Here is a 57,671-nt window from a genome sequence, read left to right on the forward strand (position 1 = left end):
GGGATTAGTCTAGAGTCTACTATTTCCAAATTAGGACTAGTAGCTTAAATTTTTCCTATTTACTGCACAAGTCTAGTACATTAAGTACAATTCACTTTTTATAGTTTGGCAAGAATATTTTCCTCCCTATATTTACACTCTCGTATATATGGGTTTTTGTAAAATGAAAAGCAAAGTTGTATACACATAAAACACCATATAACAGGTTCACATATAATAACTCCAAAGTATTCTAAACTAGGAATAAATAATATTACAAATATTATTTTTCCAAAGAACTCAATAACACTTGAGATAAGAGGTATAACTTTTTTACCTAATCCTTGAAGTGCATTTCTCAAATTTAATAATATTCCCAACACTCCATAAAAAGGTGCATTATAAATTAAATACTTTGATCCATTTTCAATTACTACTGCTTCATTAGAACCTGATAATAATCTTACAATATATTGGGATGTAAACATTAAAATTATTGAAATTACAATCCCCCATAAAACTGCTAAAATATTAGCATATTTTATGGCCTTTCTTATTCTAGTTCCCTCACCTGCTCCTTTATTTTGTGAAACAAATGTCGAAACAGATAAAGCTATAGTTCCAGCTGGCATCATACAAAATGCACTTAATTTACGAGCGGCAGTATGTCCTGCAATAACTAAATGACCTAAATTATTAATAGCTGTCTGTAATATTACAGTTCCTGTTGAAACTATACATAGCATCATCCCCATAGATAATCCCTGACCAATTAATTCAGAATATAAATCCTTATCAATCGCAAAATGCTTTTTACTAGGAATTAAAATATGCGCTTTTTTAAATATATATACAATGCATAATATTGCTGAACCCCCCTGTGCAATCACAGTAGCTGCTGCTGCCCCTCTTATTCCCATGTTAAATTCAGTAATAAATAATATATCTAAAAATACATTAAGTATAGACGATATAATCAAAAAAATTAATGGCATAAAACTATTTCCAATAGCCCGTAAAAGTCCTGCGCACAAATTATATATAAACATAACTCCTACAAATAACGTAACCATAGAAATATACGAATAGGATTCTTCTATTATATTTTGGGGAGTATTTAATAATTGTAATAATGGGAATAAAAATAATTTAGATATTATCATTATGCTGATTGTTATAAAAATACCTATTACTATAGAACCTGCTACAGATTTTTTTAAAAGATCATTATCATTCTTTCCATAACATCTAGCTGTAACTATACTTAAACCATTCCCTACTCCTATTGCAAATCCTATCAATAATTCATATATTGCTGCACATGCTCCAATAGCTGCTAAAGAAACATCACCTAAGAAATTTCCTACAATCATAGTGTCAACAGTATTGTATAACTGCTGAAATATGTTCGAAATAAAAATAGGTATTGCAAAAATTATTAAAGATTTTAATATATTTCCCTTAATTAAATCTACTTTACACTCAACCACTTACCACCAATCCTTTATCATCTTATTTTTAAAAAATACAAATTATGTAACTTTTATCCACAAAGTAATTATACCATAATATTAGTTTGAATATTATTTATTTTTTTGAATACATTAGTAATATATAAAAGGGTAATACTAATACTAATATTAAATATTTAAATATGGAAGTGATATTATGTACGATCAATTGAACTCTGAAAATGATGATTTTAACAGAATGCAGCAAAAAATCAAGGATACAATAGACAGTATGGTTACAGATACTCATGTTTATAATCCAGCAAATAATTCATCCCCTGATAATACAAATGTAGATAATAATAATAATAATAATAATGCTGAAATATTCTAAAAAGACCGTATCACAAAGATACGGTTTTTTAATCACTTTATTATTAAATTAACCTTAACTTCTTAGCCCTTTATTAATCATAGCTTTAAATTTATCCCACTCAACCATCTTAGCTCCCATAGATTCTAGATGTGGAGTATATACCTGACAGTCTATAAATTTAAAACCAAGCTCCTGTAATTTTTGTGCAAGGGTAATCAAAGCTGCTTTTGAAGCATTGCTCACTTTTGAAAACATGCTCTCGCCGAAATAACATCGCCCAAGCACTACCCCATAAAGTCCACCTACAAGTTCGCCATTTAAATATGTTTCAACACTTAGAGCATATCCTTCTTTATATAAATTTATATAAGCCTTTTTCATTTCGTCAGTAATCCAAGTTCCCTCTTCATTTTCTCTCATGGACTTACAGTTTTCAATAACTCCTTCAAAATCATTGTTAAAAGTAACCTGAAACTCACCTTTTCGCATTATTTTTTTCATAGATTTTGATATTTTAATATCTTGAGGCATTAGTACAAATCTAGGTTTTGGACACCACCATAGTATAGGCTCTCCCTTGCTATACCATGGAAAAATACCATTAGAGTATGCAAGAACAAGTCTTTCTATAGATAAATCTCCCCCAACTGCTAAAAGACCATCTTCATCACTTAATTCAGGATTAGGAAATACAAGTTCATCAGGTAATTGATATACTGCCATAAATACACCTTCTTCCTTTGTTATAAACTATTAATATTGATAAGTCATATTCTGTGGTTCATAAAAAGATAATCCATGCTTCTTAGCCAGCTCCATAACTAAATCATTTATATATTGTGCATTTTTAAATTCACATCCAATTATCACATATCCTTTAAATTTATTGCACTTAACACATGATGTTCTTACCATAAGTTCACTGTAAAATCCATCAATTATATCCACAATATCTCCAACAAGAGAATCTTCACCTTCGCATAATCTTTCATATAAAACCTGTGCGCCTGCTGCACTACTCACTTTATCTGTATTAAAAACTGCACAAAACCATTCCATTTTCTTTTCCTCTTAACCTTAAATTATTTTTTATTATATACAACTCCTATTTTATCATACTTTTCATATTTAAAATTTTTATTTATTATACTATCTTAACTAATTTGAGAATTTACTATATATAGGATTTTTCTACACCCTTAACAATAAAAATTAATTAAATATTTTACATAACCATGTAACACTTTTTAGTTATGGTGAATATATTACACTATAAAGAAAAACAAAAGATGATAACTAAGTAATTAACCAAAGAAAATCCTCCAAAAAACAAATGATTAAATTAAAACAGTTTAAAGATTAAAAATCATAATAAACTCTAAGAAAAAACACATTAAATACAAAAGATAATAAATTGATTTACAAAAGATAAATATTAGATTAACAAAAAAGATTATAAAGGAGATTTTAATATGTCACATTGTTGTAAAAAATCATGCTGTAGACCTTGTAATAATGCTTACGGCTATAATAATAATTTCTATGGATATGCTCCAAATAACTATTACGGATATATTCCAAACAACTATTATATAGGAAATCCATATAATAATTTCTATGGATACAATGCTTACAACTTATACGGATATAATTATCCATATAACTATGGTTTTAATGGTTTCTATAATAACAACCTTCTACTTCCTTTCTTACTTTTCTAATAACGTGTAATTTTTATATTTAGTCAATCTAAATTACAATATTAAGAATAAAATCATAAGAATTATAAGATTTTTAATTATAAATGTTTTAAATAAAAAACTCCTAAATTAATGTTATCATAATTTAGGAGTTTTTATTGTTTTTACTAGTCAGTCAATTTTATTCTTTTCCTGCTAATTTCTTATATGTATTTAATCTTTCATTTGCATCAAATGCACTCTTTTCAAATAATTTTTCTGCTTCTTCTGGGAATGCTTTTGCTAATGAAGCATATCTTACTTCTCCCATTAAGAAATCCTTAAAATCACTCTTAGGATCTTTGCTGTCTAATGTAAATGGATTTCCACTTTCCTTAAGTTCTGGATTGTATCTATATAAGTGCCAATAGCCACATTCTACAGCCTTTCTTTCTTCAGCTTGTGAATTTGACATTCCCATTTTAATTCCATGATTTATACATGGTGCATATGCTATTATAAGTGATGGACCATCATAATTTTCAGCTTCTAAAATAGCTTTAATGGCTTGATTCTTATCTGCTCCCATTGCTATCTGAGCTACATAAACATATCCGTATGTCATTGCCATTAATCCAAGATCTTTCTTCTTTGTTCTCTTACCACTTGCAGCAAATTTAGCTACAGCACCTGTAGGAGTTGACTTAGAACTTTGACCACCTGTATTTGAATATATTTCTGTATCAAACACCAAAATATTTACATTTTCATTCGATGCTAAAACTTGATCTAATCCTCCATATCCAATATCATATGCCCAGCCGTCTCCACCAAATATCCATTGCGATCTCTTAACCAAGAAGTTCTTATCATTTAAAATTATTTTAGCAATTTCACTGTTATCTTCTTCAAGTGCTGCAATAACTCTTTCAGCTCTTTCTCTAGAACATTCTGAATCATTCATCTTAGCAAGCCATTCTTCAAGTACAGCTTTAGTATCATCATCTATATCTTCATTTAATGCCATTTCAACATTTTTAGCTATTCTATCTCTTATTGTCTTAACACCTAAATGCATACCAAGACCAAATTCTGCATTATCTTCAAACAAAGAATTGGCCCATGCAGGTCCATGACCTTCAGGATTTTTACAATATGCAGATGATGGAGTACTTGCCGCCCATATTGAAGAACATCCAGTAGCATTAGCTATCATCATCCTATCTCCAAATAACTGTGTTACAAGTTTTGCATATGGTGTTTCTCCGCATCCTGCACATGCTCCATTATATTCTAATAATGGAATTTCAAATTGGCTTCCTTTAACTGTTGTTTTCTTCATAGGATTTTTACGTTCAACTTTTTCTATAGTATAATTCCAAACTTCAATTTGTTTATGTTGACTGTCTTGTGGCTTCATTACTAAAGCCTTTCCTGGAGCAGGACATGTTTCAACGCAGTTTCCACATCCAGTACAATCAAGTGGTGATACTCCTATACTGAAATGTAGCTGCTCATCATATTTTATTCCTTTTGGATCTAGGGATTTAAATCCTTCTGGCGCATGAGATTTTTCTTCCTCAGTTAATAAGAATGGTCGTATAGTTGCATGTGGACATACATATGAACACTGATTACATTGAATACACTTTTCAGGAATCCATTCTGGAACATTGACTGCAATACCTCTCTTTTCATATCTTGTAGTTCCATGCATGAAGGTACCATCTTCCATTCCTGCTTCAACAAATGCTGATACAGGAAGAGAATCGCCTTCAAGTCTATTCATAGGTCTTACTATATTTTTAACAAACTCTGGATATGTATTTACAAAGCTTTCATCGTCGTCTACTGCATTTTTCCATTCTGTTTTAATATCTATTTTTACTATGCCATCTATACCTCTATCTATAGCATCATGATTCATCTTTACAATGTTTTCACCTTTTTTACCATAAGAAGTAACAACAGCTTCTTTTAAATATTTAATAGCATCCTCTATTGGTATAATATTAGCTAGCTTAAAGAATGCAGCCTGCATAATCATATTTATTCTTCCACCAAGCCCTACTTCTTGAGCAATTTTTACTGCATTCAAAGTATAAAAGTTTATATCATTTTCTGCTATATATCTCTTAAGGGATGCTGGCAATCTATTGTCTAATTCTTCTGGAGTCCATATTGTATTTAATAAGAATACTCCATTTTTCTTTAATCCTTTTATGACATCATATTTGTATACATAAGACTGATTATGACATGCAATAAAGTCTGCTCTAGCAATTGGATATCTTGATCTAATAATATTTTTTCCAAACCTCAAATATGATAGTGTGATTCCCCCAGATTTTCTTGAATCATATTCGAAATATCCTTGAGCGTACATATCAGTATGGTCACCAATTATCTTTATAGCTGACTTGTTAGCTCCTACTGTACCATCAGAACCAAGTCCCCAGAATTTACAAGAAGTAATTCCAGTTGGAGTTATATCAATATCATCAAGTGGTCTTAATGATGTATTTGTTACATCATCCACAATTCCAATTGTAAAACCATCCTTTGGATTCTCTTGTGCTAAATTATCATATACAGCAGCAATATCATTAGGTAATGGGTCCTTAGAACCTAGACCAAATCTTCCTCCAACTATACATGGTGCATCTTCTTTGTTATAAAAAGCTTTTACAACATCTAAATATAAAGGTTCTCCTATACTTCCTGGTTCCTTTGTTCTATCTAATACAGCAATCTTTTTCACTGTCTTTGGTATTGCTTTAAGAAGTCTTTCTGTAGAAAATGGTCTAAATAATCTTACTCTTATTAGACCAACTTTTTGTTTATTTTCATTTAAATAATCTACAGTTTCAGATATAACATCATTAACTGCTCCCATTGCAATTATAATTCTGTCAGCATCTGGTGCACCATAATAATCAAAGCAATGATACTCTCTTCCTGTAAGCTTTGTTATTTCAGCCATATATTCTTCAACTATTTCTGGCACCTTTTCATAATGCCTATTTACAGCTTCTCTTGTCTGAAAATATATATCAGGATTTTGAGCAGTACCTCTTGTTACTGGATGATCAGGATTAAGTGCTCTATTTCTAAATTCTTCAATAGCTTTATAATCAACTAAATTTGCAAGTTCTTCATCTTCAAATACTTCAACCTTTTGAATTTCATGAGATGTTCTAAAGCCATCAAAGAAATTCATAAATGGAATTTTTGATTTAATTGTTGAAAGATGTGCTACTGCACTTAAATCCATAACCTCTTGAACATTATCTTCGCAAAGCATTGCGAAACCAGTGGCTCTTGCTGCCATTACATCTTGATGATCTCCAAATATATTTAATGATGATGTTGCTAAGGCTCTTGCTGCAACATGAATTACACATGGAAGCAATTCACCTGCTATTTTATACATATTAGGTATCATAAGTAGTAGACCTTGAGATGCTGTGTAAGTTGTAGTGAGCGCTCCACTTTGAAGTGAACCATGAAGTGCTCCAGCAGCTCCTGCTTCAGACTGCATTTCTACAACCTTTACAGTCTGGCCAAATATATTTTTCTTGCCTTTAGCCACCCACTCATCAACATGTTCAGCCATAGGTGATGATGGAGTTATTGGATAAATGGTTGATACTTCAGTAAATGCATATGATACATATGCTGCTGCAGTATTACCATCCATTGTCTTAGTTTTTCTCATTTATCTTCCCTCTTTTTCTAGTCTGCATTATGCTCTTTTATTTGGCTACAGCTTAAATATATAATGCTACACTTAAACTAATATTAGTCTAAACAGATAAAAAAATATTTTATTAAGAATCACATTAAATTATAGTAATCAAAATAATTACTAGCGCACAATCTTTAAATAATTAAGTAGCATTGTATATTTATTAGCTATAGCACTTATAATTTTAGTATGTTCAAATTCAATATTAGTTATGTATGTATTTAGCTTTTTAATAATTCTTTTATGATTGCTCTTATTTATATTAAAATATATTTATTATTAGTAACAAAAAAGTGCTGACTGAAATTTCAATCAACACTTTTTTTATAAATTAACTTATATTATTTTTTAATTGGCTTTTTTAAAATAGCAAGCATAATCATTCCTACAACAGAACCTATTGCTATTGATAAAAGATACATTAATGGATTTCCTACAACAGGAACTACAAATATTCCACCGTGAGGAGCCATTAAAGTACAGTTAAATAACATAGATAGTGCACCAGCTATTGCTGAACCAATTACACAAGAAGGAATAACTCTTAATGGGTCTGCTGCTGCAAATGGTATTGCACCTTCAGTTATAAATGATAATCCCATTATATAGTTTGTTAAACCAGATTTTCTTTCGCTTTCAGTAAATCTATTTCCAAAGAAAGTTGTAGCTAAAGCTATTGCAAGAGGTGGAACCATTCCACCAGCCATAACTGCTGCCATAATTTCAAAGTTTCCACTAGCAAGAGATGCTGTACCGAATACATATGCTGCCTTGTTGAAAGGACCACCCATATCAATTGCCATCATACCTGCAACAATAATACCTAAAAGAATTTTACTTGTGTCACCCATTGAGTTAAGGAATCCAGTAATACCTAAATTAATTGCACCAAAGAATGGATTAATCATTATCATAATCAATCCCATTATTCCTATTCCGAATAAAGGATATAATAAAGTTGGTTTTATACCATCTAATGTATCAGGTAATAAATCAAATAATTTCTTTAATCCACGTACTAAATAACCACCTACAAAACCTGCAAATAAAGCACCTAAGAAACCACCACTTACAACTGGAATATTTGGATCAAAAGCACTTGCAAAAGTAGTACCGTAATTTGCTAAAGCACCACCTACAAATCCAACTGCAAGACCTGGTCTATCAGCAATACTCATAGCAATAAATCCAGCTAAAACAGGAAGCATAAATCCAAATGCTGTATTACCAATATTATTTAATAAAGCAGCAATTGGTGTATTTCTACCAAAATTACTTGGATCAATACTGTATTTATCAACAAGGAATGATAACGCAATTAATATACCTCCACCAATAACAAATGGTAACATATAAGAAACACCATTCATTAAATGTTTATATAGTTGACGTCCAAAGCTTTCACCATCACCACTTTCTTGAGGTTCATCACTTCCACCTGCATGATGATATATAGGTGCATCTCCATTTATAGCTCTAGTTATTAATTCTTCTGCTTTATGAATTCCATCTGCAACTTTTGTCTTAATAACTTTCTTTCCATCAAATCTAGCCATTTCAACATTTTTATCAGCTGCAACTATAATACATTCTGCTTTTTCAATTTCTTCTTTAGTTAAAACATTCTTAGCTCCTCCTGAACCATTAGTTTCAACCTTTATAGATACTCCCATCTCTTTAGCTTTCTTTTCAAGACTTTCTGCAGCCATATAAGTATGAGCAATACCTGTTGGACATGCAGTAACTGCTAAAACTCTATAAGATCCACTTTCAGATTTTTCTTCTTCCTTTGGCTCATCCGGGAATTTTTCACTTTCTTTTTCATCAATTAACCTTAAAAATTCATCTTTATCTGTACATGCAATTAATTTCTTTCTAAAATCTTCATCCATTAATATGGTAGAAAGTCTAGCTAATACTTCTAAGTGTAAGTTATCGCTATTATCTGGAACTGCTATCATAAAGAAAAGATGAACTGGTGCACCATCTAGCGCATCGTAATCTACACCATCTTTACAAACTGCGGCAGCTAAAGATGCTCGTTTTACTGCTTTAGTTTTGCCGTGAGGAATTGCAATTCCATCTCCAATACCTGTTGTACTTAATTCTTCTCTAGCAAGTATTGCTTTCTTATATTCTTCTTTATCATTTAAGTTTCCTGTTTTGTCCATTAAATCAACTAATTCATCAATACATTGTGCTTTAGATGTTGGTTTAATATCCAAATTCATACCTTGCTTATGTAATAAGTCAACAATTTTCATATATATCACTCCCAACTATACAATATAAATAATTATACTGAATATTAAGATTGCCTTATACTCTTATATACTTAAGTACTGACAATACTCTTTTTATTCTAAAATTATTATAATTGTTTTAATAAATTTTCAACTTCTTCTTTTGTGGCTAACTCTTCTGAAAATGCACTTGCACTTCCTGTTGCTATTCCCATTTTAAATGCTTCATCTAAATCCTTATTTTTCAAGTATCCACATAAGAATCCAGCTACCATAGAATCTCCTGCACCTACTGAATTTTTAAGAGTTCCTTTTGGAACAGATCTCTTAATTGGTTCTCCATTTTCAGGTAGTAAAATAGCTCCATCTCCAGCCATTGATATAAGAACATTTTTTGCTCCCATTTCTTGAAGCTTTCTAGCATATGTTATTATATCTTCATCACTCTTTAACTCAACATTAAATATTTCTGCTAATTCATGATGATTTGGTTTTATTAAAAATGGTTTATATTTTAGTACATTTAATAATAAATCCTTAGTAGCATCTACTATAAATTCCACACCTCTATCTAAAAGGCTTTCCATTATTCTTTCATAAATATCATCAGGTACACTCTTTGGAATACTTCCTGAAAGAATTAAGAAATCACCTTTACCAAGCTTACTTACTTTTTCATAAAGAGCCTTTAAGTCATTTTCTGTAATATCTGGACCAGAACCATTAATTTCTGTTTCACCATTACTCTTAAGTTTCACATTAATTCTAGACATTCCATCTTTTAATTTAACAAAATCACAATTAACATTATGCTCTTTAACTTGTCTTAATATTTCATCTCCAGTAAAACCTGCTATGTATCCTAGTGCTGTATTATCAACACCTAAATTTTTAAGCACTATTGAAACATTTATACCTTTTCCTCCAGCATAAATCATTTCCTCATTACTTCTATTTAATTCATCTGCTTTAAAATTATCTACTTTAACTACATAATCTAAAGAAGGATTTAAAGTTATAGTATTAATCATTTTCTTCCACTCCTATTACTTTAGTATCATAATTATAATCATTTTGATCAGATTTATTTGTTATTAATGCTGAATCACTTATGCTTCCAAATGTTATAAAACTTATTTGTTCTAATTTTGATTCATCTGCAAGTACATAGGATTCACTACATCTTTTTATAGCCTCACATTTAACCATTGCCTCATCAACATCTGGAGTTGTATATCCACTTTTATTACTAACTCCATTTGTTCCAAAGAACCCTTTTGAAAAATTATACTTTTTCAAATCCTCTACAGCATTGTTTCCAACAATAGCTTCCGTGACTGCTTTTACTTCTCCACCCAAAATAAATGTTTTTATTCCTTTTTCTAAAAGTTTTTTTGCATGCACTATTCCATTTGTAACAACTAATATATTTTTTACTTCAATATAATTAATCATAAATTCTGTCGTAGTACCAGCATCTAAATATACAATTTCGTTTTCATGTATTAGAGATGCAGCCTTTTTAGCAATACTTTTTTTCTCTTCAATATTGAGATTCTTTCTCACATTTACTTTATAATCATGCTTTGAAGCATTATCTCCTATTGAAATTGCTCCTCCATGAATTTTTTTTAGCAAACCATCATTATGAAGTGCATTTAAATCTCTTCTTACAGTAGATTCTGATGCATCTAAAAGTTTCACTAATTCTGTAACAGAAACAATCCCTTTAGTTTTTAATTCTTGAAGAATGATATTAAATCTCTCCTCTGTAAACATTATCACCACTCCTCTGATATAATAATAAATCATTATCCTTTAAGAATCAATCATTTTCGTTCAAAAAAAATCATTTTTTATTTTTTTAAATAATATTATAATTATCGTTAATACAAAATACTTTTATATACATAAAAACAATTAAACAACAGGTAAAAATATATAATATATTTTATTTTTTAACTAATACAAATATTTTAGGCATTTTTCTAATAGAACACCTTCTTTAGCAGGATAATCATACAAACTACTTACTCTCATACACTTTTCTACAAATTCACATGCTTTCAAGGCACTTTCTTCTATTTCCATTCCATTTAATATAAACCCTAATAGAACAGATGTGAAAATATCTCCAGTGCCAGGATAGCTTTTTTCTTGTTTTTGGCTATTTATGATTTTTATTGAATTATTTTTTTGATTATAAATTCCTGTTCCTAATATATTATCTCTTAAAGGAATACTTGTTATTACAATATCTTTAGCTCCAAGCTCTCCTAACTTGTAAAACAAATTCTCTACATTCTTTTCATCACAATTTTCTAATATAGGCATATCACATAAAATACAAGCTTCTGTGTAATTAGGAGTTATTATATCCGCAAATTTAATAAGCTCTTTGATCCTTTCAACATAAGCTTTTGTAAAATTACTATACAAGCATCCGTTATCTCCAAAAATGGGATCAACTAATGTGAGTGAATTACTATTTTTATAGTTTTTTAATAGTTTTAAGCACTCATCTATATTTTTTATACTTCCTAGATATCCTACAAAAATCCCTTCAAAATTCATTCCTAATTCTCTGTAATGATCAGTAGTTTCACTTATATAATCCTCCAATTTCACCATAACAGGCTTCCCAAATCCTCCAGTATGGGTAGAAAGTATTACAGTTGGTATAGGGCATGGTTCTATTTCCATTACTGATAAAATCGGAATAATATTTGTAAGTGCAGCTTTTCCAACTCCACACAAATCATGGATTACTGCTAATCTTTTTATTGGCTTTTTCATAAAATCTCCTCTTTCTCAGATATTTACTCTCATTTGATTATCAAATATAAACTTATAAAATTAATTATATATTAACCTGTAAATACTAAGCAACTGTACACTTTTTTGTTTGGAAATTCATATTTTTATATATTTATTTACATTTTTTTAATTTTAATTTCTTAATACACTGTATAAAAATCTTTTTAATGTAAATTCTAATTTTATCAACTATAACTAAACTGGAGGAAAATATATGATTATGAGCAAAAGATTAAAAGCTATAATCTATATGATAATAGCTTCAATCTTATTTACTACTCTTAATTTATTTGGAAAGCTATCCAACGAGATATAATTATACATGAAAGCTTTTATATCCAATGTTACTGCCTTTATTATTATTTCCACAGTGATTATAAAAAATAAAATTTCTTTCATTGGTAAAAAGGAAAACTTTAAATATCTTTTAACAAGAGGCATATGTGGTACACTTTCAGCTTTTAGTCTTTTTTATACTTTGGACAATTTGATTTTATCTGATTCTACTCTCTTATCTAAACTTGGTCCTTTTTTTGCAACAATATTTGGATTTATCATCTTAAAAGATACAGTAGAAAAAAAGCAGATTATATTTCTATTAATCACTTTTGTAGGTGTACTATTTGTAATCAAACCTAATTTATCTATAAAAATTTTTCCTGCTTTAATAGGACTTTTAGGTGCTACTTTTGCAGGTATTGCGTTTACAATGATAAGAAAAATTGGAGATGCTGAAAGTAATTTTACAATCATTTTTTATAACATTTTTATTTCTATAATAAGCAGCATTCCTTTTATTATTAATGAGAAAGATATCCTTTTGCATACTTCAAATATTGTATATATGATTCTTGGAGGTTTATGCATATCTTTTGGACAGATATTTCTGACTTTAGCCTACAAAAATGCTCCTGCATCAAATATAGCAATGTATGACTATACTGGCCTTCTAGCCTCAGCAATATATGGCATATTAATTTTCAATGAATATCCTGATTTCCTCTCTATAATAGGATATTTAATTATTATTTTAGTATCATTAATAAATTTCTTATCTTTAAAGAATAAAATAAATTAATACTATACTGTAACTCAAGAAGGACTCACTAAGATACATCTTAATAAGTCCTTCTTACTACTAAATAACTATTCATATATTTCAAAACATTTTATACCTTTAGCTTCTTTATATGCTGTCATAAACCTTTTTGCTTCCTTTTCCACTGCTTCATAATCTCCAGTTTTAGCTCCTTTTGTCAAACTTCCACCTGTGCCAACAACTACAGCCCCTGCTTCAATCCATTCATGTAAATTTTCAACTGTAACTCCCCCAGTCGGCATAAACTCACCTTGTGGAAGAGGCCCTTTAAATGATTTTATAACTGAAGGACCATAAAGATCAGCAGGAAATACTTTTACAATGTCAACTCCATACTCCATAGCAGTTATTGCATCTTTAACAGTCATAACTCCTGGCATGACACAAACCTTATATCTATTACAAAGTTTTAATGTATCAATATCCAAACTTGGACTAACTATAAATTGAGCTCCTGCCAAAATACAGGCTCTGGCAGTTTCTGAATCTAAAACAGTACCTGCTCCCACAATAATATCTGTATCTCTATATTGTTCTGCAACTTCTTTCAATAATTCTATAGGATTTGGAACTGTCATTGTTAATTCAAGAACTTTAATTCCGCCTTTTACTACTGAATCAACAATTTTTAATCCCTGTTCTTTTGATTCACTTCTAATTACAGCCACTACTCCACCATCAATAATTCCTTTTAATATTTCGTGTCTTTTCATACTGCACCCCACTATAATTTTATATTAATCTAGAACTTAATTTATTTTTTAAAGTAATTATTTCAATACTTTTTTCCTTAGTCTTAAATTTATATAATATAAAATGAGATATATTACTTAGCTTTTTACAATCCAAAATCAAAATAATTTTTAGCATTGTTATAGCTGATATCAGATACAATCTTCCCTAACATATCTATATCATTTGGTAATTCACCATTATATACCCATTGACCAATAATATCACACAATATTCTTCTAAAATATTCATGTCTAGTATATGATAAAAAGCTTCTTGAATCCGTAAGCATTCCTACAAATGTACTTAACATTCCTAGATTAGCTAATGATTTTATCTGCTGTTCTATTCCTAACTTATTATCATTAAACCACCAAGCAGATCCTTGCTGAATCTTTCCTCTTATCCCATCTCCCTGAAAGCATCCAATCAATGTTCCTATTACTGCATTATCATTAGGGTTTAAGCTATAAATAATAGTTTTAGGTAAAGAATTTTCTTCATTCATTGCATTTAATAATCTTGATAATGAAATAGCTATCTCTCCATCATTAATAGCATCGAAACCAGTATCTGATCCTACTTTTTTATACATTCTAGTATTATTATCTCTTATACAATTTATGTGCAACTGATTCACCCATCCCAAATTATGATACAATTTACTAAAAAAACTCAACAGATAAACTCTCATTTTATTTTCTTCTTCAAAGGAAATTTGTCCATACTCCAGTAGTTTAGAAAATATTTCTCTTAGCTCTTTAATATCAGCTTCACCTCTTGGAATAAAATCCAAACCATTGTCTGCAACTCTACATCCAACACTATGAAAAAACTCAACTCTTGATTTTAATGCACTTAAATATTCATCAAAGGTTTTAATTCTACTTCCTACAACTTCCTCTAATCTTCTAAACCATTCTTTAAATGTATCTTTATTTATTCCCAAAGCTTTATCTGGTCTAAATGCTGGCAATACTTTAACATCAAAACTTCTATCTTTCTTTAAGGCTATATGATATTCTAATGAATCAATAGGATCATCCGTAGTACAGATAACCTTTACATTAGACTTTTTAATTAATTGTCTTACTGTAAATTGTTCTGTTGATAGCATCTTGTTTACTTTTCCCCATATTTTAGGAGCTGTTTTTTCATTTAATATTTCATTAATTCCAAAATACTTTTTTAATTCTAAATGAGTCCAATGATATAATGGATTCCCTATATCTACTGATATGGTCTTAGCCCACGCCATAAACTTTTCATAATCTGAAGCCTCTCCCTTAATATACTTCTCATCTATTCCATTACTTCTCATTGCCCTCCATTTATAATGGTCTCCATAAAGCCATACTTCCGTAATATTTTTAAATTTTTTATCCTCAAGTATTTCCTTTGGATCAATATGACAATGATAATCTATTATAGGCATGTTTTCTGAATATTCATGATATAATCTTTCTGAAATTGAATTTGTCAGCAAAAAATTTTCATCCATAAATTTTTTCATTTCAATACTCCTCTCAAATTCTGTTAACGTGAACAAAAATACCTAATTTATTGTTCACGTTAACACTTTAGGCTTAGCTATTAGCTAACTATATTATAGTATTACTTTTTTGCTTTTTCAATATTTTTCCAGTTAACATAGACAATTTATAATAGCCAAAAAATTTTCTTATAATTTCTTGACTGATTTTCTAATAACAAGTGTAGATTCTATATATACACGGTCATTATTTGCAGGCTTATTCTGTATTATATTTAATAAATTAATCCCTCCCATTTCACTCATTAAAAATGCATCTTTTCTTACACTAGTAAGTGTAGGCGTAACATAATTACAAAAGTTACTATTATCAAATCCAATAACAGATATATCTTCTGGAACATTTAACCCACTTTCACTGACTGCTTTAATTGCCCCCACTGCAATATCATCATTAGCACAAAAAACAGCTGTTGGTTTTTCAGATAACCTTAATAGCTTCATCATATTATCATACCCACTATCAAGTGTATATTTACCAGTCATTATATAATCTTCATTAACCTTAATATTATTATCTTCTAGTGCTTTTATATATCCTTTTTTTCTATAAGCACTTGATTCAAATCCATCATTACCTTGTATATATGCAATATTTTTATGATTATTTCTTACAAAATAATTTACTGCATCATAAGCCCCTTTAGTATCATCATTTACTATGTTTACAATATTATCTATATCAACAACTCTATTTATAACAACTATAGGTATATTTTTTTCAATTATTTTCTTTATAAACTCATCGTCCTCTTTTCTCTGACTTACAACAATAATTCCATCAAAATTTTTATTGTCAACAGGATGAGAATCATCATACTGATCAATACCTCTTATTACTAAGTTATATTCCTTATCTATAACCTTATTTATACCCTTAACAATTTCGTGAAAAAACGTATCAGATGTTCCCTCACTTATAGATGAAAAAAATAGCCCTATAACGTAAGATTTTAAAAGCACTAAACTTTTTGCATTATAATTAGGAACATAATTAAGTTCCTTTGCTAATGCTTTAATCTTGTTTTTAGTATCTTCGTTAATATAAGGGCTATTATTTAATGCTCTAGAAACTGTCGTATGTGACACATTTGCAAGCTTTGCAATATCTTTTATAGTAACACTCATTTTTTCACACTCCTTCTGGCTTATTATAATATTTTATCATATTATTACCATTTTGTGCAAAAAATATATTTTGTTACTTTATATAATTACTCTTAATTGTTAGTGCAATACTCATCAATTGTATCTGCAACAATTTTTGCTTTTGCTACAGCTTCAACAACAGTTTTAGCTCCAGTTACTACATCTCCCGATGCAAATGTTCCTTTTTTAGTTGTATTACCTTTATCATCAGTAATTAAAAGTCCCCATTTATTAGTATCAAGTTCAGTTGTATTAGAAACTATATTAGATTTAGGATTTTGGCTTACTGCTATTATTACAGAATCACATTCATAGAACTCTTCTTTACCTTCTAATATCTTAGTTTGAATTCTTCCATTTTCATCTGTAATATTCTCAGTTAATGCAAATTTTATTCCTTCATCAGTGATTTTTAAAGGTGCTTTAAATAAATCAAATTTAACTCCATCTTCCTTTGCTTCACTTATTTCTTGTTTTGTAGCTTTCATTTGTTCAAAGCCTTTTCTATAGAATACAATAACTTCATCTGCACCATATCTTTTTGCACTTCTTGCTGCATCCATAGCTACATTACCGGCACCTATTACTGCAACTCTCTTTCCTAATCTATAGTCTAAAGGCGATTTTAAATAATCTATAGCATAGTGAACATTTCCTAATGTTTCTCCAGGTATATCAAGTGTTTTTGGATTCCATACTCCAGTACCTATAAATGCAGCTTTATATCCGTCTTCAAGTAGCATATCTAATGTAACTACAGGTCCAATAAGAGTATTAGGTTTTATTCTTACACCAAGTTCTACTAATCTATCTTCAATTTTATCTATTATCTTTTTAGGTAATCTATACTCAGGTATTCCGTATCTAAGTACACCACCAATTTTACTATGAGCCTCAAATATAGTAACTTTATAACCTCTTTGAGCAAGAATAAATGCCATTGTCATTCCAGCAGGACCTCCACCTATAACGGCAACTCTATCTTTATCCTTTGGAACAAATTCAAATTTTGCTTCCTCTAGATACTTTAATGAAATTTCATGTTCAATCTTATGAAAATAAACTGGCTCACTTTTTATTCCCTTTACACAGTTCCCCCTACATTGATCTTCATGTATACATACTAAAGAACAAATAACTGATAAAGGATTATTTTCAAATAATATCTTTCCTGCTTCCTCAATTCTTCCTTCCTTGTATAAAGCAATCACTTCTGGTATTGCTGTATCAATAGGACAATTTTCTCTACATCTAGGTTTTTTGCATCCTAAACATTTTTGTGCTTCTTCTAATAATGTTATATTATCTAACATTTGTATCCCCCTTTTTATTTCAATATATTAGTATATTAACCTATTTATAACATTTTTTCAAATATAATATTTGCAGTATAAGTTAGGAAATTATCATCTAATATTTTTAACTATTTCCATTATCATATCAACTCTATTAAATGGTACTATAAAATATAAGCCATCACAGATATCTTTAAGTTTTCTTCCAATGTCTACAGCTATCTCCATACCTACTTTTTGGGCTTCTTCCTTAGGCATGCCTTCTTTAAATTTATTAACTATACATTCAGGTACATTTACTCCAGGCAACTCATTGTTTAAAAATACTGCATTTCTATAACTTACTATTGGAAGTATTCCACCCAATATTTTAGTATTTGTTTTTTCTTTTATTTCTTTAATAAACTGCATAGCTTCTTCATCGTATATAGGTTGAGTTAAAAAGAAGCTTGCACCACATTCTATTTTTTTCTTCATTCTTTCATATTCAACATGTTTATTTCTAACATTTGGGTTCAAAGCTCCTCCAATTAACATGCCATTATTAAAAAAAACATCAGTATTCATAGTATTTATAAGATTAATTAATTTAAATGAATTTAAATTAAATACACTCTTTGTTTTAACTTTACTTATATCAGATACTGGGTCACCAGTTATAGCCAACACATTTCTTATATTTTCAATATGTGCTCCTATAAGACTTGATCTTATTGCATTAGTATTTTTATCTCTACAGCATACATGAGGCATTGCTTCTATACCGATTTCCCTTTTTATTTTAGCTGATATAAGCACTGAGTCTGCCCTAACCCTAGACATTGGTGAATCAGGTACTGTAACCAAATCAATTTTATTTTTTTTACATATATCTGCACTATTAATCAACTTAGTAACATCTGTATCAACAGGAGCTGTAAGCTCTACTGCAATAACAAATTCATTATTCTTAAGTTTATTTTTAAAGGTATTTGATACATTATCAGAACTATCAATTTTCTTACTTATTTCTTCATTCTTTTTTACTTCTTTAAAATCTTTCTTTTCTAATATCTTCTTTATTTCTTTAATATACAAAGGATTTGTTCCACAACATCCTCCTAAAATTACTGCTCCTTGCATCCTTATATCATTAATTCTTCTTGCAAAATATATAGGATTATTAGGATATACAGTTCTCTCATGAATAATTTCAGGAAATCCTGCATTAGGAAGAATAGAAACTATATCACCTTTTGATATTTTTATTTTTCTTACTAATTCCAATAAATGAGCAGACCCAGATCCACAATTCATTCCATATGCATCGATATATTTGTTATTTTTTACATTTTCAAAAATATTATCTACACCAACTCCATCTCTTGTATAGCCATCTGGCTTAAATGCAAACTGAGTTAAAATAAAGTTATTTTTATTTTTTTTCTTAATATACTCACTAATTTTATCTAAATGATGATAACTGCTAAATGTTTCAAATATAAAAATATCTATTCCTTTTTCTATAAAACAATCTACTATAAATTTATATTCTTCAAGTATTTCATCATCATTTTCTTCCATGTATTCATTTCTTATAGGCCCTATACTGGCACCTATATATACATTTCTATTACCTACTGCTTCTTCTGCTATATTAATACCTTCAGAAATTATATCTTTCAACTCTTTTCTTGTTATTCCAAGATCATATGTATTAGCTGAAAATGTATTCGTTCTTATAAGTTTAGCCCCTGCTTCAATATATTCACAATGTATTTTTTTTATAATGTCTCTATTATTTAAATTTGCAAATTCACAATAAGATATATCATTACCACTTAATTCTGAATAATATGTTCCCATTGCCCCATCACAAATCAAAATATTATTTTTTAAATACTCAGTAATCATAATTAATCTCCCCAATTCATATAATTTACCGATATTATACTACATTTTCCTAACTTAGTCTTTAATTTCATTATGATAAAAAAAGACTATATTAAACTATTGTATAAAAACTTTAATTTGATATAGTCTCTTTAAAATTATTTACTCTTTTCTTTTTTAGGAATATCTATTATTACATTTTCATTTCCAGTTACTTTTCCATCTTCTTCTGGTTTTATTTCAATTGTAGAACCTGTCCCTGTACCATCTGGCTTTGTTTCTGGTTTTATTTCAGGCTTTACTTCTGGTTGTGGTGGCTCAGGTTTTACTTCTGGTTGTGGTTGTAGTGGAATAACCACATCTTCTTTTTTGTCTGCATTATTTGATGGAGCTTCAGGCTTAAGCTCAATTTCCTGAGTCATATTAGAAGATGATGATGAAGTATTATTATTTTCTTCTTTTATTGAATCAGAATCCTTATCAATACTTGCAGATGGTAATTTTGATTCTTGATGTTTATTAGGTTCGTCCTTAACCTTTGTTTCATTATCAGTAGTTATAGCAGATGAATTATTCTTTTCATCTGTTTTAGATACTGCTGATTTATCTTCTTCTTTATTTGGAATAGTTTCTAAATTATTAATTTCATCACTATTTGAATCCCAATATACAACATTATCTTGATCTTTAATTTGCGCTGTAAGTTCTTTTACAGGTGCATTCTTAATATTCTTTTTCGTAACTTCATCTGCTACTTTATAAGCTTCATATCTTCCAAGACTTATTCCTTTTTCATTAGCTTCCTTAATATCTTCTTTCTTATCAACTGTTACGCATGCAACATTTTGACTATCAAAAGTTGATACTATTATTCCTTTTATATTTTCTGCATACTCAGTATCACAATCGTTATTTGGGAAACCTACTGCTACAAGTACATCTTTATTCTTACTTAAATAATCTTTTTCTATTAGAATATCTTTTATTTTTTTTATTCCATCATTTATATTTAAGTTTTTAATTTCTTGAAAATCAGCATCTTGTCCATCCAAATTTTTGCCTTCTACTTTAATTATATTTTTCTTATTATCAGCTGTAATTTCTATACTTGGATTTATATCTATACTAACGACTGCATAAGCTTTACTAAATATCAAATTTTGAAAGACGGTGAATACAATCAAAAATAGTGCTGCTATTGACCCAAAACTCTTCATAAATATATTCATATTAAAATGCTTTTTATTAGACGATTCAGCACTTTTAACAATATCTTCTTCAAAGTAGAATATCTTCTGCCCTATAGACATTCCAGGTTTAACAAGAATTCTATCCATAGTACCATCATCACACATAACAATAGCATAGTCATCTTTGACTTCCATTATTAACCCTTTATTCATTTTATCACCTACTTTCTGATCCAGTTTTTTAATGCATTAAGATTTTTATTGATTATAATTACTACTGAAATAATGAATTTTTTACTCCTTTTAACAACTTTTTCTGTAACTCCAAACTTCAAAACAATCTTCTTTATTGGAAGTCTTCGTTTTAAATACATAAATGATACAAATTCTTCCTCTTCACTAATTTTTTGTGCTAAATTAATTGCATTTTCTCTTGTAGCCTGTTGTTTAGGGGCTTCATTCACTAAATCATCTAATGAAAAACCAAATAGTTCAATTTCACTTTTTAGTTTTTCAATCTGTTCAACCAGTATGCTGTTGTCCTCTTTTTGCTCTAAATATTCGTCCTTGAATTCAATTCCACTATCAAGTAACTCTTCAAGTGATGAGTGTACATGTCTATTCTCACCTTTTAAATAGTTTTTAATCCTGCTGGATATAACTAATTTAGCATACGACAAAAAATGGCCTTTTTCATTATCATATCTTTCGACAGCTTCACTAAATGCCAGCATTCCAACACTTAATTCTTCATCGTTTTCACATGAAACATACCTGCCTGTAACATCTGAAATGCTCTTTATAATAAAAGGCATATGACTATCTATAATTTCATTAATACTAGTACCTTCATCACGATTTAAATCAATTAAAACATTATTGAGCATACATCCGCTCCCTTCCTGGTCATTAATATATACCAAAAAAATTATGTATTTTGGTACTTTTTTGACCAAATACATTTTACCATAAAAAATTCTCAAATTTACTTGTCCTAAATATTCTATTACCTACATAGTATATATTACCATATTTTTTTCTATACAATAATATATACTATATTATTAAGTAAAATTTAATATTACTCACTAATCCATCACAAGAATTAATTAATATGACTATTCACTCTACATAACTAAGTTACGTAATGATTTATTGGACTAATATTTTTAATAGTTCATCACTACTTAATTTATCAATAATATTATTTTCTTTTAACTCTGTTGTCAAGACACTATTAATTAAATGTCTTTTATCTTCTTGTAATAATATTATTTTTTCCTCAATTGTTCCTTTTGCAACAAGTTTTATCACTTCAACTTCTTTTCTCTGGCCTATTCTATGAGCTCTATCATTGGCCTGTTCTTCAGCTGATGGATTCCACCATGGATCTAAATGCAAAACCATGTCAGCACTTGTCAAATTTAGTCCTGTCCCCCCTGCTTTTAGCGAGATTAAAAAAACACTTTTTTCTTTTGTTTCGTTAAATTCATTTACCTGGCTTACACGTGTTTTTGCATTTGTATTTCCATCAAGATAAAAATAATTGATTTTTTCTTCATCTAGTAATTTTGCAACTTTTTTTAAGGCTGAAGTAAATTGTGAAAAAATAAGAATTTTATGATTACTGATTTTTTCTTTTACCATATTCTTAACAAAATCTATTTTTCCACTTCCTCCATTATAATCATCTATTACTATAGATGGGTCAATACATATCTGACGAAGCTTAGTAAAATAAGCAAACAAATCTATACTTCTATAATTCTCATCTTTAATATTATTTTGAATTTCATTTATAAGCCCTTCATATATACGTTGTTGCATAATTGTATTTTCCACCATATATATTTTCTCTGTTTTTTGTGGCAACTCTGTTATAACATCAGATTTTGTTCTTCGCAATATATATGGTCCTATTAATACTTTTAATTCATTTAAATTTTCCTCTTTTGATTCAACATTCTTTATAAATCTTTCATTAAATTTCTTATTTGAAAACAAATAACCCGGCATAATAAAATCAAATAATGACCATAACTCATCTAAATTATTCTCTATAGGAGTACCTGTTAAAATAAATTTATTTTTGCCATTTAATTTTTTTACTATACTGCTTATTTGTGATTTATGATTATTAATATTCTGTCCTTCATCCAAAATAATATTTTCAAATATAATATTATCATAAATATCTGAATTTGACCTTACTGTTCCATAAGTAGTTAAAATAACACTATATTCTTCCATATTATTTAGTATAAAATTCTTATTCTTATTGCTTCCATGGAGAATTCCAACCTTTAAATCTGGTGCAAATTTTTGAATTTCTTCATCCCAGTTGTAAATCAAAGAAGTTGGACATATTATCAATGAAGTATTTTCTTTCTGAGTAAGAAGAAATGATATTGTCTGAATTGTTTTTCCAAGCCCCATTTCATCACACAATATTCCCCCTAATCCAAACCTCTTCAAATTCATAAACCACTCAAAACCTTCTTTTTGATATGGTCTTAGACTTGCCTTTAAATTTTCTGGCACTTTAAAATCAGCACTCAATTTATTATTCTTTACTTTATCTATAATATTTTTTATTTTGTCCGTATTACAATTATATAACTTCTCATTCTCAAGTCTTTCATCTAAATAAAGTAACTTGTTTAACTCTATTTCATATTCATCCCTATAGTTTTCTATATTTAAATTAAGGTTGTCAATAATTCTAAATATTTTTATCAATTCTTCATTTGTTAAATCAATAAATTTTCCGTTTCTAAGTCTAAAATAATGCTTTTTCTCTTTGTAAGCATTATAAGCATCTTCAATTTGATTATTAGAAATTCCATTTAGATCAAATGATAAATCATACTTTCCATTATCCTTTTCCTTAACATGTATCTTTTCTAATTCCCCATAATATAAATTATAACTCTCATCACTAAATTCAGCTGTACCAATCTTTTTTAATAATTGAGATTTATATTTTATAAACTCATAAAATTCTTCTTCTTCCCCCAAAAATTCAAATCTTTCATTTCTAAAATAAAATCTACAGTTATTCAATTCACTTTCAATTATTCTTAGCTTTTTAGATGGACATATTATTTCATTATTAATACTCGAGGCATCTTTATAGTCTAACTCTCCAAATTCACTATTAATCATAACTTTACAAATATAACTTTCATCTTCTTTGTAAAAATCAAACTTTACTTTTACTCCACTACTTATCTCTTTTATTATATTTTCATCATAATACATATTTTTAGCTATCCTGCTAAGACACCATACAATTTTATTTAAATCATCCTTTATAATATCTGAATTTAACTCTATTCTTCCTTTCTCCTTTAATCCAGAATAAAAAATTCTATATAATTCTATCTGTCCACTACTTGGTATATATAAATCTCTATCATAAAACCAAAGATTCATCTTTTTATTTAAAGGAATAGGAAATACTTTAGTTGTTGTTATAATATATTTATTACTCACTTTTTTTATAGTAAAAGTTAAAGGTAGATTTTCATTTCTTATCTTACTTAAATATGTTTGATATTTATATACAAATTTTATCTTTTTATTCGGAATATTATTTAGTATTCTTTGAAGCATTGAACTTGATAGTCGTAATTTATTTTTATTATGAATATCTCTACTTATTATATTATAATCATACAAACTACTTATTAAATCCATATCATCATCACTTAAATAATACTTATTTTTATTATAAATCAAACCATTTCCAATATGATATTCTTCATCATTTATCACTTTTTCTATGAATTCTGAAATATTAAGTACAGGATATATCTTTGAATTTCCAATATACAAAAATATATCAAAATAAAGTTCTTTTTCATCATTTACTTCTTTTAGCGAAATACTAAGTTCTAATTTTTCTCTTTTATCTTCTAATTTATTATAATTGCAGAATTCTTTTGTTTGTAAAATTTCGTTTATTATTTTTTTCTCTAATGTACCTTTACCATCAGCCTTATTACTAATTTTATTTTTAATTTGATTTATGAATTGAAGACCTGTTGCTATAATATGTTCACATTTATAACGATTGTTTCCTACAGAGCCATCCTTATATGTATTACAATTACACTTGGATAATGTAATCACTTCATTTTTTAAATCTATTTTTAAATGAGCACTATAACTTTGAAGTTTATTTTCACTTTTAAAATTACCATATATATTGTAGTAACCTTCAGACTTATGGATGTTAAATTTTATAAGCTCTTTATCATTTAATAATTTTTTTGCTCTATTAACATTTATTGTTGATGTACTACCGAGTACAATCTCTTCTAATTTTGATAATTTCATAAGTTTTACCTCCCATTTTTATCACAACTGCAAAAAGGAGCTTAGAGACCGGCGAAGGACACTCTAAGCTCCATAATTAGCACTTTTACGTACCAACTGCTCATATAGAATATCATATAACTATAATATTATCAAGTCATTTGTTTCAGCACATACCACCATTACCTCCACCACTTCCTCCACATGCATTCATATTATTATTGTTATTTCCAACTCCCTGCTTTGGAACACTCCTCATATTCGCATATTTTGTAGCATATTCAATCACTCTTGCTTGAAGTGTATTCAAACTGCTTAAATATTCAGTATTATTAGGATCCAATTCAACTGCTTTTCGTAAATAATTTAGTCCAGTTTCAAACCATCCTTTTTGTACACATACAAATCCTTGCAGATAATTCCATTATCCATTTTCTCTGTCATTCGCAATATTCAGCCTTGCTTCTGCTGCTACAAAATTCTTTTTTTCAATAAGTCCTCTTATTTCTTTATATATATTTCTATTCACTAGCATATCGTATGCATCATTAAGTTTCTGGATTTTCTCTTGTGTTGTCTCATCCTGATTCATAGTATATTCTTCTAACAAAGCTTTATATCTTTCTTTTATTTCATCCTGTGATGCATTATTATTAATTCCTAATACCTCATACGGATTCACTCTTCTACGCTCCTAACATTATATTATATCTCTGTTACTAAATATATTTTTCAAATAATATATTATTACTCTGTAGTAAATGATTAAAAATATAAAATCAGGTAAATAATTTTACTTTTTATTAATGTTTCATAAAATATTTATTTAATATAACAGCTCTTATAGCTTCATATTTTGTAAATTTAGGAAGTTTATTTTTTAATTCAGATACTTTATCATATCCATATTTTTCACAAGCTTCTACTATTAATTTTTCTTCTTCCTCATTAAAGAATTCACTTAAATTAATATCAAATGGATTTTCTCCAATTTCTTTAAGATATTCCTGAACATATCCTAATACTGTGGATACTGAAATTTCTAACTTTTCAGCTACACTATGAATATTTTCTTTTTTCTTAAGCATATCAATAGCTATTTCATCATTATTTCTAGTTTCTCCATCAAGTATAACTTTTCTTTTTTTCTTATAACTCCAGTTTACATCTATATGATTTTCTAAAATATAATTATTTATTGCTTCTATAAATCTTTCTCCATAAGAACTTATTTTTTTAGGCCCCATTCCACTAATATCTTTTAATTCTTCTAAAGTTGTAGGATATCTTCCACTCATTTCTTTAAGACTGTTCATAGAAATTATAAATTGAGGATATTCTGTATTTTCTTCTCTAGCGATTTCTGCTCTTACATTTTTAAGTATTTCATATAATTTTTCATCTGTTGATACTTCAAGTATAAGAGTATTTTCTTCTGAATCATCATTGTTTTCTTCTGATTTTTCTTCTAAAACAATATTATGTTTCTGTACATATTCCTTAATTACCTCTTCAAATAATTTACCATACTTACTATACTTGACTTCACCAACACCAGAAATATTTTTCATTGAATCTTCATTTATTGGATATTTCACAGACATTTCTTTAAGAGTAACATCTCCAAATACAATGTAGGGTGGAACATTATGTTCTTTGGCAATTTCACTTCTAATTCCTTTAAGTATTTCAAATAATTCATTATCTTCTCTAATCCTTTTATTAACCTTAAATTCTTTAAGGATTACTTTTGTTTCGCCCACAAGAACCTGTCTTGATACAGAATTTAAAGACAAAACTGGATAAGTTCCTTGTACTACTGTAATAAATCCTTGAGATATTAATGTATTTATAAAATTCTTAAGTTCTTCTGCTGAATAATCCTTCATTATTCCATAAGTTGATAACTTATCAAATTCAAACTGCAACACTTTTTTATTCTTAGAACCCCTTAAAACATCAATAAGCATTCCTGCTCCAAATTTATGTTTCATCCTATAGATACATGAGAGAACTTTTTGTGCATCTACTGTCTTATCTGTCATTTCTCCCTCATTCAAACAATTACTACACTTATTACAATTTTCATTATATTCTTCTCCAAAATAATTCAATATATATTTTCTATAGCACTCATTACTAAATACAAAATCCTGCATCTGCTGAAGTTTTTCGTATTGATTATTTTTTCTTATTGGATTTTCTATGGAGTTTTCTATTAAATACTTTTGAACATGAATATCTTGTGGTGAAAATAACAAGATACATTCACTTTCTTCACCATCTCTTCCTGCTCTTCCTATTTCCTGATAGTAACTTTCTAAATTTCTAGGCATATTATAATGAATGATATACCTTACATCTGGCTTATCAATCCCCATGCCAAAGGCATTTGTCGCAACCATTATTTTTGCTCTATCATAAATAAAATCTTCCTGATTTTCTCTTCTATTTTCTTCAGATAAACCTGCATGATAATGTGTAACACTAAAGCCCTTTGAAGATAATAATTCATAAATGTTATCTACTTCTTTCCTTGTTGCTGCATAAATAATCCCTGAAACATCTATATTATCTTCTATGTATTTAAGCATATATGCTTTTTTACTTTCACCTTTAACAATATTAATAGTTAAATTTTCTCTATTAAATCCAGTTACAAAAACTTCAGGATCTTTTAACTTTAATAAAGAAACAATATCATTTCTAACTTCTTCAGATGCTGTAGCAGTAAATGCTGTTACTATTGGTCTCTTCTTTAAAAGATTAATAAATTGAGAAATTCTTCTATAGCTAGATCTAAAATCATGTCCCCATTGAGATATACAGTGGGCTTCATCTACGGCAATTTGAGATATATCACATCTTGAAATGACATCTAAAAATAATCCTGATTCAAGTCTTTCAGGTGCAATATATAATATTTTTATATCTCCCATTTCAAGGTCTTTTATGATATTATTTTCTTCTTCACTTGTAAGGCTACTATTTATATACGCTCCCTTTATTCCCATATCCTTTAATGTATCAACCTGATCTTTCATAAGCGATATTAAAGGAGATATTACAATAGTTAATCCTTCTAACATAAGAGCAGGTACTTGATAGCATATAGATTTTCCCCCTCCAGTAGGCATAATAGCAAGCACATCTCTTCCTTCTACTATTGTATCTATAATCTTTTCCTGACCTCTTCTAAAACTCTTATATCCATAATACTTTTCTAAAATCCCTAATGAAGTTTCACTCATACCTTTTTATTCTCCTTTACAATAACGAAATAAAACGAACATATGTTTTATTTTGATTATTAACATATATTTATTTTTTATTCACATTCTTCAACAAATTTTATTATATTTTATTAGCATGTATGGCACAAATAAAACTGTATTATTGCCAAAACCTAAAACATCATAAATAAAAGCCGCTCTAAATTTTTAGAACAGCTTTTTATCCTTATATTAACTTATTCAATATAGTCTTAACTAAATAGTCACTTATTTTAGTAAGCTAATACTTCAACTCCATCTTCAGTTATTAAAACTGTATGTTCCCATTGTGCTGATAACTTATCATCTTCTGTATAAATAGTCCATCCATTATCAGCATCTTGATATACATCATATGTACCTTCATTAACCATTGGTTCAACTGTTAATACCATACCTGGTACTAATAACATTCCTGTACCTGCTTCACCTATATGAGGCACAAATGGTTCTTCGTGGAATTCATTTCCTACTCCATGACCACCTAATAATCTTACTATAGAATATCCGTTATCATGAGCAACCTTTTGACATGCAGCTCCTATATCACCTAAGAATCCCCATGGTTTAATTGCTTTTATACCAGCAAGCATACATTCTCTAGATACTTCAACAAGTTTTTTAGCTTCTTCAGATACTTCTCCAATCATAAACATTCTTGAAGCATCTGAATAATATCCATCTAATATAGTAGATACATCAACATTTATTATATCTCCATCTTTTAATATTACATTTTCATCTGGAATACCGTGACATACTTCATTATTTATTGATGTACATACGCTCTTTGGAAATCCTTCAAAATTTAATGGTGCTGGAATTGCACCATGTTCAGTAGTATAATCATAAACAAGCTTATCAATATCTGCTGTACTCATTCCTGCTTTAATTTTGCTTGCTACTAAATCTAATACACCGTTATTTATTGCTGCACTCTTTTTTATTCCTTCTATTTCTTCAGGTGTTTTAATTAAACTTCTATCTGGAACTTCGTATCCCTTTAATCTGTAACTTTCTATTTTTTCATCAAATTCTAAGTGGCATTTCTTATATTTTTTACCACTACCACACCAGCATTTCGCATTTCTATCATCTGCCATTTTACTTTTGCACCTCTTTATTTTCTCTAAATTTTATTTACTATATAATAATTAAATTTCAACAATTATAATTTTTCCAAAGCTAATCAATATAAATGTCACTTAAAATATAGCAATAATATATTATAGCTTAATTATTAATCTATGGTTTATTATATATCAAAACAAATTATATAACAAATTCCTAAAGAATATTACTTCCTAGCTCTTTCAGCTTTAAGCTTCTTTCCCTTTATGGTCATATCTCTTAATGCTTTTAATACAAACATTCCTTTTCCATTAAGTATTTCTACATATGATCCATTATCTTGAACATCAATGATACCGATATCTGTTCCTGAAACACCATTAACTTTTGTTATTGCTCCAACAATATCTCCTGGTCTTATTTTCTTTTTCTTTCCACCATTTAAATAAATCTTTGTTATATCAGCATTTATATTTTTAGATTTTTCTTTCTTTTTCTTAGGTGCTGATTTTAAAATTTCTGTTCCAATTTTGAAATTTTCTTTTATTGTTTCATTTGAAGGATTTTCTTTTACAGGAAGCTCAAAACCTATATATTTTTGAATTTCATCTAAATATCTATCTCCTTTTCTTGTACATATGGAAATAGCTTTTCCTTTTGCACCAGCTCTTCCACTTCTACCTATTCTATGAACATATGCTTCTTTTTCAACTGGAAGTTCAAAATTTATTACATGAGTTATATTTTCTATATCTATACCTCTAGCTGCAATATCAGTAGCAACAAGTATTCTAAATTCACCTTTTTTGAATCTATCCATTACCTCAAGTCTTTCTTTTTGTAATAGTCCGCCATGAATTTTCCCTGCAGAATATGACTTTGATTTCAAAAATTCAAATATATTATCAACACTATCTTTAGTTCTTCCAAAAATAACAGCTGTTTCTGGCTTTTCACATATTAATATATTATTTAAAAAGTCAAGTCTACTATCATAATTTACATAATACAGATTATGCTCTATATTATCTGTAATAAGTTTCTGGTTCTTAATTGAAATATCAACTGGTCTATCCATATACTTTTCACAAAGTTCTTTAATTTCTTGAGGAATTGTTGCAGAAAAAAGCATAGTAACCTTTTTCTTTGGAATTCTTCTTATTATTCCTTCTACCTGTCTAATAAATCCCATATTAAGCATTTCATCTGCTTCATCAATTACAAAATACTTAATTTTTGAAACATCAAGACTTCCTCTATCTATATGATCTAATATTCTTCCTGGAGTTCCTACAACCACATGAGTCTTTTGTTTAAGAGCTCTAGCCTGCTCACTTATAGGCTGCTTACCAAATACAGGTACACATTTTATTCTCTTAAATCTTCCTATATTAATAAAATCATCACTTACTTGAACTGCAAGTTCTCTTGTTGGACTTAGCACTAAAACTTGTGGCTTATTTTCTTCCCAATCTATCTTTTCACATAAAGGTATAGCAAAAGCCGCTGTCTTACCACTTCCAGTCTGTGATTTAACTAATAAATCTTTATTTAGCATTATTTCAGGAATTACTCGTCCCTGTACTTCAGATGGTTTTTTATATCCTAACCCTTCTATAGCTCTCATTATTTCATCACTTAATTTAAATTTACTAAATTCATTTTTCATCTATGTTATATATCTCCTGACTTTTTACTTTAATTCACCCAAATTCTATTTATTATATCACCATAAACTCATATATACCAATTATTATATATTTAAAAAACAAAAAGAACCTCAATGACATTTTATCAGTCTATCATAAAGATTCTTCTTAGATTATTGCAATAAATTCTATGGCTTTAATATTACCCTCCAAAATTATATTTTATTTATTTTTTACCTGTTTGAAGAGTAATATGTATTGTTTTTAATAATAAAATAAAAAGTCAGCATAAACATAAACTCCCTTTCAACAATATAGTTCATATTTATACTGACAAAAAAGTATAATAACTTCTATGTACATAATCTTATTTTATCTCTTCAATAGCCAATATTTGAGGTTCATTTTGTTGTATCTTAACATAAATTTCTGTTACAGTTATCTCCAATCTACTCATAATTGGATGCCTTTTACAAATAAAATGGTACTCCTTATCTCCATTTGTAATAACCGCAATCGGATAAAACTTCCATCCTATTACACCTTTAAGTGCATCATTTAATATTTCCATTTCTTCTAGACTAATTGTACTTTCAATCTTTAGTTCTTTGCTTTGTATATCCATGGTAATTCTCCTTGCTTCTAAACAAATTCAATATTATTTACATATAAATAACACCCATATTTCATTATATAGACTTAATTATATGAATCTGCAACTCTTCCTTTCTTCTATAGCTACATCTTACTCTAAATATCTGTATATTTGGTTAACAAGAAATTAATAAAAGATTAAAATTTTATTATAATTATGTAAATTAACACTTAAAAAAACTTAGATATACATTGAAGATTTTCTTAATAATTATTTACTTTTCTCTATATTTAATAATTTCTCTTTAATATCAAGTCCACCTCCATATCCTACAAGCTTACCATTAGTTCCAATTACTCTATGACATGGTATAAATATTGATATAGGATTTTTATTATTCGCATTTCCAACTGCTCTTACAGCTTTTTCATTATTTATAGCTACTGCTATATCCTTATAACTTCTTGTTTCTCCATAAGGAATTTTAGTCAGAGCATCCCATACACTCATTTGAAACTGAGTTCCCTCAGCCTTTAAAGGCAGTTCAAATTCTCTTCTTTCTCCTTTAAGATATTCATCTAGTTGTTTAAATGCCTCATATATTAATTCTGTTTCTTTCTTTATATAATCATCTTCTATATTATCTCTTATATATAATTTAGTTATATATCCATCTTCCTCGGCAATTTCTATATCACCAAGAATAGTTGAATATGTATAATAATATTTCATTAATATTTCTCTCCTTCCAATCCAATATAATTAATATATCAAAAAAATGCATATATAATTATAGTTTAATAAAATAATAAGTATCACTTTTTCATTCGTACTTATATTCTTCTAGCAAAAATTAAATATTAAATATATAATTAATTGACAATTAATGTTGTCTTTTGATAATTTTAATTGTAGATTACTAATTTAGTATAAGATACAAAGGAGATATTATGACTACTTTTAATGATTTAAACTTAGATTCAAATATAATAGAGGGATTAAAGAAACAAGGAATAACAAGACCCACAGCAATTCAAGCTGCTGCAATAGGTCCAGCCCTTGAAAATAAAGATATAATAGGTGAAGCTTTTACTGGAAGTGGTAAAACATTAGCTTATTTACTACCTATATTCCACAAAATAGATACATCAAAAAGAGAAATGCAGGCTATTATCTTAGCACCTACTCACGAACTTGCACTTCAAATTGAAGCACAAATTAAGCTTTTAGCAAAGAATTCAAGTACTCCTGTAACTTCACTTTCAGTAATTGGAGATGTAAATATCAATAATCAAATTAAAAAACTTAAAGAAATAAAACCTCATATAATTGTAGGTTCAACAGGTAGAATTTTAGATTTAATTAGAAAGAAAAAGATTACTGCCCATACAATTAAGACAATTGTTATTGATGAAGGTGATAATTTACTTGATCCAAAGAGATCTCAAATAACAAAAGATATTATAAAAACTACTATGAGAGATCGTCAGCTTATGGTATTTTCAGCTTCAATAAAGCCAGAAACATTACTTACAGCTGAAAGATTAATGAAAGAACCTGTCATAATAAAATCAGAAGAAAAACCTGAAATAAATCCAAATATTAAACATATGCTTTTTGTATGCGACAGAAGAGATAAATTTGAAACCTTAAGAAAAATAATTGTTGCAGAGAAACCTGAAAAGGCAATTGTATTTGTTAATAGTAATGAAGATATTGAGATGACTACTGCAAAATTAAACTTCCATAGTAAAGATTGTTTTGCTATGAGCGGTCATATTTCTAAAGAAGATAGAAAACTTGCTATTGAAAGCTTTAGAAAAGGTGATATTAAAATATTAGTTTCTTCAGATGTAACTGCAAGAGGATTGGATGTTGAAGGAGTTACTCATGTATTCCATCTTGATCTCCCATTAAAATTAAATGAATATCTTCACAGAGCAGGAAGAACTGCAAGAGGAAATAATAGTGGAGTTTCTATAGCTATTGCTACAGAAAAGCAACTTAATATAATTAAAAAGTATGAAAAAGAATTTAAAATTAAATTTGAAAACAAGAGAGTTTTTGGTGGAAAAATAGAAGATAAATCTAGTGAAAAATCATATTCAAATTCAAAAAAGCCTAAAAAGAAAATTAACTCTTACGGAAACAGAGAAGGAAAGTCTAAATTCTTTTAATGTATAAAAAAGACATCCCTTAATTGGGATGTTTTTTATGTACTAATTTAATTATCTTTTATCTAAGAAATCAACTACTTCTTTAATAACACCAATATTATTATTTACAGTAATATAATCGGCATACTTTTTTACTTTCTCTGATGCATTGTCTGGGCAAAATGATATTCCACATTCCTGTAACATTTCAGCATCATTTATATTGTCACCAGCTGCTATAACTTTCTTTTTATCCAATTTATATAAGTTAATTATCTCTCTTAACGCCTGTCCTTTTGATATGTTATCAGGTAAAATTTCTAAAAATCTATCTCCACTTCTAGTGACCTCTACATTATATTTATCTTTAAATATTAACTGAAGTTTATCCATAAATTCTATTTCCCCAACAAGGAGTACTTTATTCCATCTTAATTCAAATAAATTTTCAGGCATATCATAAATTATATTTAAAAAGCTTGTTGCTTGTCTTTCTGACATACCATTATCATTAAAAACATAAATATCTTTTCCACAATAAACTTCAATTCCAAGATTACTATAATCTTCAGTCAGCTTGCATATAACTTGTTTTTTATGATCTTCAAGAGTATGTTCTATTATTATTTTTCCATCTATACAATCATAAATCATTCCACCATTATATACTATTGATGGCAACTCCATTTTTAATCCATAAATATATTTTTCTATTGATTCAAAAGCTCTTCCTGTCGCAATAGCAAACTTTCCTCCACCTTCTATAAAACGTTCTATTGCTTCTCTATTTTGAGGTGATACTTCTTTTTTATCATTTAAAAGTGTACCATCTAAATCTGTGTAAATAACATAACCTTTATACTTGTCTCCCATTATTCTGTCCTCCATTAACTTTCTTTATACAACAATATATTATAACTTATTATAGTTTTATTATATATTACTATGAAAGCTGCTCCAACATTAGGTGCCTATATAAAAAGGCAGGAAGACTTCTTCCTGCCTAATAATTAATATTATGTGTAAATTTTATCAATTTTATATATATTATTTTCCTTTATTATTTCAACATAATTACTTTTATTTCTAATCCAATTATTATCACTTATTTTTCCATTACCTGCTATCCATTTATTACTTTCATCTGTAAATTGTATATCATATGATATTTTTGCAATAAATCTATTTTCTTTAATTTCCATAATTTTTATATTATTTATTTTGTATTCAGCAAAGGTTTCTACTTCTTTATTGTTCAAATTGTCATTTAAATCCATTCCAGCTATTGCAATTCTATTTTTATTTATATATTCTTCAAATAACTTTCTTCCAATAACCTCTTCTGAATTTTCACTTGAATTTGTTAACACAGCTTGATTATTTGGTTCTTCTTGTTCATTAATACTTATAGTATCAGCATATGCATTGACCAAATTAAATGAGGATTTTTCAATAAATAAATTAGAAATTAATAATAAACTTAAACTTGAGATTAAAATTAATACTTTCCTTTTTTTCATAATACCACCCTCTTCAGCTGCTATGATATTCATCGTAGCATTATATAAATAATATAAAAAGAAGAAGCTTCTTTTATTTATTTTACCACACTGAAATAATAATGTGTATATGAATTCTTACTAGTAAATTAATTCTTTTTATGTATTAATAATAATTTTATAAAATTTAAATAACTAATCTTCTTAAATGTCACTTTATGAATTAACTATATGTCCTCCATTCACATGTATAGTCTGGCCACTTATAAAACTTGCATTATCACTTGCCAAGAATACATACGCTCCTGCACATTCAACTGGCTGGCCAGCTCTTCCCATTGGAGTATCACTTCCAAATTTACTTACTTTAGTTTTATCAAAGCTTGATACTATAAGTGGAGTCCATATTGGCCCTGGTGCAACAGCATTTACTCTTATTCCTGTTTTCCCCTTACATAAAGCCATAGAAAGAGATCTTGTAAATACTTCAAGTGCCCCTTTAGTCATAGAGTAATCTATTAATGTTTCGTTCCCCTTAAATGCAACTATTGATGTTGTATTTATAATGCATCCCCCTCTTTTTAGATAATTCATTGCAGCTTTAGTCATATAAAAAGCCCCATAAACATTTATTTTAAAAGTCTTATCAAACTGTTCACTTTTAAGTTGTTTTATATCGGTACATTCATACTGTACTGCGGCATTGTTAACAAGTATATCTATTTTTCCATATTCACTTATTACTTTTTCTATTGCAGACTTACAGAACTCTTCATCACTTATATCCCCATATATTAAAGTACACTTTCTGCCTGTTTCATCAACTATTTTTTTTGTTTCTTCTGCATCCTTATGTTCATTATAATAAATAATTATTATATCTGCTCCTTGATTTGCATAAGCCACAGATACAGCTCTTCCTATTCCACTATCTCCCCCTGTAATTACTGCGACCTTATCTTTTAACATATCTCCTTTTTTATTGTATATAGGATCATTAAATATTGGTCTTGGATTCATTTCATATTCCATACCTGGCTGTACATTCTGCATTTGTTCTGGAAATGATATTGGAAAATTCATTTATAATTCCTCCTTTAGAAATTCATATTTAGATTTTTATATTATAAAAATATCTTCTCCAAATAATTATTAATTATTAGCATATGATTCCCTAGATAATCTAAAAAATAGCCATGGAAGAATAGTATTACTACTCATCCATAGCTAGTCATTTTCTATCTTTATTCTCTAATTTTTCTAAGCTGGCTATTTGTACTATAGGAACTCTATGACTTACTCCATCATCATCATTTACTATTGTATAACTTATGCTGCCCTTTATATTTACCCAATCATTTTCATTAAGTACTTTGGAGTTTTTATATTCTGCAAGTATCCCCATAACTCTAGAATCTGCTGCACAACAAGTTGTCTGTACACGTCCTACCATAAACATATTCTCACCTAAAAGACTATCTCTACATACAAATCCTTTGAATTCCATATTTTTGCCTATATAATTATCTAAATTCTTTCTCATATCTATAAGTATTTCTAAATTATCATCAGTTATGACTATATTTCCACCTTCAATATACTCACTAATTTCTTTTTTACTTAACTGAAATTCATGTTCATGACTCTCTTCAAAATTATTTATAATATTATCATAAAGTTCATTATGTCTGAATGACTGCTGAGCTTTAACTGATATAACACCTATTATTAAAGCTAGAATTATAGGCAAAACTTTATTAAAAACACTTCCATTTCCCTTTGGAGTAAAAATATTTGGTATTTGAAATATACTTAATATAAATAATAAAAAAATTGTCATGTACATATATTTAATCATCTTACTGCCTATATAGAAACTTATCTTATCAGTCTTAATCAAATAAATTATCCCAATATCTAGGCATACTAAAACAAGAAACCATATAAATTCCTCTAAATTAAATTTTCTCACTTTTTAAACTCACCTTCCTTATCAATTTGACCTTTAAGATATTATATTTATACTCCACATATCATAAACATACATGAAACAATAAATACTACTCCCAATGTTACAAAGCTGAGTTTAGATATAAATTCCTTTTTAAAAGCACCAGTAAGCATAATTAAATTCTTTAAATCAAGCATAGGGCCAATTAATAAAAATCCTACTACTCCACTGAATGAATATGTTTCAAGAAAGCTTTTCCCAACAAAAGCATCTGCTTCAGAGCATAAAGATAATGCAACCCCTAAGAACATCATAAATACTATGGCAAGTACCTTATTTTCAGTTATAAATGTAAATGCTATTTTTGATTCTGCAATTTGAAACATACTTGAAAGTGCCGCACCTAAAATCAAATATCTTGTTATATCCATAAATTCTCTATTTGTATTTTCAATCAAAGCAATAAACTTATTATCACTATCTACTATAGAATTGCATCCACATGAACAATAGTTATCATCACCAAGAAAACCCTTTGCTAAACATTCTTCATTTCCTTGAATTGCATTTACAATAATACCTATTATTATTGCACATGCAAATCCACCTATTGTTCTTATCAAAACCATAGACTGTTTATCATAAAAAGCATAATATGTTGACATTATTACTACGGGATTAACTATTGGTACACTGAGCATAAAAGTTATGCCTAAACCTACAGGAACCCCCTTCTTTATAAGTCTTCTTGTTATAGGAACTATTGCACATTCACATACTGGAAAAATAATACCTATAAGTGCCGCACCAATATATCCAACTACACTATTCTTAGGTATTATTTTTTCAATAAGTTCTTCTGAAATGAATAACTGTATTACAGCAGATACTATGGAACCTATAATTATAAAAGGAATAGAATCAAGAATAATGCTAGAAAATATTATTGAAAAGTCACCGACTTCCTTTACAACCATATCTAGTCCCATAGTATTACAAACATACATTAAATAAGCAACAATTCCCAATGCTAAAGTTGTAAAAATAGCACTACTACCCCTCATATGTTTCCCCTCTTTTCTTATATTTTTTTAGAATTCATCATTCTTACCTTAAGTTTTTTTAAATATCCATTATCTAATACTCTTGCTTCTTTTAATTTCGAGTTTAATGTGTATTTGTTATTTACCTTTAATATAAATGCCTTAGGATTCATGCTTTTTATTCTCTTTACTTCTTCTTCTATAATTTTTTCATTACAACATTCAGTATTATTAACAATAATCATATCAGCACTTCTTATAAATGGAATTATAAAATTTCCTATATTATTTATATATTCATTTAAGCTTTTTCCATCTGCAACAAAAAATATAGTAGATATTCTAACAAATTCTCGATACTTTTTATCTTTTAATATTTTGATGAGTTCATCCATATAAAAAGTTCCATTATATTCTATAATTATTCGATTAGGCTTATAACACGATATTTCATTCAAAATATCACGTTTCAAATCTTCAATATTTTTAAGCCTTAAGCATTTAACAGGGTAATTTTTATCATTACTTTCACATAATTGTATCTTTCCACTCTCAAGTTGAAATACTATTATCTTTTCACCTTCAACCTGGCTCTCCCTTAGCAATGAATTAATAAATGATGTTTTGCCTGCCCCTAAAAATCCTGTTACTATTTCAATATCAATCTTCATGCAATGCCCCCCATCAAAGACTAAAAATATCACTTATAAAAATAATTTTTCTAATTCTCTTCTATTTAAATTACTTCCTATTATGGATACAACCTTCTTATTAGACCATTTAATTTCTCTTGCTTTAAATTCATTGGGAACATAGTCAAATTGAAAATACACTCCACTTGGATCCTTCATAACACCCTTTACACGTATTATATTCCCATATTTCTTTTCATCGGATATATAAACAAACTTCTTTTTTAATTCTTCTAATTTCAGATCTTTTACCAAATCTATTGGATAACTTTCAAATATGTCATCTGCATAATGATTTACTTCTTTTTTAAGATGTGCAGTTTTATTGATCATACTTCCAAATTTGCCAAAGCTAATATTCTTTTTATTTACCTTTACACTATTACTTCCAAAAAAATTCTTATAATTTAATTGATCCCATGGCTTATATATTATTTCTGATTTCTTATTTATATTTCTTAATGACTCAACTGTCCCATTAATTTTCTTTTTATCACAATACTGTGTTCTGCTTATTACTATTTTATTTGCATTTTTTATCTGATTTTCATAAAATTCTTTAAAATTTTCTAAATACATATCATAGTTTTGTATATCTATTAAAGTAAATATATTTCGTATTTCAAGCATATGCTGAAATTTTATTCCTTCTAATATCCTTAATATCTCACTTAACTTAGCCACACCAGATGGCTCTATTATTATATTTTCAGGTTCATATTTCTTTATTACTTCCATAACTGCATCTCCAAAGTTACCTGAAACCTGACAGCATATACAACCTGAGTTTATTTCCTTAATATTTATATTTGCTTCTTTTAATATCTCACCATCAATTCCTACTTCTCCAAATTCATTTTCAATAATAACGGTATTTTTACTATATGCATTTTCCCTAAGCAATTTTTTTATAAGCATTGTTTTTCCAGCACCTAAAAATCCCGAAAAAATATCAACAACAGCTTTCATAAAATGCTCCTTTCTTTTTATTATGGTACTTTTATTTATACTATTCTTTTTATATTTATATGATTGATGCTTAAAAGAAAGTATTTTTCTTTATCCAATATATCTCGAATTAATCACCATATATTTACATAGATATATATTAGTTTTCTATTTTAATAATATTTATTTAAGGTGGTGTTAAATATGAAATTAAAGATGTCATTTGAGAATAGAGCAAAAAAAGCTTTGATAAATTCAATATGTACTCTTCTAGAAAATAACCCTGAAAAAAATATCCCAAAAATTTTTAAGCTTTCAAAAACTCTTGCTAAAGATTCTACTACACAGAAAATACTAGCTGATTTTGAAAAGTATTATGAGCAGATACCATCAGTTAAAACATATGTGGATAATTCACTAATGGGCATAAATCCCCAAATCAAAAGGACTATTTTTATGAATTTAATGAACAAAAATGCTTCTTCATCAGATAATGATGTAAAATACCTTCCTGTATCTGCTATATTAAATTCTAATAATACATGCAATTTAAGCTGCTTAAATTGTAATATATGTAATAACAAAAATAACCCATTAACTTATAATGATTTTGATAAAGTTATAAAAAATATTCACAAATTAGAAATTAATTCTGTAATTTTAATTGGTGGTGAACCCTTCTTACTAGATTTCATGCTAGATATATTTGAAAACAATAAAAATATTATATTTGTCCCTGTAACAAATGGAACACTATTTACCGAAAAAAATTCAACAAGATTACTTAAAAGTGGAAATGTAGTTCCAATAATTTCACTAGGAAATAATGAACTAAATGTAGATTCTAACTATGGAAATGGAACTTACAATAAAATTATAACTGGAATGCATCTCTTAAAATCAAAAGGAATTCCTTTTGGAACTTTAACCGCTGTAAATTCTAATAATCTATCAACAGTTATATCAGATGAATTTGTAGATTCATTAATTTTTAATGGTTCAAAATTTAGTATATATTCTAACTCTTTTTGTTCAAATGCCCCATTAAATTCTAACCTTACAAGCAAAGAACGAAATGCTCTAAATGAAAAAATTAATACTTTTAGAAATACTAAGCCTTATTTCTTTATAGATTTATTTAATGATGCTAAGTATTTCAGCCATTTACTTGATTCAGATGTTGCTGGCAAAAGTTCGTTTATATTTAGTAAAATGCCCTTTGAAACACTTCAATCTGAATCATTAGAAAAATTATTAAGCCACTCCCTTTATTAATTTTTAAATATAATAATACAAATAAACATGCTATTTATAACTTAGTAATTAAAATAGCCAAAAATAAACAGGCATATATTTTTAAGAATATACACCTGTTTATTTTAATCCAATATAACAACTATTCTACAAAAAATTATCAGCTACTTTACTTAATATATTTTCTTCTCTAGTTTTAATTTTATATTTATTCTCTAATAACAGACTCATTCCTACAACTAAAACTGATGTAATCTTAAAATATATTAATAGCATCCATAATATAACTATATATAAAATCCAAACTTTAAGGGGTGATTTTGTTTTAAAAAATATATATTTATTTATTATCATAAAAGAATCTTGTAATACAAAAAATATGATTATATACAATTCACAATTACATATTATCTTTAAATACATGTGATTTTGCACAAAAGCAACCTTGTTTAAAATAACAAAAAATATAACTAAGAATATATTTAAATAAACAACTCTTCGTGAACAAGCAATTAATCCACTATACTTCTTATATCCCAATATAATTCCAGCTTTAATACGTGCACTTTTATTTAATATTCTTAATTTTTTTCCTAATATTAAAGTCAATAGATAACACAATATTACAGTACCTACTGGAAGAACTGATATTGTAATATAAAATACAGTATAATTTATATATTTCAAATCACTAGGAACATATTGAAGATACTGACTACACTCTTCTAATAGGCTATATCCTGTTAAAAATGAAAAATTAATATCAAAAATTACAATTATTAAACATGCAATAATACTACAAAAAAATATATCATCATATATTCCTCTTCCCTTTTCTATAGCTATTCCAATTACTATTCCAAGAATCATACTCTGTGTCATCATAACAGCAGCAGATAAATTTCCTAATAGAAATATAGTTAATAATAAACTTGTTATACTTGCCAATACTGAATATTTTATATTACATTTGAGAAGAATTATTCCAATAAAAACGGGTACAACAAAATCTATATAGCCTAAATATCCAAGTCCAAATCCTATAAAAATTAAACTTGAAATAATAAAAATAGAAGAAAGAACTGCTGCTGTTGTTAATTCTTTTACATTCAAAAAATATCACCTCAATCGCATTCATGTTAAAATAAATAAAAAACTATTCATTTTATGATTTATAATAAAAATACTGTTGCCAATAAAGGAAACAGTATTTTTATGTATAACGAAAGATTATATCTACCAGATAAAAAGTTTTATTTAGTTCTAATATATTCTACAATACACTTATTAATTTTCTTTTGTTAAATAAAGATATAATAATTTTATAGTATTCTCAAATGCACTATAGTGAGTTCTTTCCATTCCATGAGATGCTGATACTCCTGGTCCTATAAGTGCTCCACGAATATCATTTCCTCCTCTTAATGCAGCACCTACATCTGAGCCATAAAATGGATAAATATCTACTGCATATTTTAACGAATTATCCTTTGCAAGTGTTACTAAATCAGTTACCATATTAAAATCATAAGGTCCGCCTGAATCCTTTGCACATATAGATACATCATATTCTGTACAGCTTAAATCATCACCTATACATCCCATATCAACACTTATCATTTCTGTTATATCAGATGGTATGTAAGAAGCTCCATGACCTACTTCTTCATATGTAGATATTAATATTTTAATTGTATATTCAGGAGTTATTTTCTTTCTATTAAATAATTCTAAAAGTCCCATTAAGCAAGACACACTTCCCTTATCATCAATAAACCTTGATTTAATAAATCCACTTTGGGTAATTGTAGTCTTTGGATCAATAAACACAAAATCTCCTGGACATATTCCTAAATTTAGAACATCTTCTTTATTCGATACTTCTTCATCTATTCTAATTTCCATATGTTCAGGATCTCTAGCCTTACTTTTAGCATCTTCAAAAACATGAGCTGCTGGACTTGTGCTTAAAAATGTTCCTGTATATATTCTTCCATCTCTTGTTCTTATTTTACAATATTCTCCATCTAAAGTTGGTACAATAGGTCCTCCTAATAAGGTAAACTTCAATTTCCCTTCACTTGTAATAGATCTTACCATACATCCTAGTGTATCAACGTGAGCTGATAATCCTATAACCTTATCATTCTTTTTTCCATTAATAGTAATTATTCCACAACCTTTATTAGTTGTTGTAAAAGCATATCCAAAGCTTTCTGCTATATCTTTTATCTTTTCCATAATATCAAAACAAAAACCTGTAGGGCTATTAAATTTTAATATTTCCTCTGCAGTTTTTAAAACATATTCTTTGCTAATTTCTAATTCCATAGCTTTCTCCCTGCTTTCCTAAAAACTTAGTTTACAAATATAAAAATATATCTATATAAGTTCATAATAATACATATTTTTTTATTAATCCAGTTAAATTTTTATACAACAAAAGAGTTAATACAGTGCTGAAAGCTTGTATCAACTCTTTTTTTTACTTATTTATTAATATGGAGAGTAGAAGAAATGTGTTGCTCTATCAGTTATAGCTGTATCACCATATACATTTCTTAAATGAAGAACTTTATTATCAAATCTATCTGCCTGATTATCACATACATATGCATATCCATTACTTGCCCATCCCATAAATATGTATACATGAGTGTATCCATTTGTGAATACTATGTCTCCAGGTTTTAATTGTGATAAATCATATGATTTTACAAATCCTCTTGCTTCAAGTTTATTTTCTAAATCATAAGTGTTACATGTTCCAAGTGGTAAATCTACACCAACTCTTCTTAATGCTTCTGATGTAAAGAACACACAATTGTTACTTGTATCTCCACCATGAAGATCAATTGCTCTATAATGAACACTTACTCTATTGTTAGTATCAGTCATATATTTATATAATCTAAATTGTGTATCTGAATGAGTATTTGCTCTTGATACCGTTTGTCCATTTGAATCTACATAAGTATTGTTGTCAACCCATCCACTAACCATTAATGATCCATCACTTAAGAATTTATAATTTTTCCCATCTATATTTCTTACTTGATTACAAACAATTTCACCAGTCCAAGGGTCACAATAATATTGTTTTCCATTTACAGTAATCCACCCAAACTGCATTTCTCCACTACTTGCAAAATATACTCTTTTACCATCTACAACTTGTATTCCTGTAAGCATTGCCCCATCGGAACCTAAATAATACTTATTATTATTTATTGTTTGTAAACCTGTAAGCATTACTCCATCTTTATTGAAATAATACCATTTTCCATCAATAGATTGCCATGAACTTTTTACTTTTCCTTTGTCTTTATCATGATAGGAGCTAGTACCATCTTCGCCCTTCTCCCAACCTTCACGAACATATCCTTCATCAGTAAATTCATATTGCTTGCCATCTATCGTTTGTGGACCAGTTACCTTACGTCCCCATCTATCAAAATAGTACCATTTACCTTTTATATAATACCAGCCTTCATCTAATCTAAATCTATTTCCTAGAATATCGCAGTAAGAATAGCCTTTTGCTTTAATCTTCTCTTCTACTTCTTTACCAATTTCATCAAAATTATTATCACCTAAGTCCAAATATGTTAACTTAGGTAATTCAGCTAACTCATTTGGTATATTTCCTTTTAATCTACAATAATTTAAATTTAAAGACTGTAGATTATGAAGTAAACTTATTTCTTCTGGAAACTTTTCTTCTATTCTTTTATAGTGTAGATCAATTTCTGTAATTTTATTAAAATCATCTACTGTAAGTTCTTTTACTTTTTTATTTAACTGCTTGGCAACTTCTTGCGTTAACCAGTTATTAGTTATTTTAACATCTGAATCCTTAGTCTGCATAGCTTCATTAACTTTGGATTCCTCATATTTAACTTCATCATTACTTTTATTTTCAACTTGATCTTTATTTTTATCTTTAATTTCACCCTCATTTTGGTCTTCAACTACATTAACTACTGAAGTCGAAGAATTAGTGCTTTTAACTTCCTCAGCATGTGCACCATATGTAATACCATTAGCGCATAGAGCAACTACTACCATAGCTAATAATTTCACTTTTTTTTGACCCATCATATCATCCTCCTAATTTCAAACATTTCAATTATACCATTTTTTATTTTACATCTCAATTTTTTCATGATACTTTCACAGAAAAAAACTGTAATATGCTTATATTAAACATAATTACAGTTTTTTTATTGTTTTTATAAAAATAATACAAATAAAGTTCTATTTATTTATAATTTCTTTAATTTTCTCAACAAGAATACCCATCTCTTCGTTAGTTCCAATAGTAATTCTCAAATAATCTTCTACTTTTTCTTTACCAAAATACCTTACTAAAACACCTTTTTCTTTTAATTGATTATAGATATAATCACCTTTTAACTCATTATGCTTTACAAATATAAAATTTGATTTTGACTCTAATACTTCAAATCCTAATTCTTTTATCTTAACAATATATTTCTCTCTAGTTTCTATAATTAATTTAGTTATTTTTTTGAAATATTCATCATCTTCAATTGCAGCTTTTGCACCAGCTAATGCTAATCTATCAATTGTATATGAATTCATACTATTTTTTATTCTATTCAAACCTTCTATAAGTTCTTTATTTCCTATAGCAAAACCAACTCTAAGCCCTGCTAATGCACGTGATTTCGAAAAAGTCTGTACTACTAATAGATTAGAATATTTCTTAGTATACGGAACCATTGATTCTCCTCCAAAATCGATATATGCCTCATCTATAATGACAACAGAATCTTCATTTGCTTTAACCAGTTTTTCAAGTTCAAATGTATCTATATATTTACCTGTAGGTGCGTTAGGATTTGGTAAAATAACTCCTCCATTTTTCTTTTTAAGTTCATCTAATGGTATATTAAATTCATCATCTAACTTTACCATTTTATAATCTAATTCAAATAATTCTGCATAAACTTTATAAAAAGTATAGCTTATATCTGGAAATAAAACTGTTCTTCCTTTTTCAAAATATGTCATAAATATAAAAGCTAATATTTCATCAGAACCATTCCCTATAAATACTTCATCATTATCAATATCATAATATTCTGCAATTTTACTTTTCAAATCACTACATGTTGGGTCTGGATAAAGCTTCAAATCACCATTTGCAGTTTTCTTTATTGCTTCAATTACCTTTTCTGATGGTGGATAAGGATTTTCATTGGTATTAAGCTTTATGTATTTTTTATCCTTTGGCTGCTCACCTGGTACATATGGCTCTATAGCTTTAACATTTTCATTCCAATATTTACTCATTTTTATGCCCCCATTTAAAAATTTTCAGTTAATAGTTAACAAGTAACAGTGAACAGTTTAAGGTAAAAAGCTTAAGCTTTTCATTATATTATTACTTTGATTTTGCTGTGCAAAGTCACTGTATAATATTAAGATTTTACGAAAATAAAATCTTCCTCAACTGCTCACTGTTAACTGAGTTAATTTCTCATATTATTATTACTTATAAGTTAAATTTATTTTTCTTTATACAATCTATTTATTGCACTCATCATTGATTTAACTGAAGCTCTTGTTATATTACTATCAACACCAACTCCAAATGACTTATTTCCATTATCTTGTCTTTCCATGTATACATATGATGCTGCTTTTGCTTCTGAACCAGTACTCATTGCATGCTCAGTATAGTCAATTATTTTAACATTTATAAGACTGCTTGCAGCAAGTGCTTTCTTAAATGAATCTATAGGACCATTACCTATTCCTGAAATATTTTTTTCTTGTCCATTATAAATTATTGCAATATCTGCTTTAGTATCCTCTTCTCCTGATTTATCTGAAATATCAGAAAAAGTAGCTTTAACTAATTTAAATGGTTCTTGTAAATCAAGATATTCCTTTGTGAAAGCTTCCATAACTTGAACTGGTGATACTTCACCTATTGATTCTGAAATCTTTTGTATTACATCTGCAAATTCCTTCTGCATTGTCTTTGGAAGTTTAAATCCATAACAATGATCCATTACAAATGCAACTCCTCCTTTTCCTGATTGAGAATTAATCCTTACTAATGCTTCGTATTCTCTTCCAATATCACTTGGATCTATAGGCAAATATGGTACCTGCCATATATTTCCGTGTCTTTCATTGTATTTTTTCATTCCTTTATTTATGGCATCTTGATGGGAACCTGAAAATGCTGTAAACACCAAATTTCCTGCATAAGGATGCCTTACGTGAACAGGAATCTTTACACATCTTTCATACACTTCAATTATTTCATTTATATTTTCAAGATTTAATTTTGGATTAACACCATGGGTAAACATATTGTAAGCAATATTTAATATATCAACATTACCTGTTCTTTCACCATTACCAAACAAAGTTCCTTCAATTCTATCTGCTCCCGCAAGTAATGCCAATTCACTATCAGCTACTCCTGTTCCTCTATCATTATGTGGATGTACACTTAAAATAACTCTTTCTCTGTCTTTAAAGTTTTTACTCATCCATTCAATCTGGTCTGCAAATACATTAGGCGTATCCATTTCTACTGTTGCAGGAAGGTTAATTATAACCTTTTTATCTTTAGAAGCCCCCCATGCATCTAACACTCCTTCACACACTTCTAATGCATATTCAACTTCTGTTCCTGTAAAACTTTCTGGAGAATATTCAAGTAATACTTCCCCCTCAAACTCCTTGCAATATTCCCTAACTAATTTTGTTCCTTCTACAGCTATATTCTTAATTTCTTCTTTAGTCATATTAAATACAACATCTCTTTGTAATACTGATGTTGAATTATATATATGAACAATTACCTTTTTAAGTCCCTTTAAACTTTCAAAAGTTTTTTTAATTAAATGTGGCCTTGCTTGAGTCAGAACTTGTACTACAACATCATCTGGAATACGATTTTCATCTATCAATTTCCTTAAGAAATCATATTCAATCTGAGATGCTGATGGAAAACCTATTTCTATTTCCTTAAAACCAAGCTTCACTAATAAATTAAAAAATTCCACTTTTTCATCAACTGTCATTGGATTTATAAGTGCCTGATTCCCATCTCTCAAATCAACACTGCACCATATTGGTGCTTTACTTATTTCATTATTTGGCCATGTTCTATCCTTTAATTTAATAGTATCAAATCTTTTATATTTTTTATAATTTAACATTTATATGCCCCCCAAAATATATCTATTATAAAATTAATTTCATATATACTTAGTTAACCTTCACAGATATAGTCCCTCTACTATACCTCTTAACTTCATAATAAATATAATTTTTTTATCTACTTTCTTATTAACCCCACCTTATTTCACCTCTTCAACTTTTCGAATATTATAAGTATTCTACCACACCGTTAATTATCTGTAAATAATTTGATTTATTTCTTGATATTTCATCAACAAAACTTTACTTTTTTTATTTTTATGTCATTATCAACTCTATTTTAGTTCCACTTTTTTACCATTTTGAATATAATAAATTAAACTTATATATATGAGGTGTAGTTATGCTTTATTTATCACCAATACTACTATGCATATTATTAAACTTATTACTTATTCAAGTTATTTCTTCACTAAACATGCAGAAAATCTCATTAAATAAGTCAAGCATAATTTTAACCAGTACTCTTTTCTCATTAGTAGCTTTTATTTCAATGGAGCTAGGCAAGTTTATAAATTTATATCTACTAAAATCATATAGTTCTATGTTTGGAGGTATTTTACTATTATTCATAGGTATTAATTATTTAATTGAACATAAAAAAATAATTGAATATGCAGATGGTTATGATACTTCATTCTACTACGAAACATTTTCTAAATACAGAAAATACTTTTTCACTCCAAATATTATAGATTTTAATAACTCTAAGTGTATTGAAATAAATGAATCAATATATATATCCATCCCTCTATCTTTATGTACATTCTTAATATTTTTTGCAGCTGGAATTAATTTAGATAATATTCCTGCTACTTTATTTACTTTATTTACATCTACAACTATTATTCTATGCACTAATTTCTTAAAAAAATTATACGTTTTAAATACTTTTTTTAAGAAATATTGTTTTCTTATGGTCAGTATAGTTTTAATATTTTATGGTTTTCTTAAAATCCTAATCTAATACTTTTATGTCTGATAATTTTAATAAATATAAAAAGAAAATATTTAATTCATTTTAATTTTGAATTAAATATTTTCTTTTTATATTATGTTAATTGTTCAAGTAAATCATATGCTTTATCAAAATCAATATGTTTAGACTGTGCTATTTCATCTGCTAATATTCTTTTTGCAGTCCTAAGCATTGTCTTCTCCATATAATTCAAATCATGCTTCTTCTTCATTTGTGTAAGATTATATATTAGTTCAAGATAATCTTCAACAGTACCAGATTTAATTTTTAAAGTATAAAATTCATTTCTTTCTTTATAATTAATCTTAGATAATTCTTCTGTCTTATTAACATATTCAGTTGCATGATCTAATTTGTAATCTAAATAACTTGGATCACTTATAAGTCTCATATGTGATTTTTCAACTCTGCTGAATGGTAATAAAACCTGCATCTTATTGTTTGTCAAATAAATTCTATAATATTTTTCAAGCTTTCCTCTGAATTCTTTTTCTTCAATATACTCAATAATTCCAACTCCTTGATTTGGATATACAACTTTATCTCCTTCCTTAAATTGAAGCATGACTTATAAACCTCCTTAAACATAATAATTATCTAATTTTATATTAACCAATTAATCAAAATTCATACGTTTACTTAAGAGTATTAGTCTATTTTTAAAATTTTATACATTTAAAGGATTATCATTCTTAATTTTTTTAACTTTTTACTTTCCTATATATTTAAGAATGAATAAATTTATGTGAAATCGTCAATATTTACAATAAGATTATAGTTATTCATTTTAGGAGGTATATGATGAAAAAAAAATTTATATTATTTTTTATATTTTTAATAATTAGCTTTTTCTCTGCTTTATTATCTTTTAAAATTATATATTCAGATCAATATTCAAAAATACAAAATACATCAGCCTCATCTTGCGAAAATAACGCTTCAAATTCAATTATAAAAGATTCCACAACTGATACTAAATGTTTTACTTCTGGTGGTAATGTTATAATTACTATACCTGAATACCTCTATAATATGCAGTGTAAAGAGTATATTGTGCAAAAAGGAGAAACTCTTAATTCAATAGCAAAGAACTATGTTTCTACATGCCCTACAAATTGTTCAGTAAAATTAATAAAAGAAGCCAGCAAAATTAATAATGCTGACTCCATATCTGCTGGTACTAAAATATATATACCAGAAACTATATTGAAAAATGGATATATTCATGTAGTACAATCTGGAGATACTTGGAGTAAATTGTGTAGAGATTATTATCCTATTTATGATATAACCTCCATGACCAATCTTCTTATTTTCATAAATGACTTGCCTAATAATTCTCTTTCAATAGGTGATGAAATATATTTACCTAATATCAATATCTAACCTAAATAAAATATTATATTAATTGCTTTCATCTACTATTTTAATGTGCTTTAACCTAAAAATTCTGATGCGTGTATCTATTTTTATAAAAATACATTAAACATTTATTTTTCTTCATAACATATTATAGGTACACCTGATTCAATTTCTTCATAAATAGTTTTAGCTAAATATTGTGGAGTATTTACACATCCATGAGTACCATTGCTCTTATAAATATTTCCTCCAAAGCTGTTCCTCCAGCTTGCATCATGAATGCCTATATTTCCATTAAAAGGCATCCAGTACTTTACATCAGAACTATATCCAAACCCCTTTAAAGTTGCATTTTTTTGTTTATAATTTAATGGATATATACCAAGAGCAGTAGCATTCCCCCTATTTATATTACCTGTAACTATATCTCCTTGAGTTATTAGCTTTCCTTTCTTATAAAACCACAAATGTTGTTTTGTAATATTTACTTCAACATAAGTATTCCCTATATCATTTTTATCTCTACTCATTGCCTTCTGACTATAAACTGGTTCCTTAATTATGTTTTGCCCTTTTTTTATATTTTCTATCAAATCATTAGTTTCTTCTATAGCATTTATCTTCCATCCATAACTTCCATCTTTTATCTTTATCCTTTTTCCCGTAGATGTATTAAATTCTCTCTCTATTCCTACAGTGTTATATTTTTGGCATAAGTTATTTATATATTCTCTAATACTATCCATATTAAATTCAACATCTAAATCATCATTTAAACTAATCCATTTATCTATTAATTGCCCATCTACACTTTCAGTCTGTTCTCCAAAATCATATACAATCTTAGCTGAAACATATTTATCTAAGATTATTTTAGTTTCTTGTACTTTTTTCGAGTCAGCTGTATATTTAGGATTTTCATAACAGTTTTGTTTATCTAAGTCTAACTTTTTATTTCCATTATTGATAAATTTCTTTATTGCTTTAGTTGTTAAATCAGCATTAACTTTATTACCATATACTTCATCAGTAACTTCATATTCTAAACCATTATAATGAAATGATGGATTAATTGGTCCTATAATATTAGGTCCATTTATACATGTAAGATTATTAATTATATTTAAAAGTTTATCTTCATCATATTCAAATAAATCTTCTTCTATGTTATTTCCTATAAAAATACTTATAATCCATAAAAAATTATTTTGTTTTTTATGGATTTCTTTTAACTCTTCACTTTTGCCTGTATATTTTAAGTTTATATCCTTTCCACTTATACTCTCCTGCATTCCATTACGCTCATTTAACTGCAACTCATAATTACCAATTTCTTTTGCAATTTTTAATTTAGCTTCATCTATATTATTAAGTGAAACATCAATGCCATTAATCTGTGTATTTATTAAATAATGATTACTAAAAAATATAACTCCAATAAAATATATAATAACTATTATAGATGTAATCATAATTTTTTTATTTGTATATATAATATCCAACTTTTTCATCACATAAATGTATCCTTTCTTAATATAGGTGCTTGTTATATTAGACTATATTAATATTTATGCTTTTAAGTTGATATTTAAAACAAACTGTAACCTTTTCTTTTCCTAATTATTTAACAAAATAGCTAATCTTTATCAATTATAATTTACTTATACTACCTATCAGTAGTATAATTACTTATACGAATTAAATCACAAAGGAGAATCATAATGAGCGGTAAAGAACATATGACTATTGGCACTACTGCTACTATAGGAATAGCTATAGGTTTAATTGCTCTTGGTAATATGTCCATAAATATTAACCTGTTTGTTTTAGTTGCAGGAGGAGTAATCGGTTCATACATGCCTGATATTGATAGCCACAAATCAAAAGCTGCCCAAATATTTAATAAGTTGCTTATGTTCATAATAATAATGTATTCCATATTTTATTGTTTTGGAATAAAGTTAAATCATGAATATATTTTGCTTATCCATAGATTTATCAAATTAAACACTAATGGTCTTATTCTATTTAGCATTCTAACAATTCTAGGCAAATTATCGCCTCATAGAATGTTTACACATAAATGGTTAGGCACGCTACTATTCTGTTATAGTGTATATTTGATGAATAATACATATCTAACTCTTGGTTTTTCAATGGGATATATATTACACATTGTTGCTGATAGGATTACACGAAATGGTAAATACCTAAAATTTTTTCAATTTAAATTACCTTTAAAAAATTCAAAAAATAATTTTTGTATAAGTTGGTAAAACAAAAGACATATATAGCAGTTAAATTTCCATAAATTTTTTAATGCTATATATGCCTTTTTCTTTATATTAATTATTTTTTAATAAAATAAATCCATTGTTTACATCCGCTGCTCTTTGAATAAATACACCTTTATCTGTAGCATAATAATCATTAACACCTTCTTTAGATACATCCGTAAATTCTACTTTAGGTTCTTCGCCACTATTATCTATTTCAAGTGTTGAAAGATGCCTAGCATTATTAACGTCAATAAAATATAATTTACCTTGAGATTCCTTTAAGTTTTCTCCATTCATTAAAGCCAGCCTTTTAGTATCAAGATTTTCTAAATCAATCATATACAAGTTATTATTATCACCTGAATTTATAGCTATAATATTATTATCATTATATTTAGCGAAACTATCTACTGAAAAATCCGTCAATTGTTCTTTTTCAGTTCCATCTATATTTATTTTATATAACTTACTTTTATCACTTTTATTTTGATATATAATTGAATTTCCATTAACAAAGTATGTACCTACATTATCAAAACAAACTGTATTATATGTATTATTTACAGTATCATATGATTGAAGAATATTATTTTTCTTTGCATTAATAAAATATACTATTTCATTATCTCCTATTATATTTTTTGCATTGCTATCTATTACTACAGGACTATATGACTTATTTTCCAAATCTATTTTTGATAAAGAATTTTTATTACTTCCATCAGCAAAATATGCAACATTATTGATTACAGTTAATGAATATGTTGGATAATTTACAAAATCCTTAATTCCTGAAGTATTTATTGTACCTTCTTTAATAGAATCATCAATTATTGAAATATTATTATTATCATCCCAGTTAGGAAATACAATTGTTGTTCCATTAGAAATAAAAAGATTTGCATAAGCTGATTCTTTATCAAGTGAAAATTTCACGTAATTATTTTTAAAATTATTCTTATCTAAATACAATAAATCATTTTCAATACTAGCTGTATCGCTATCTACAGAACTTGTTGCCGTTACTCCCTCTGCATTATTTATTCCTGATGAATCTCTTGAATCCTTACTATCTTTTGTTCCGCATCCTGTAATAATTAATGCTAAAACAAGAGTAGCTGCCAATATACTCTTTTTCATTTTCTCACCCTTTACAAAATAACCTCTACATTTAGCAATTATTTTTTATTATTATTTAAATAAAAAATAATTACATTTTATTATACATAATTTCTATAAATATAAAAAGGTTTCAAACCTTTTATGATTTGAAAGCTTTTATTTCTAATGATTTTTTCTCCAAATAGATGGACTAAACAAAATTATCATAGGGTAAATTTCCAATCTTCCTGCAAGCATACAGAAAGAAAACACAAGTTTACTAAATGGTGAAAATGCTGAGAAGTTGCCAGCTGGTCCTACCATTCCTAATCCTGGTCCAATATTACTCATAGTTGTAATTACAGATGTTATTGTAGTTGTAAAATCAAAATTATCAAACGAAATTATAAATATAGCAATAAGACTAATAATTGCATAAGCACCTATAAATAAAAATATACCATGTATAAGCTCTTCGTCTACTGCTCTACCGTCAATTTTCACACTATTTATACGTTTAGGATGTATTATTTTATTTATTTCACGCTTAATTGCTTTAAGCATTATTACAACCCTTACAGTTTTTATTCCTCCACCTGTTGACCCTGCCATAGCACCTACTAGCATAAGCATTACAAGTATTGATTGACTAAGTGTAGGCCAAAAATTATAATCAACTGTTGCATATCCTGTAGAGGTTACTATTGATGTAACTTGGAATGCTGCCTGCCTTATTGAAAGAGCCACATCTCCATTGTTAAGACCTAATATATTAAATGTAATAAGAATAACTGCAACTAAAATAATCAATAAATAATATTTAAGTTCTTCATTTTTAAAGAATCCCTTTATATTTCCCTTTAGTAATTGAAAATATAATGCAAAGTTTATTCCAAATATAGTCATAAAAATAGTAATTATCCAATCTATTGCTGGGCTATGGAATGCAGCTATATTTGCATTCATATCTGAAAAACCACCAGTTCCTGCTGTACCCATAGCATGAATTGTTGCATCATACCAATCCATCCCTGCAATTTTTAATAAAACTAGTTCTATTAATGTAAGTGCTAAATAAATTAAGTACAATATCTTTGCAGTATCTTTTATTTTAGGAACTATTTTCCCAGGTGCAGGACCTGGACTCTCAGCTTTAAGAAGATGTATTGAATTTTTTCCCATTGAAGGAATTAGCGCAAGCATAAATATTAGGAATCCCATGCCTCCTATCCAATGGGTAAAACTTCTCCAAAATAATATTCCTTTTGGCAAACCTTCTATCTCAGTTAAAAGAGTAGCTCCTGTTGTGGTAAACCCTGATACTGTTTCAAAGAAAGCATCTATAAATGATGGTATTGCACCACTTATAACAAAAGGAAGTGCACCTATAATAGAAATTACTATCCAAGCTAAGCCTACGATTACAAACCCTTCCTTTGCATAAATTTCTTGTTTTTTTACTTTTACACTCGAAAGTACTAATGCTATAGGTAAGCCTATTATTATAGTATATAAAAATGATTTAGCATCACCTTCACCATAATATATAGCAATAGCCATTGGAATAAGAAGAAGTGCAAGTACATACTCAATTACATTACCTAATATCTTCAGTACTACTTTATAATTCACGTACTTTTCCTCCTCCATTTAATGTATCTCTTAAGCTTAGAAGATTTGGATTCTTTGTTACTATAACAACTCTGTCACCTTCTTGTAAGAAATCATCTCCTGATGGTATTATTATTTGCTTATTCCTTACAATAGTAGCAATAATACAATCTATTTTAAAATCTAAATTCTTAAGTTTTATATTTTGGAAATTAAAATCATCATTCACTATAAATTCTATAGCTTCAGCTTTTTCATTACATATCTTATAAATATTTTCTATTGAACATTTTCTTCTATTTTTTACAGTTCTTACATATTTTATTATTTTATTTGCTGTTACTCTTTTCGGACTAATAATTGAATTTATTCCTATTGTTTTAGCAATATCATTATAATTATCTCTTGTAATCTTAGTAATAATATTTTTCACACCATTTTGCGCTGCAAATAAAGATGCAATTAAGTTATCCTCATCTCTTCCTGTAAGTGTAACAAAACTATCTGCTTCATTTAGACTTTCGGAAAGAAGTAATTCCTGATCTAACCCATCACCATTAATTATTACAGAACTAGGTAATAACTCAGTAAGCTCTTCACATTTACTCAAATCGCTTTCTATTAATTTACAATGAACACCAGACTCAGTTGCTATTTTAGATAAATAATATGCTATTCTTCCTCCTCCAATTATCATTGTATTTCTTACTTTCTTTTTGTATCTTCCCATTCTTTTGAACATTTCCTGAATTTCTTTATGTTCACCAATTACATATGCCTTATCATCTTTACGAAATACATAATCTCCCTTTGGAATTATAACTTCATCATTTCTTTCAATACCACAAAAAAGAATATTTCCCCTAATATTGTTTAAATCAGACATTTTTTTATCTACTAAACCTGTATCATCAGAAATATTAAAACTAACCATATTTACTTTTCCCTCAGCAAATGTATCAACACTACTTACTAATGGATATTTAATAAGCTTTGCTATTTCCATAGCTGCTGTCTTTTCAGGATTAATAACAAGATTTATTCCTACTGCTTCAGTAAGCAAAGTAATATCCTCATCATAACCTGGATTCCTCACTCTTGCTATAGTATGTTTTGCTCCAAGTTTTTTACCTGCTAATGAGCAAAGCATATTAAGTTCATCGCTGTTAGTTACTGATATAAGCAGATCTGCTTCTGCAATTCCAGCTTCAGTTAAAACTTTTAGACTGGTACAATTACCTTTTATGCACATAACATCTAGGTTGTTATTTATATGCTCTAAGGCGGATATTTTGTTATCAATAATTGTTATATTATCATTTTCATCTGATAAGTTTTTCGCTAACGTATATCCTACTTTACCTGCACCTACTATAATAATATTCATCTTATGTCTCCTTGTTTATATAAATATTAACTCAAAAATCACATTACAATTATACAATATATAGTATATTAACTCAAAATTATTTCTTATTATTTTAACAAATCATATTAT

General features: G+C 27.8%; 46 protein-coding genes and 1 pseudogene. 7 read left to right on the forward strand and 40 right to left on the reverse strand.

Annotated features, from left to right (window positions below; all coding sequences use genetic code 11):
* Nucleotides 1-98: 98 nt before the first annotated feature.
* Complete coding sequence (locus HF850_RS06860; RefSeq protein ID WP_169104725.1) at nt 99-1,469, reverse strand: MATE family efflux transporter; 1,371 nt, start codon at nt 1,467-1,469, stop codon at nt 99-101.
* A 178-nt stretch (nt 1,470-1,647) separates the two neighbouring features.
* Between HF850_RS06860 and HF850_RS06865 the strand changes: the two genes are divergently transcribed.
* A complete protein-coding gene (locus HF850_RS06865) occupies nt 1,648-1,824 on the forward strand; it encodes a hypothetical protein (RefSeq protein ID WP_169104726.1) in 177 nt (58 codons plus the stop codon).
* A 54-nt stretch (nt 1,825-1,878) separates the two neighbouring features.
* Here the strand turns inward: HF850_RS06865 and aat are convergent, their stop codons facing one another.
* Nucleotides 1,879-2,529: a leucyl/phenylalanyl-tRNA--protein transferase gene (aat, locus tag HF850_RS06870; protein WP_169104727.1), complete on the reverse strand. Its 651-nt coding sequence runs from the start codon at nt 2,527-2,529 to the stop codon at nt 1,879-1,881.
* 30 nt (nt 2,530-2,559) lie between these two features.
* Nucleotides 2,560-2,865, reverse strand: coding sequence for a hypothetical protein (locus HF850_RS06875; RefSeq protein WP_169104728.1), 306 nt, complete (start codon nt 2,863-2,865; stop codon nt 2,560-2,562).
* A 413-nt stretch (nt 2,866-3,278) separates the two neighbouring features.
* Between HF850_RS06875 and HF850_RS06880 the strand changes: the two genes are divergently transcribed.
* Nucleotides 3,279-3,527, forward strand: a complete 249-nt coding sequence (locus tag HF850_RS06880) for a hypothetical protein (RefSeq protein WP_169104729.1) — start codon at nt 3,279-3,281, stop codon at nt 3,525-3,527.
* A 160-nt stretch (nt 3,528-3,687) separates the two neighbouring features.
* Here the strand turns inward: HF850_RS06880 and nifJ are convergent, their stop codons facing one another.
* From nifJ to HF850_RS06905, 5 genes are all read right to left on the reverse strand, one after another.
* A complete protein-coding gene (nifJ, locus tag HF850_RS06885) occupies nt 3,688-7,203 on the reverse strand; it encodes a pyruvate:ferredoxin (flavodoxin) oxidoreductase (protein WP_169104730.1) in 3,516 nt (1,171 codons plus the stop codon).
* A 371-nt stretch (nt 7,204-7,574) separates the two neighbouring features.
* Nucleotides 7,575-9,497 (reverse strand): PTS fructose transporter subunit IIABC, encoded by a 1,923-nt coding sequence (locus HF850_RS06890; protein ID WP_169104731.1) that lies wholly within the window; start codon nt 9,495-9,497, stop codon nt 7,575-7,577.
* Between the two features lie 107 nt (nt 9,498-9,604).
* Entirely contained in the window at nt 9,605-10,507 is a 903-nt protein-coding gene (gene pfkB / locus HF850_RS06895; protein ID WP_169104732.1) for a 1-phosphofructokinase, read from the reverse strand.
* On the reverse strand, nt 10,500-11,255 hold the full coding sequence (locus tag HF850_RS06900) for a DeoR/GlpR family DNA-binding transcription regulator (protein WP_169104733.1): 756 nt from the start codon (nt 11,253-11,255) through the stop codon (nt 10,500-10,502). The genes pfkB and HF850_RS06900 overlap by 8 nt, the downstream gene beginning before the upstream one ends.
* A gap of 183 nt (nt 11,256-11,438) precedes the next feature.
* On the reverse strand, nt 11,439-12,272 hold the full coding sequence (locus tag HF850_RS06905; protein ID WP_169104734.1) for a pyridoxamine kinase: 834 nt from the start codon (nt 12,270-12,272) through the stop codon (nt 11,439-11,441).
* A gap of 343 nt (nt 12,273-12,615) precedes the next feature.
* Between HF850_RS06905 and HF850_RS06910 the strand changes: the two genes are divergently transcribed.
* Complete coding sequence (locus HF850_RS06910) at nt 12,616-13,371, forward strand: DMT family transporter (protein WP_243159429.1); 756 nt, start codon at nt 12,616-12,618, stop codon at nt 13,369-13,371.
* A 68-nt stretch (nt 13,372-13,439) separates the two neighbouring features.
* Here the strand turns inward: HF850_RS06910 and HF850_RS06915 are convergent, their stop codons facing one another.
* The 14 genes and pseudogenes from HF850_RS06915 to HF850_RS06980 all read right to left on the reverse strand — a co-directional run bounded on the left by HF850_RS06915 (nt 13,440) and on the right by HF850_RS06980 (nt 32,821).
* Entirely contained in the window at nt 13,440-14,105 is a 666-nt protein-coding gene (locus tag HF850_RS06915) for a bifunctional 4-hydroxy-2-oxoglutarate aldolase/2-dehydro-3-deoxy-phosphogluconate aldolase (protein ID WP_169104735.1), read from the reverse strand.
* Between the two features lie 125 nt (nt 14,106-14,230).
* Nucleotides 14,231-15,637: a glucuronate isomerase gene (gene uxaC / locus HF850_RS06920; RefSeq protein WP_169104736.1), complete on the reverse strand. Its 1,407-nt coding sequence runs from the start codon at nt 15,635-15,637 to the stop codon at nt 14,231-14,233.
* Nucleotides 15,638-15,805: 168 nt separating this feature from the next.
* Nucleotides 15,806-16,804, reverse strand: a complete 999-nt coding sequence (locus HF850_RS06925) for a LacI family DNA-binding transcriptional regulator (protein ID WP_169104737.1) — start codon at nt 16,802-16,804, stop codon at nt 15,806-15,808.
* Nucleotides 16,805-16,896: 92 nt separating this feature from the next.
* Complete coding sequence (locus HF850_RS06930; RefSeq protein WP_169104738.1) at nt 16,897-18,138, reverse strand: NAD(P)-dependent oxidoreductase; 1,242 nt, start codon at nt 18,136-18,138, stop codon at nt 16,897-16,899.
* Between the two features lie 93 nt (nt 18,139-18,231).
* The gene (locus tag HF850_RS06935) at nt 18,232-20,013 is read right to left on the reverse strand and encodes a bifunctional homocysteine S-methyltransferase/methylenetetrahydrofolate reductase (RefSeq protein ID WP_169104739.1); all 1,782 of its coding nucleotides are present in this window, start codon (nt 20,011-20,013) and stop codon (nt 18,232-18,234) included.
* Between the two features lie 137 nt (nt 20,014-20,150).
* Nucleotides 20,151-21,395 (reverse strand): anti-sigma factor domain-containing protein, encoded by a 1,245-nt coding sequence (locus tag HF850_RS06940; RefSeq protein WP_169104740.1) that lies wholly within the window; start codon nt 21,393-21,395, stop codon nt 20,151-20,153.
* Between the two features lie 8 nt (nt 21,396-21,403).
* Nucleotides 21,404-22,069, reverse strand: a complete 666-nt coding sequence (sigI, locus tag HF850_RS06945; protein ID WP_169104741.1) for an RNA polymerase sigma factor SigI — start codon at nt 22,067-22,069, stop codon at nt 21,404-21,406.
* Nucleotides 22,070-22,334: 265 nt separating this feature from the next.
* Nucleotides 22,335-25,523: an SNF2-related protein gene (locus tag HF850_RS06950; RefSeq protein ID WP_169104742.1), complete on the reverse strand. Its 3,189-nt coding sequence runs from the start codon at nt 25,521-25,523 to the stop codon at nt 22,335-22,337.
* 145 nt (nt 25,524-25,668) lie between these two features.
* A pseudogene (locus HF850_RS06955) lies at nt 25,669-26,184 on the reverse strand (J domain-containing protein).
* A gap of 121 nt (nt 26,185-26,305) precedes the next feature.
* Complete coding sequence (gene recQ, locus HF850_RS06960) at nt 26,306-28,753, reverse strand: DNA helicase RecQ (protein ID WP_169104743.1); 2,448 nt, start codon at nt 28,751-28,753, stop codon at nt 26,306-26,308.
* Between the two features lie 254 nt (nt 28,754-29,007).
* Nucleotides 29,008-29,877 carry a methionyl aminopeptidase gene (locus HF850_RS06965; protein WP_169104744.1) on the reverse strand — a complete coding sequence of 290 codons (870 nt, stop codon included), beginning with the start codon at nt 29,875-29,877 and terminating at the stop codon, nt 29,008-29,010.
* Nucleotides 29,878-30,071: 194 nt separating this feature from the next.
* Nucleotides 30,072-31,514 (reverse strand): DEAD/DEAH box helicase, encoded by a 1,443-nt coding sequence (locus HF850_RS06970; protein ID WP_169104745.1) that lies wholly within the window; start codon nt 31,512-31,514, stop codon nt 30,072-30,074.
* A gap of 347 nt (nt 31,515-31,861) precedes the next feature.
* Entirely contained in the window at nt 31,862-32,119 is a 258-nt protein-coding gene (locus HF850_RS06975) for a hypothetical protein (RefSeq protein ID WP_169104746.1), read from the reverse strand.
* 240 nt (nt 32,120-32,359) lie between these two features.
* Nucleotides 32,360-32,821 carry a methylated-DNA--[protein]-cysteine S-methyltransferase gene (locus HF850_RS06980; RefSeq protein WP_169104747.1) on the reverse strand — a complete coding sequence of 154 codons (462 nt, stop codon included), beginning with the start codon at nt 32,819-32,821 and terminating at the stop codon, nt 32,360-32,362.
* Between the two features lie 215 nt (nt 32,822-33,036).
* On the opposite strand from HF850_RS06980, the gene HF850_RS06985 reads away from it, so the two are divergent.
* Nucleotides 33,037-34,266, forward strand: coding sequence for a DEAD/DEAH box helicase (locus tag HF850_RS06985; RefSeq protein WP_169104785.1), 1,230 nt, complete (start codon nt 33,037-33,039; stop codon nt 34,264-34,266).
* 51 nt (nt 34,267-34,317) lie between these two features.
* Here the strand turns inward: HF850_RS06985 and HF850_RS06990 are convergent, their stop codons facing one another.
* From HF850_RS06990 to HF850_RS07020, 7 genes are all read right to left on the reverse strand, one after another.
* Entirely contained in the window at nt 34,318-35,118 is an 801-nt protein-coding gene (locus tag HF850_RS06990; RefSeq protein WP_169104748.1) for a Cof-type HAD-IIB family hydrolase, read from the reverse strand.
* A 143-nt stretch (nt 35,119-35,261) separates the two neighbouring features.
* Entirely contained in the window at nt 35,262-35,765 is a 504-nt protein-coding gene (locus tag HF850_RS06995; RefSeq protein ID WP_169104749.1) for a hypothetical protein, read from the reverse strand.
* Between the two features lie 195 nt (nt 35,766-35,960).
* Complete coding sequence (locus tag HF850_RS07000) at nt 35,961-36,827, reverse strand: SDR family oxidoreductase (protein WP_169104750.1); 867 nt, start codon at nt 36,825-36,827, stop codon at nt 35,961-35,963.
* A 148-nt stretch (nt 36,828-36,975) separates the two neighbouring features.
* Nucleotides 36,976-37,716, reverse strand: a complete 741-nt coding sequence (locus tag HF850_RS07005; RefSeq protein ID WP_169104751.1) for a TIGR03943 family protein — start codon at nt 37,714-37,716, stop codon at nt 36,976-36,978.
* Between the two features lie 47 nt (nt 37,717-37,763).
* The gene (locus HF850_RS07010; protein WP_169104752.1) at nt 37,764-38,759 is read right to left on the reverse strand and encodes a permease; all 996 of its coding nucleotides are present in this window, start codon (nt 38,757-38,759) and stop codon (nt 37,764-37,766) included.
* A gap of 17 nt (nt 38,760-38,776) precedes the next feature.
* Entirely contained in the window at nt 38,777-39,409 is a 633-nt protein-coding gene (locus HF850_RS07015) for a GTP-binding protein (protein ID WP_169104753.1), read from the reverse strand.
* 33 nt (nt 39,410-39,442) lie between these two features.
* The gene (locus tag HF850_RS07020; RefSeq protein ID WP_169104754.1) at nt 39,443-40,399 is read right to left on the reverse strand and encodes a GTP-binding protein; all 957 of its coding nucleotides are present in this window, start codon (nt 40,397-40,399) and stop codon (nt 39,443-39,445) included.
* Between the two features lie 183 nt (nt 40,400-40,582).
* On the opposite strand from HF850_RS07020, the gene HF850_RS07025 reads away from it, so the two are divergent.
* Entirely contained in the window at nt 40,583-41,653 is a 1,071-nt protein-coding gene (locus tag HF850_RS07025) for a radical SAM protein (protein ID WP_169104755.1), read from the forward strand.
* 126 nt (nt 41,654-41,779) lie between these two features.
* Here the strand turns inward: HF850_RS07025 and HF850_RS07030 are convergent, their stop codons facing one another.
* The 7 genes from HF850_RS07030 to HF850_RS07060 form a co-directional block, all read right to left on the reverse strand.
* The gene (locus tag HF850_RS07030) at nt 41,780-42,745 is read right to left on the reverse strand and encodes a DUF2232 domain-containing protein (RefSeq protein ID WP_169104756.1); all 966 of its coding nucleotides are present in this window, start codon (nt 42,743-42,745) and stop codon (nt 41,780-41,782) included.
* Between the two features lie 174 nt (nt 42,746-42,919).
* Nucleotides 42,920-43,963, reverse strand: a complete 1,044-nt coding sequence (locus tag HF850_RS07035; RefSeq protein ID WP_169104757.1) for a M42 family metallopeptidase — start codon at nt 43,961-43,963, stop codon at nt 42,920-42,922.
* 165 nt (nt 43,964-44,128) lie between these two features.
* Complete coding sequence (locus tag HF850_RS07040; protein ID WP_243159430.1) at nt 44,129-45,733, reverse strand: leucine-rich repeat domain-containing protein; 1,605 nt, start codon at nt 45,731-45,733, stop codon at nt 44,129-44,131.
* A gap of 156 nt (nt 45,734-45,889) precedes the next feature.
* Nucleotides 45,890-46,951, reverse strand: a complete 1,062-nt coding sequence (gene hisC, locus HF850_RS07045; protein WP_169104758.1) for a histidinol-phosphate transaminase — start codon at nt 46,949-46,951, stop codon at nt 45,890-45,892.
* A 215-nt stretch (nt 46,952-47,166) separates the two neighbouring features.
* Nucleotides 47,167-48,840 (reverse strand): 2-isopropylmalate synthase, encoded by a 1,674-nt coding sequence (gene leuA / locus HF850_RS07050; protein ID WP_169104759.1) that lies wholly within the window; start codon nt 48,838-48,840, stop codon nt 47,167-47,169.
* A gap of 643 nt (nt 48,841-49,483) precedes the next feature.
* The gene (locus tag HF850_RS07055) at nt 49,484-49,699 is read right to left on the reverse strand and encodes a hypothetical protein (protein WP_169104760.1); all 216 of its coding nucleotides are present in this window, start codon (nt 49,697-49,699) and stop codon (nt 49,484-49,486) included.
* Nucleotides 49,700-49,893: 194 nt separating this feature from the next.
* The gene (locus HF850_RS07060) at nt 49,894-50,385 is read right to left on the reverse strand and encodes a CarD family transcriptional regulator (RefSeq protein WP_169104761.1); all 492 of its coding nucleotides are present in this window, start codon (nt 50,383-50,385) and stop codon (nt 49,894-49,896) included.
* Nucleotides 50,386-50,621: 236 nt separating this feature from the next.
* On the opposite strand from HF850_RS07060, the gene HF850_RS07065 reads away from it, so the two are divergent.
* Complete coding sequence (locus HF850_RS07065) at nt 50,622-51,206, forward strand: LysM domain-containing protein (RefSeq protein WP_169104762.1); 585 nt, start codon at nt 50,622-50,624, stop codon at nt 51,204-51,206.
* A gap of 104 nt (nt 51,207-51,310) precedes the next feature.
* Here HF850_RS07065 and HF850_RS07070 read toward each other — a convergent pair whose 3' ends face one another.
* Nucleotides 51,311-52,654, reverse strand: coding sequence for a L,D-transpeptidase family protein (locus HF850_RS07070; protein ID WP_243159431.1), 1,344 nt, complete (start codon nt 52,652-52,654; stop codon nt 51,311-51,313).
* 249 nt (nt 52,655-52,903) lie between these two features.
* On the opposite strand from HF850_RS07070, the gene HF850_RS07075 reads away from it, so the two are divergent.
* Nucleotides 52,904-53,458, forward strand: a complete 555-nt coding sequence (locus HF850_RS07075; RefSeq protein WP_169104763.1) for a metal-dependent hydrolase — start codon at nt 52,904-52,906, stop codon at nt 53,456-53,458.
* A 69-nt stretch (nt 53,459-53,527) separates the two neighbouring features.
* On the opposite strand, the gene HF850_RS07080 is transcribed toward HF850_RS07075, so the two are convergent.
* From HF850_RS07080 to trkA, 3 genes are all read right to left on the reverse strand, one after another.
* On the reverse strand, nt 53,528-54,601 hold the full coding sequence (locus HF850_RS07080; RefSeq protein WP_169104764.1) for a DUF5050 domain-containing protein: 1,074 nt from the start codon (nt 54,599-54,601) through the stop codon (nt 53,528-53,530).
* A gap of 144 nt (nt 54,602-54,745) precedes the next feature.
* A complete protein-coding gene (locus HF850_RS07085) occupies nt 54,746-56,194 on the reverse strand; it encodes a TrkH family potassium uptake protein (protein ID WP_169104765.1) in 1,449 nt (482 codons plus the stop codon).
* Nucleotides 56,184-57,560 carry a Trk system potassium transporter TrkA gene (gene trkA, locus HF850_RS07090; protein WP_169104766.1) on the reverse strand — a complete coding sequence of 459 codons (1,377 nt, stop codon included), beginning with the start codon at nt 57,558-57,560 and terminating at the stop codon, nt 56,184-56,186. Before trkA ends, HF850_RS07085 begins: the two co-directional genes overlap by 11 nt.
* Between the last annotated feature and the right edge of the window lie 111 nt (nt 57,561-57,671).

The sequence above is a fragment of the Clostridium sp. SM-530-WT-3G genome, assembly GCF_012843905.1.
GTDB lineage: Bacteria > Bacillota > Clostridia > Clostridiales > Clostridiaceae > Clostridium.

Bases quoted from the DNA above. Each gene is read 5' to 3' on its own strand.
- HF850_RS06865 (WP_169104726.1), top strand. From the start codon at position 1,648: ATGTACGATCAATTGAACTCTGAAAATGATGATTTTAACAGAATGCAG.
- aat (WP_169104727.1), bottom strand. From the start codon at position 2,529: ATGGCAGTATATCAATTACCTGATGAACTTGTATTTCCTAATCCTGAA.
- HF850_RS06875 (WP_169104728.1), bottom strand. From the start codon at position 2,865: ATGGAATGGTTTTGTGCAGTTTTTAATACAGATAAAGTGAGTAGTGCA.
- HF850_RS06880 (WP_169104729.1), top strand. From the start codon at position 3,279: ATGTCACATTGTTGTAAAAAATCATGCTGTAGACCTTGTAATAATGCT.
- nifJ (WP_169104730.1), bottom strand. From the start codon at position 7,203: ATGAGAAAAACTAAGACAATGGATGGTAATACTGCAGCAGCATATGTA.
- HF850_RS06890 (WP_169104731.1), bottom strand. From the start codon at position 9,497: ATGAAAATTGTTGACTTATTACATAAGCAAGGTATGAATTTGGATATT.
- pfkB (WP_169104732.1), bottom strand. From the start codon at position 10,507: ATGATTAATACTATAACTTTAAATCCTTCTTTAGATTATGTAGTTAAA.
- HF850_RS06900 (WP_169104733.1), bottom strand. From the start codon at position 11,255: ATGTTTACAGAGGAGAGATTTAATATCATTCTTCAAGAATTAAAAACT.
- HF850_RS06905 (WP_169104734.1), bottom strand. From the start codon at position 12,272: ATGAAAAAGCCAATAAAAAGATTAGCAGTAATCCATGATTTGTGTGGA.
- HF850_RS06910 (WP_243159429.1), top strand. From the start codon at position 12,616: ATGAAAGCTTTTATATCCAATGTTACTGCCTTTATTATTATTTCCACA.
- HF850_RS06915 (WP_169104735.1), bottom strand. From the start codon at position 14,105: ATGAAAAGACACGAAATATTAAAAGGAATTATTGATGGTGGAGTAGTG.
- uxaC (WP_169104736.1), bottom strand. From the start codon at position 15,637: ATGAAAAAATTTATGGATGAAAATTTTTTGCTGACAAATTCAATTTCA.
- HF850_RS06925 (WP_169104737.1), bottom strand. From the start codon at position 16,804: ATGAGTGTTACTATAAAAGATATTGCAAAGCTTGCAAATGTGTCACAT.
- HF850_RS06930 (WP_169104738.1), bottom strand. From the start codon at position 18,138: ATGTTAGATAATATAACATTATTAGAAGAAGCACAAAAATGTTTAGGA.
- HF850_RS06935 (WP_169104739.1), bottom strand. From the start codon at position 20,013: ATGATTACTGAGTATTTAAAAAATAATATTTTGATTTGTGATGGGGCA.
- HF850_RS06940 (WP_169104740.1), bottom strand. From the start codon at position 21,395: ATGAATAAAGGGTTAATAATGGAAGTCAAAGATGACTATGCTATTGTT.
- sigI (WP_169104741.1), bottom strand. From the start codon at position 22,069: ATGCTCAATAATGTTTTAATTGATTTAAATCGTGATGAAGGTACTAGT.
- HF850_RS06950 (WP_169104742.1), bottom strand. From the start codon at position 25,523: ATGAAATTATCAAAATTAGAAGAGATTGTACTCGGTAGTACATCAACA.
- recQ (WP_169104743.1), bottom strand. From the start codon at position 28,753: ATGAGTGAAACTTCATTAGGGATTTTAGAAAAGTATTATGGATATAAG.
- HF850_RS06965 (WP_169104744.1), bottom strand. From the start codon at position 29,877: ATGGCAGATGATAGAAATGCGAAATGCTGGTGTGGTAGTGGTAAAAAA.
- HF850_RS06970 (WP_169104745.1), bottom strand. From the start codon at position 31,514: ATGAAAAATGAATTTAGTAAATTTAAATTAAGTGATGAAATAATGAGA.
- HF850_RS06975 (WP_169104746.1), bottom strand. From the start codon at position 32,119: ATGGATATACAAAGCAAAGAACTAAAGATTGAAAGTACAATTAGTCTA.
- HF850_RS06980 (WP_169104747.1), bottom strand. From the start codon at position 32,821: ATGAAATATTATTATACATATTCAACTATTCTTGGTGATATAGAAATT.
- HF850_RS06990 (WP_169104748.1), bottom strand. From the start codon at position 35,118: ATGGGAGACAAGTATAAAGGTTATGTTATTTACACAGATTTAGATGGT.
- HF850_RS06995 (WP_169104749.1), bottom strand. From the start codon at position 35,765: ATGAAAAAAAGGAAAGTATTAATTTTAATCTCAAGTTTAAGTTTATTA.
- HF850_RS07000 (WP_169104750.1), bottom strand. From the start codon at position 36,827: ATGAATTTTCCAATATCATTTCCAGAACAAATGCAGAATGTACAGCCA.
- HF850_RS07010 (WP_169104752.1), bottom strand. From the start codon at position 38,759: ATGAGGGGTAGTAGTGCTATTTTTACAACTTTAGCATTGGGAATTGTT.
- HF850_RS07015 (WP_169104753.1), bottom strand. From the start codon at position 39,409: ATGAAGATTGATATTGAAATAGTAACAGGATTTTTAGGGGCAGGCAAA.
- HF850_RS07020 (WP_169104754.1), bottom strand. From the start codon at position 40,399: ATGAAAGCTGTTGTTGATATTTTTTCGGGATTTTTAGGTGCTGGAAAA.
- HF850_RS07025 (WP_169104755.1), top strand. From the start codon at position 40,583: ATGAAATTAAAGATGTCATTTGAGAATAGAGCAAAAAAAGCTTTGATA.
- HF850_RS07035 (WP_169104757.1), bottom strand. From the start codon at position 43,963: ATGGAATTAGAAATTAGCAAAGAATATGTTTTAAAAACTGCAGAGGAA.
- HF850_RS07040 (WP_243159430.1), bottom strand. From the start codon at position 45,733: ATGATGGGTCAAAAAAAAGTGAAATTATTAGCTATGGTAGTAGTTGCT.
- hisC (WP_169104758.1), bottom strand. From the start codon at position 46,951: ATGAGTAAATATTGGAATGAAAATGTTAAAGCTATAGAGCCATATGTA.
- leuA (WP_169104759.1), bottom strand. From the start codon at position 48,840: ATGTTAAATTATAAAAAATATAAAAGATTTGATACTATTAAATTAAAG.
- HF850_RS07060 (WP_169104761.1), bottom strand. From the start codon at position 50,385: ATGCTTCAATTTAAGGAAGGAGATAAAGTTGTATATCCAAATCAAGGA.
- HF850_RS07065 (WP_169104762.1), top strand. From the start codon at position 50,622: ATGAAAAAAAAATTTATATTATTTTTTATATTTTTAATAATTAGCTTT.
- HF850_RS07070 (WP_243159431.1), bottom strand. From the start codon at position 52,654: ATGATTACATCTATAATAGTTATTATATATTTTATTGGAGTTATATTT.
- HF850_RS07075 (WP_169104763.1), top strand. From the start codon at position 52,904: ATGAGCGGTAAAGAACATATGACTATTGGCACTACTGCTACTATAGGA.
- HF850_RS07080 (WP_169104764.1), bottom strand. From the start codon at position 54,601: ATGAAAAAGAGTATATTGGCAGCTACTCTTGTTTTAGCATTAATTATT.
- trkA (WP_169104766.1), bottom strand. From the start codon at position 57,560: ATGAATATTATTATAGTAGGTGCAGGTAAAGTAGGATATACGTTAGCG.